Here is a 57,671-nt window from a genome sequence, read left to right as displayed (position 1 = left end):
CCCGGCAGCCACCCGCTTACACACCCGCGCGCGAATCGTCCGCCCCATCCGGTCCCACCCGTCCCCACTCGGCGCAGGCACACCGCGCCCGCACCCGGTCTGCGCGGTGCCCTCAGTGGGTGGTCAGCAGGCGGCCGGCTCCGGTCGTCGGACGGTCAACGAGCCGTCAACGGGCGGTCAGCACGCGCGGGCCCGCGTCCGTGATGGCCACCGTGTGCTCCGCGTGGGCCGCGCGGGTGCCGTCGTCCGTACGCAGGGTCCAGCCGTCGGGAGCGGCGTGGTAGCCGTCGGTGCCGCCGCCGATGAGCATGGGCTCGATGGCGATGACCATTCCGTGCCGGAGGGGGAGGCCGCGGCCGGGCCGGCCCTCGTTCGGCACGCCCGGGTCCTCGTGCATGTGGCGGCCGATGCCGTGGCCGCCGAAGCCGTCCGGGATGCCGTAGCCCGCGGAGCGGCAGACCGTGCCGATCGCGTGCGCGATGTCCCCGATGCGGTTGCCCACGACGGCCGCCCCGATGCCGGCCGCCAGGGCGCGCTCGGCGGTCTCGACAAGACGTACGTCGGCGGGGCGCGGCCTGCCCACCACGAAGCTGATGGCCGAGTCGCCCACCCAGCCGCCCAGTTCGGCGCCGAAGTCGGCGGAGACCAGGTCGCCGTCGCGCAGCCGGTAGCCGGTCGGGACGCCGTGCACGATCGCGTCGTTCACGGAGGTGCAGAGGACGGCCGGGAAGGGGGTGGGGGCGAAGGACGGCCGGTAGCCGAGGAAGGGCGAGCCCGCGCCCGCGTCACGCAGGACCTGGTGCGCGATCTCGTCCAGTTCCAGGAGCGAGACGCCCACGTCCGCGGCCTTTCGCACCGCCGTGAGGGCACGGGCCACGACCTGGCCCGCTTCGTACATCGCGTCGACAGAGGTGTCCGTCTTCAGTTCAACCATACCAATTACTATACCGGTCGGTGCTTGTGTGATGCCTATTCATATAACGCTCGACGGTATTAGAATCGGCGCATGGTACGCACCCCCCTGACCCCAGAGGAACGAGAACGCGGCGAGCGGCTCGGGCGGCTGCTGCGTGAGGCCCGCGGTGGCCGCAGCATGGTGGAGGTCGCCGCGAGCGCGGGCCTCTCCGCCGAGACGCTCCGCAAGATCGAGACCGGTCGTGCGCCGACTCCGGCCTTCTTCACGGTCGCGGCGCTCGCTCGGGTGCTGGGCCTCTCGATGGACGAGATCGCGGGCGACTGCGCGCTCGCCCCGGCGGCCTGACGCGAGTTCGGGACGCGGGTCGTGACGCGGGTCGTGACGCTGGGCCCTTCTGGTGGATCTCCGCGGCGTCGCGGACTTCGCACATCACTTTCCGAGTGGGTGACCGCACTCTGCGTCCGGCTCGAAAACTTGTCGTAGCGGTTCCGTAACACGAATGGTGTTTTCTACCGGATCGGAGTACTCCGGTCCGGCGTGGGGTGAGCGTAATGGCGGTGGAACAACTCCCGGGCCAGGTGCGGGAGTTCGCGCAGTATCTCAACGGCCTGCTGTCCCGGCTCAACCAGGGCGCCGGCTGGTGCGGTGTGTTCTGGCAGCGCGACCCCGACGGGATGCGGGCCTGCCTGGACGGGTGGGAGGTGCCCCCCTGGGACGTCGTCGCGGCGCTCCTCCAGGACCTCACCGCCGCATACGGTCCCGGGGTCGCCGCGCAGGATTCCGAGCGGGCGTGGGCGCTGCACCGTGCTGCACTCGCCGCGTACGACGCACGGCCCGGCGGCCGGGACGCCCTCGGCGACCGCCTCGACGTGATGCTGCGTGAGCAACGCTACGCCGCCGAACGGCAGTTGGACCTGGGCCACTCGCTCCGCGTCGCCGCGACGCAGGAGGAGATCGACGCCATCCGCCTCGACCTGGCCTGGGCCCGCGACGACCACGAACGCGCGACGGCCCGCTGCGCCGAACTCCACTCCCGCATGGACCAGTTGGACCGGCGAACGGCCGGCGGGTACGCGCAGGGGGCGCTGACCATTCCGCCGGGCGACGACGGAGACGTGGTCTGGGTCGACGAGACGGACGACACGGACGAGACGTCGGACACGCCCGGCCGCGCCGACGCCGACGCCGAGTCCGGGCGGCCGCGCGTGGGCCGCCAGCGGTCCGCCCCGGACGACGACTGGCCGGACCTCTGGCGGGACGCCGCCGCGGAGCGGGTCGCCCGACAGCAACCGTCCGCCGACCAGGACGCACGGTCCGGTACGCCTCACCAGGCCACCCCCCGGCCCACCACACCCCACCACACCACCCCTCACCCCACTCCGCCTGAGTCCACCACCCTCCGGCCCGCTGCCCCGGAGGACGAGGCACCCGCCGAACCGCCCACCCCCGAACCCCCCGCCCCCAAGCAACGCGGTAAGCGCCGTCCCCGCGGCGGTGCCCGTTACGCCGGAATGTCGGAAGAGGGCGCCGACGCCTCCGCCGTACCGGCCATGCCCGTTCCGCCCAAAGCGGAGCGCACGCTGCGCGGGGCCCGTTTCGCCGGGGTCGCGGAGGAGCCCGAGCCGTCGAAACCGAGGCGGGAGCCGCTGGACGACGAGGCGCGGCGGGCCACCGTCGAGACCGTCAAGACGCTCGTCCGGCTGCGCCGCGAGGGACACAGCGGGGAGGCGCACGCCGTGCTGGTCGAGGCCGCGTACTGGCCCGCCGCCCGCTTCCCCCTGCTGGCCGCCGAACTCCATCGTGCGGGGCTCGGCGCCGACTGGGCCACCCTCCTCTGGGAGGCGGGCTCGCTGCCCGCCGACCGGCTGGTCGCCGCGGCCGACGCGCTCGTCGCGGCGGGCCGTGCCGCGGACGGGCAGCAGATGCTGCGGCAGGGTGTGGCCCGCCCCGCTCAGGAGATCGGCGACGCCGTACTGGCCCTCGTGGGGGAGGGTCGCCACCGCGAGGCCCGCGCCCTCCTCGACGCCTACGTCCGCATCCGCCCCGCGGAAGAAGCCGCCCGAAGCATAGAGGCCGACCCCCAGCTCCTGGCCCCCCTCCTCCTGGACGCATCCCGCCGAGCCTCGGAAACCCTCCACCGAGACCTGGTCCACGCCCTACGAGTAGCGGGCTACACAGCATGACGGAGACTCCGTAAACCCCACCCTCAAAGCCCACCTCACCCCACCCACCCAGGGGCGCGAGGAACTGCGCGCCCAGCCCCCGCAAACCCGCACGCACTCACGCCCTACACCCCCACCTACCCAGGGGCGCGAGGAACTGCGCGCCCAGCCCCCACGCGCCCACACGTACTCACGCCCTTCACCCCCACCCACCCAGGGGCGCGAGGAACTGCGCGCCCAGCCCCCACGCGCCCGCAGGCAACCCCACCACCCACACACCCCACCCACCCAGGGGCGCGAGGAACTGCGCAACCACCCCAGCCCACCCCGACCCGCACCCGACACCGCACCCCACCACCCAGTAACCCACCCTGCCGAACCGCCGGGGGCTATGGTGCGAAACATGATCGATTCCGCCGGTTAACCACCACGGTCTTGCCCAGCCCGCCGGTGAGGCTTACTTTCGGGCTCTACGCCCACCCGTCTACGGGCGTAGAAGCTCTCTGACGTCCCGTCGAAGGAGCAGCTCATGGCCAACGTCGTACGCGCCGCTCTGGTCCAGGCCACCTGGACCGGCGACACCGCATCCATGGTCGCCAAGCACGAGGAGCACGCCCGCGAGGCGGCCCGTCAGGGCGCGAAAGTCATCGGGTTCCAGGAAGTCTTCAACGCCCCCTACTTCTGCCAGGTCCAGGACCCGGAGCACTACCGCTGGGCGGAACCCGTGCCCGACGGCCCCACCGTCACCCGTATGCGGGAACTCGCCCGCGAAACCGGCATGGTCGTCGTCGTGCCGGTCTTCGAGGTCGAGCAGTCCGGCTTCTACTTCAACACCGCGGCGGTGATCGACGCCGACGGCACGTACCTCGGCAAGTACCGCAAACACCACATCCCGCAGGTCAAGGGCTTCTGGGAGAAGTACTACTTCAAACCGGGCAACCTCGGCTGGCCGGTCTTCGACACCGCGGTCGGCAAGGTCGGCGTATACATCTGCTACGACCGCCACTTCCCGGAGGGCTGGCGCCAGCTCGGCCTGAACGGCGCCCAGCTCGTCTACAACCCGTCGGCGACCTCCCGCGGCCTCTCCGCCCACCTCTGGCAGCTGGAGCAGCCCGCGGCCGCCGTCGCCAACGAGTACTTCATCGCCGCGATCAACCGCGTCGGCGAGGAGGAGTACGGCGACAACGACTTCTACGGGACGTCGTACTTCGTCGACCCGCGGGGCCAGTTCGTCGGCGAGACCGCGAGCGACAAGAGCGAGGAACTCGTCGTCCGCGACCTCGACTTCGACCTGATCGACGAGGTCCGCCAGCAGTGGGCCTTCTACCGGGACCGCCGCCCCGACGCGTACGAGGGGCTGGTGCAGCCGTGAGTGAGGACATGGCGAAAGACATGACCAAAGGCGTGCCCCAAGACGTGACCGAGGACCTGCCCAAGGGTCTGTACCAGCGCCACCAGGCCGTCCTGCCCGACTGGCTGGCCGTCTACTACGCCGACCCGATCGAGCTCACCCACGGCGAGGGCCGCCACGTCTGGGACGCCGACGGCAACAAGTACCTCGACTTCTTCGGCGGCATCCTCACCACGATGACCGCGCACGCCCTGCCCGAGGTGACGAAGGCCGTCACCGAGCAGGCCGGCCGGATCATCCACTCCTCCACGCTCTACCTCAACCGGCCGATGGTGGACCTCGCCGAACGGATCGCCAAGCTGTCGGGCATCCCGGACGCGCGCGTGTTCTTCACGACCTCGGGCACGGAGGCCAACGACACCGCGCTCCTCCTCGCCACCGCGTACCGCCGCAGCAACCAGATCCTGGCGATGCGCAACAGCTACCACGGCCGCTCGTTCACCTCCGTCGGCATCACCGGCAACAAGGGCTGGTCCCCGACCAGCCTCTCGCCCCTCCAGACGCTGTACGTGCACGGCGGCGTCCGCACCCGAGGGCCGTACGCCGACCTCGACGACGCCGGCTTCATCGCGGCCTGCGTCGCCGACCTGGAGGACCTGCTCGGGCACGTCCGCCCGCCCGCGGCCCTGATCGCCGAACCGATCCAGGGTGTCGGCGGCTTCACCTCACCGCCGGACGGCCTGTACGCGGCGTTCCGCGAGGTCCTCCGGGAGCGCGGCATCCTGTGGATCGCCGACGAGGTGCAGACAGGGTGGGGCAGGACCGGCGACAACTTCTGGGGCTGGCAGGCACACGGCCAGAACGGCCCGCCGGACATCCTCACCTTCGCCAAGGGCATCGGCAACGGCATGTCCATCGGCGGAGTCGTGGCCCGCGCCGAGATCATGAACTGCCTCGACTCCAACTCCATCTCGACCTTCGGCGGCACCCAGATCACCATGGCGGCCGGCCTCGCCAACCTCACGTACCTCCTGGAACACGACCTCCAGGGCAACGCCCGCCGCGTCGGCGGCCTGCTCATCGAGCGGCTGCGGGCCATCGCCGCGCAGCTTCCGGGTGTACGGGAGGTGCGCGGCCGGGGACTCATGATCGGCATCGAGCTGGTGAAGTCCGCCACCGGCGCGGCCGACCCGGACGGTGTCGCCGCCGTGCTCGAAGCGGCCCGCGAGGAAGGCCTGTTGATCGGCAAGGGCGGCGGTCACAACACCAGCGTCCTGCGCATCGCCCCACCACTGTCCCTCACCGTCGCGGAGGCCGAGGAGGGCGCCGCGATCCTCGAACGTGCTCTGAGGAGCATTCGGTAACGCAACACCGCAAGATTGAAGGTACGCCTGTGGTGACCAGCGCCTTGGAGCCCGCCCTGTCGGTCCGGCAGGTCCTCACCCTGGAACGGGTGCTCGCGGGGGAGCCCGAGGTGGTGGCCGGCGCGAGCCAGCTCGACCGGGCCGTGCGCTGGGTGCACGTCGCCGAGGCGGCCGACGTCGGCGTGATGCTCAGCGGCGGCGAGATGGTGCTCACCACGGGCGTGCTGCTCGCGGGCGACCCGGAGGCGCAGGCCGAGTACATCCGCTCGCTGCACCGCGCGGAGGCCTCGGCCGTGGTCCTCGGACTCGGCCGGGCCTTCCCCACGCCGCCCGACGTGATGCGCCGTGTGGCCGAGCGGTGCGGGCTGCCGATGGTGGTGCTGCACCGCCCGTTCCCCTTCGCCGAACTCACCGAAGAGGTCCAATCCAGGCTCGTACAAAGGAAGTTCGCGGCCGTCAGTCTCTCGGAGGCCGTACGGACCGCGCTCACCGGGCTCATCACCGCGGGCGCCCCGCTGCAACGGCTGCTCGACGAGATCGCGGGCCACAGCGCCTGCCCCGTCGTCGTCACCAACCTCGCCCACCGCGTCCTCGCGACGGCGGGGGAGCGGTCGGCCGTGGACGACGTGCTGCGCGACTGGGAGCGCATCGCACGGCAGGCCGGCGGCCGTGAGGGCGACGGCTGGGTCCGCGCCGAACTGGGCGGGCGCGGCGAGCGCTGGGGCCGCATCGTGCTGTGCGGCTACCGGGGCGACGCCGCCACCGGACGGCTGCTCGCCGACCGCGCCGCCGAATCCCTCGTCCTGCACCGGATGCTCGGCGGCGGCTCCGCGCACTCCTGGGAGGAGCAGTCCGCGCAGGGCCTGCTCACCGACCTCGTCTCCGGAGTCGTACCGGCCCGGCAACTGCTGCCCCGGGCACGGGCCGCCGGACTGCCGGTCAACCGCCGGACCTTCGTGCCGCTGGTCGTACGGGACGGGGACCCGGCCCAACTCGACCGAGTCCTACGCCTGTTGGGACTGCCAGGGCTGGTCGCCGAACTGGCCGAAGGGGCCACCGCCGTCCTGCTGAGCCTGGCCCGGGACCAGGACGCGGAGGCCCTCGCCGCGCACTTCGCGACCCGGCTGCGTACGGAGTCGGGGATCGGCAAGGCGGTCGTCGCGGCGGCGGATCCGCGGACCGTGTGGGACGACGTGCCGGCCGGGCTGCGCGAGGCCCAGCACGTGGCCGACGCCGTCGCCGAAAGCCCCACCGACCTCGACGTGCCGGTTGTGGTGCGGCTGCGGGACGTACATCTGCGGGGCCTGATCCGCCTCCTGCGGGACGACCCGTACGTCCAGTCCTTCGCCGAGCGGGAGCTGGACGGGCTGCTGTGCGAGGCGGACGCGGAGGCGGACCTGCTGCCGGTGCTGCGCACGTATCTCGCGACCGGCCGCAACAAGTCACGTACCGCACGGCTCCACCACGTCTCGCGGCCCGCGCTGTACCGCCGCCTCGAGGCGATAGAGGGGCGGCTCGGCGTCGACCTCGACGACTTCGAGCAGGCCGCGTCCATCCACATCGCGCTCCTCGCGCACGACGCGCAACAAGGCTGAGACCCTCGGCCGCGCAACAGGACCGAAACACGGGAAGACCTGGGAGAACGGCGGTGAAACATGGGTCGACGCAAGAGTGACACCGTGGAACGCCACACGCCCGCAGACGTGACACCGTGCAACTCAATCCCGCTCTCCGGCCTTCCTAAGCTCGCCGCACACCGAGCGACCGGAGGTCCCGATGAGCAGAGTGATCCGCGCCGCCGTCTTCCAGACTGCCTGGACGGGCGACAAGGAATCGATGATCCAGGTCCACGAGCAGGCGGCCCGCGACGCGGCCGCGCAGGGTGCTCAGGTCCTGTGCTTCCAGGAACTGTTCTACGGGCCCTACTTCTGCCAGGTCCAGGACAAGGCGTTCTACGAGTACGCCGAGCAGATCCCCGAGGGCCCGATCGTCCAGCGCTTCCAGGCGCTCGCCAAGGAGTTGGGCATCGTCCTCGTGCTGCCGATGTACGAGGAGGAGCAGCCCGGCGTCCTCTACAACACGGCCGCGGTGATCGACGCGGACGGTTCGTACCTCGGCAAGTACCGCAAGCACCACATCCCGCAGGTCGAGGGCTTCTGGGAGAAGTTCTACTTCCGACCCGGCAACAGCGGCTGGCCGATCTTCGACACGGCCGTCGGCAGGATCGGCGTCTACATCTGCTACGACCGGCACTTCCCGGAGGGCTGGCGCGCGCTCGGCCTCGCGGGCGCCGAGATCGTCTTCAACCCCTCGGCCACCTCACGTGGTCTGTCCAGCTACATCTGGCAGCTGGAGCAGCCGGCCGCGGCCGTCGCCAACGAGTACTTCGTGGGCGCCATCAACCGGGTGGGCGTGGAGGAGCTGGGCCCCAACGACTTCTACGGGACCTCGTACTTCGTGGACCCGGAGGCCCAGTTCGTGGGCGAGGTGGCAAGCGACAAGGAGACCGAACTCGTCGTCCGCGACCTCGACATGGCCAAACTCCGAGAGGTCCGAGACCGCTGGCAGTTCTACCGCGACCGCCGCCCCGACGCATACGAGCCACTGACGGCTCCCTGATCCGGGGGCGCTGCCCCGCGCCCCCGAAGGGGCGCGGGGAACTGCGCGACCAGCCACAGACGACCCGCACTTTCCGACCGCATTCCACCGGGGTGCCGACGACAGGAGAGGGAACATGAGCAGCCGTACCGTCATCCGCGGTGGCCTAGTAATCACCGCCTCAGACGAAATCCACGCGGACGTCCTGGTAGAGGACGGCCGCATCGCCGCCCTCGCCGCAAGCGGCACCCCCGCCGCCGAGGCCTGGACGGCCGAACGGACCATCGACGCCACCGGCAAGTACGTGATCCCGGGCGGCGTCGACGCCCACACCCACATGGAGCTGCCCTTCGGCGGCACGAACGCCTCGGACACCTTCGAGACGGGCACCAGGGCCGCCGCCTGGGGCGGCACGACCACGATCATCGACTTCGCGGTGCAGAGCGTCGGCCACTCGCTGCGCGAGGGCCTCGACGCCTGGAACGCCAAGGCCGACGGCAAGTGCGCCATCGACTACGCCTTCCACATGATCGTCTCCGACGTGAACCAGGACACGCTCAAGGAGATGGACCTGCTGGTGGAAGAGGGCGTGACCTCTTTCAAGCAGTTCATGGCCTACCCGGGCGTCTTCTACAGCGACGACGGCCAGATCCTGCGCGCCATGCAGCGCTCCGCCGAGAACGGCGGCCTGATCATGATGCACGCCGAGAACGGCATCGCGATCGACGTGCTGGTCGAACAGGCGCTGGCACGCGGCGAGACCGACCCCCGCTACCACGGCGAGGTCCGCAAGGCACTCCTCGAAGCCGAGGCCACCCACCGCGCCATCAAACTCGCGCAGGTGGCCGGGGCTCCCCTGTACGTCGTGCACGTCTCGGCGCAGGAGGCAGTCGCCGAGCTGGCACGGGCGCGCGACGAGGGCCTGAACGTCTTCGGCGAGACCTGCCCGCAGTACCTGTTCCTGTCGACGGACAACCTCGCGGAGCCCGACTTCGAGGGTTCAAAGTACGTATGCAGCACGCCACTTCGCCCGAAAGAGCACCAGAAGTACCTGTGGCGGGGCCTGCGCACCAACGACCTCCAGGTGGTCTCCACCGACCACTGCCCGTTCTGCTTCGTCGGCCAGAAGGAGCTGGGCCGCGGCGACTTCTCGAAGATCCCCAACGGCCTGCCGGGCGTCGAGAACCGCATGGACCTGCTCCACCAGGCCGTCGTCGACGGACACATCTCGCGCCGCCGCTGGATCGAGATCGCCTGCGCCACCCCGGCCCGGATGTTCGGCCTCTACCCGAAGAAGGGGACGATCGCGCCGGGCGCCGACGCCGACATCGTCATCTACGACCCGGGCGCCGAGCAGGTCATGTCCGCCGAGACGCACCACATGAACGTCGACTACTCGGCGTACGAGGGCAAGCGCACCACCGGCCGCGTCGAGACGGTCCTCTCGCGGGGCGAACTCGTCATCGACCAGCGGAAGTTTGCGGGGCGGACCGGCCACGGCCAGTACACGCCCCGCTCAACTTGCCAGTACCTCCATTGAGGTTCCGCCACATCGACCAGGAGTGGCGCCGTGACTCCGCCCCAGAAAGGGGCTTCCAACCCAAAAGTTGCGGTCCAGCCCGAACCGGCCCCATGCGGGGCAAAGAGACGCTACCAGAACTAGGAGAGTCATGGACTTCGGACTCGTCCTGCAGACCGACCCCCCAGCCTCCCGCGTCATCAGCCTGATGAAGCGGGCCGAGCGCAACGGCTTCACGTACGGCTGGACCTTCGACTCCGCCGTGCTGTGGCAGGAGCCCTTCGTCATCTACAGCCAGATCCTCGCCAACACCCAGAAGTTGACGGTCGGCCCGATGGTGACCAACCCGGGCACCCGCACCTGGGAGGTCACCGCCTCCACCTTCGCGACGCTCAACGACATGTACGGCAACCGCACGGTGTGCGGCATCGGGCGCGGCGACTCGGCGATGCGCGTGGCCGGCCGCAAGCCCAACACCCTGGCCCGGATCAGCGGCGCCATGAAGGTCATCCGGGCCCTCGGGCGCGGCGACGAGGCCGACCTCGGCGGCACGGTCATCAAGTTCCCGTGGGTGAAGCCCGGCGCCGAACTCCCGGTCTGGATGGCCGCGTACGGCCCCAAGGCGCTGAAGATGACCGGCGAGGAGGCCGACGGGTTCATCCTCCAGCTGGCCGATCTGTATCTCACCGAGTACATGGTCAAGGCCGTGAAAGACGCGGCCGTCGAAGCCGGACGCGACCCGGCCGACGTCAAGATCTGCGTCGCCGCGCCCGCGTACATCACCGAGGACGACTCGCCCGAGGCGCTCGCCCACGCGCGTGAGCAGTGCCGCTGGTTCGGCGGCATGGTCGGCAACCACGTCGCCGACCTCGTCTCCAAGTACGGCGAACACTCCGCCGCCGTACCCGAGGAGCTCACCGAGTACATCAAGTCCCGTGAGGGCTACGACTACTCGCACCACGGACGCAGCGGCAACCCCGACACCAAGTTCGTGCCCGACGAGATCGTCGACCGGTTCTGCCTGATCGGCACCGCCGAACAGCACATCGAGAAGCTGAACGCCCTGCGCGACCTGGGCGTCGACCAGTTCGCCCTGTACGACATGCACGACGCGCAGGAAGCCGTCATCGACGCGTACGGGTCGAAGGTCATCCCCGCTCTCCACGCCTGACCCGCGCCACCGCTCCTCCCCACCCTCCCAACCCCCCACCCTTGTCACCCCTCCCCGCCGTCCAGGGGAGGGGCCCGGGGCCCCGCACGGCCTTTCCCGTCCCGCCTGATCGATTGGCCTGCTCATGACCGAGACCGTCCCCACCGCCGACAGCCCACCCCCAGCCCAGGTCACCCGCTCCGACGGGCGGGTGGAGATCGCCCCCGGCGCACCCCAGCCGACCGGCCCGTACGCCAATGAGGACCTGCTGCCGGTCCCGGTGGAGAAGCGCACCTGGACCACGTACAACTTCTCCGCCCTGTGGGTCGGCATGGCCCACAACACCGCTTCCTGGACCCTGGCCTCCGGGCTGATAGCCGTGGGCATGGACTGGAAGCAGGCCGTACTCACCATCGCCCTGGCCAATGTGATCGTCCTGGTCCCGATGCTGCTCACCGGGCACGCCGGGCCCAAGTACGGCATCCCGTTCCCGGTCTTCGCCCGCGCCTCCTTCGGCATCCGGGGCGCCAACCTGCCCGCCGTCGTACGGGCGTTGGTGGCCTGCGGCTGGTTCGGCATCCAGACCTGGATCGGCGGTGAGGCGATCTACTACCTCGCCGGGAAGCTCTTCGGCGACAGTTGGGCGAACGCCTCCCACGTCGGCGGTTACGCGTGGACGCTGTGGCTGTCCTTCGCGATCTTCTGGGCGCTCCAAGTGGCCATCATCTACCGGGGAATGGAGACGATCCGCCGCTTCGAGAACTGGGCGGCGCCCTTCGTCCTGGTCGGCGCCGGCGCCCTGCTGTGGTGGATGAGCACCAAGGCGGGCGGCTTCGGTCCGCTGCTCGACCAGCCCTCGAAGCTCGGCTGGGGCCCGGAGTTCTGGAAACTGTTCGCGCCCGCGCTCATGGGCATGATCGGTTTCTGGTCCACACTGGCGCTGAACATCCCGGACTTCACCCGCTACGGCAAGAGCCAGAAGGCCCAGACGTGGGGCCAGGCGCTCGGCCTGCCCACCACCATGACGCTGTTCGCGTTCCTCTCCGTGATGGTCACCTCCGGTTCGCAGGCGGTGTACGGCGAGGCGATCTGGGACCCGGTACAGCTGGCGGCCAAGGTCGACAACGTCTTCGGCATCATCTTCGCGCTGGTCACCGTGCTGGTGGCGACCCTGTCCGTGAACGTCGCGGCCAACCTGGTCTCCCCGGCCTTCGACTTCTCCAACATCGCGCCCAGGAAGATCACTTTCCGCACCGGCGCGCTCGTCACCTGCGTGCTCGGCGTGCTGATCTTCCCGTGGAAGCTGTACTCCGACCCGGAGGGCTACATCTTCACCTGGCTCGGTCTGGTCGGCGGTCTGCTCGGCACGGTCGCGGGCATCCTCATCGCCGACTACTGGATTCTGCGCCGTACGTCCCTCGACCTGGCCGACCTCTACCGGGCGGGCGGGCGCTACTGGTACACCAACGGCTGGAACTGGCGGGCCGTCGTCGCCTTCGTGACCGGCGGTGTCCTGGCCGTCGGCGGCGCGAACTTCAATCCGCTGATCGACGGGCGGCCCATCCCGGCCCTGGAGGACCTGGCCGACTACGGCTGGGCCGTGGGACTCGGCACGTCGATGGTGCTCTACCTGGTCCTGATGGCCACGCGGGGACGCGAATCGGCGAACGCGAACGTCTGAACCCAGCGTCTGAACCCGGCGTCCGAACCGGGCACAGTGGACCGCGTTGGAAGTCGGCTCTGTCAGCTCTTCTGAACCGACTCCAGCGCGGTCACCGCTTCCTTGGCGGCCTTGATGGCGCCCTTGTTGATCTCGTCCGTACCCGGCGCCTTCTTCGTCTCGAAGTCACTGCCGTTGTACGTGACGACCACCAGCGCGTTGGACGCGCGAGCGATCACCATGCCCTCGCGCGTCTGCTGCTTGTCCTCGGTGGTGAGGTTCACCACCGAGTAGGCCGAGTCGCCGAGACCGGGGATCGTCCCGCCGCCGCTGTTGTCCGTCGTGCGCTGCTTGTAGGCCGTCGCGGCCGCCTCGTCGGACTTCTTGATCTCGTACGTCACGTCGAGCCAGTGGTACTCGAAGCCCTTGAGCGCGTTCCAGGAGCAGGTGCGGCGCAGGGACTCGTCGGTCGACCGGATCTCCTTGCCCGCCGCCTTGGCGCCGGGCACGAGCGAGGTCACCGTCTTCTTCGAGATGCCCTCGCACGGCGCGGGCGAGTCGGCGTACGTCTTGGTCGCCGCCGAGGTCGACGGCGCGGACGGGGAGTTGGAGCCGTTGTCGGCGGCCGACTTGTTCTCGGCGTCCGGTGTCGAGGCGAACGGCCCGGACGCCATCGCCCAGCCCGCCGTGGCGAGGACGACGACCGGCAGCAGACGCACGGCGAGAGCGAGATGAAGAGAACGCACGGCGCACTTCTCGTGGGGGACGGGTACGGAAAGGTCCGCACTGCGGACGGGACGCCAGTGTCACACGAGTCCCTGTGGGGCGGTAGTGCGAACTCGCTGCGTGCCCGTGTGGTGACAGCGCTCGGCTGTTGACGGGTCCGGGGTTCGTGGATTCAGCTCGGCCGCGTCGCCGTCACACACCAGACGCCGGCCTTCAGACGTACGCCGCGGTCGGTCTCGTACGGGCGCAGGGTGTCCTCCAGGGCCGCGCGCGTGGCGGCGGAGACCGTGTGCCCGGGGGTGCGGGACAGGATGAAGCCGACCGCGTCGGCGGCGTCCTGGCCCCACCGGGTCTCGACGGCCACCGGGGTCACGTCGATGTCCTCGTATCCCTGGAGCACCTCGCGAATACGGTCAGGGTCGGACAAAGACGCCATCGCGACGTGCGCGGCGACCGTGTCCGGGTCGGGCTCGTCCTGCCCGAGGAGCTTGCTCAGCAGACCGAACGCCCGCGCCTCCTCCGCGTCCGGGGTGACCGGCTGCGGACAGATGAACGCGAGCCGACCGCCGGGGCGCAGCGCCCGCCCGAGGTTGCGGAAGGCGGCCGCGTGATCGGCGAAGAACATCACCCCGCCGCGGCTGATGACCACGTCGTACCCGGCCGTCGGGAAGCGGTGCAGCTGCGCGTCGGCGCGTTCGTACGCGGCGTTCGTGATGCCCTCGGCGGCGGTGTTCGCACGCGCCCTGTCGAGGAGCGGCGCCGAGATGTCGACGCCGACGGCATGCCCGTGCGCGGCCAGCCGCGCCGCGATCCGCGTCGTCGCGCCGGCGCCGCAGCCGACGTCCAGGACACGCGCGCCCGGTGCGATCGCTGCGGCCTCGAAGAGCGCGTCGTCGACGCCGGACAGCATCGCGTCGTAGCGCTCGTGGTGGGCTGCCCAGTGAGCCCCGACAGGTCCGTTCCAGGCTTGTGCCTGACGGGAGTCGACGGTCTGGGGCTGGGTCTCGGTCATGCGGTCTCCTCGTGGATGTGGAGGGGCAGCGCGCGCTCGATGCGGTCGACGGCCGTGAACGCGCCCCAGGCGATGAGATGGACCAGGCAGTGGTCCGTGTACGGCGGCTTCTTCCAGGCCGCCACGTCCTCGTCGGCGATGCGGTACGGAGCGAGGGCGGCCAGCAGGGCCAGCCGGGCGCCAGGCCTGTCCTCCCGGTCCGGCAGATCCCGCCGGGCGAGCGGCGGGTGCGTGCCGTCCCATGCCCCGACGGTCTCTTGTACGAGGGTCCGGTCGGCCTCGGTGAGGAGGCCGGCGCCCGCCGTGGTGGCCGTCCGCAGCGCCGTGTACGCCGGGCCGACCGTCGCGCCGGCCGCCCAGGACGGGCCGGGTCCTGGGCCCGTGGTGTCCTCGTCGAGGAGCGCGAGGCTCGCACCCGGGGCGATGTTCCGGCGCACGGTCCTGCCCAGCGAACGGCCGCCCAGGCTGCGTACCACCCGGAAGCGCTGGGCGTTGCCCGGGAGCAGGTTCTCGGTCACCAGGGACGAGACGATCCGGTTGATGAAGTGGAAGGAGAGGGCGGTGCCCACATACCCGGGGGTGTGCGCGGCCGGGAAGGGGAGCGCCGAGACGTCCGGGCTGCCCGGGGTGCGGGTCGCCTCGCCCCAGGCGAGCACGCGCGCGTGCTCCTCGTTCTCCGGGGGCTTCCCGTGCGCCAGGCGCTCCGCGAGGGCGTGGTCGCCGGTGGCGTGCAGCAGCATGGTGTGCGCGTCCGCGCAGAACGGGCACCTGTTGGCGCGCGACACTCCCACGGCGGCCAACTCCTTGCCGGTGCGGGTGCCTGCGCCCGCGATCAGGGACTCACGCAGCAGGGCCCAGGCCGGCGCGAGGAGTTCGGGGGCCGAGGAGAGCGCGACGAAGGGCGCGGCGTCCCCGATGCCGAAGTCCTCGGCGAGCTGCTCGTAGACCTGGGCGGCGCGGCCGGTGGCGGCCTTGGGCGGGATGGGCTCGGTGTACCTGAAGGGTGAGGTCATGGAGAGAAGCGTGGTTCTCGTGGGTGCCTAAGGGCGTCGTACGGGCGAATGCGGTTGAGGCTGCGCCGACTGGGGCGGCCGGCCGGCGGACTACTGCGCCGGGAGTAGTCGCGGGGTTGTCCACAGGGCTGACGCCCTTGTCGCCGCGGCGGTCTACTGTGCGGACATGACCGGGGACCAGGCCACACGGAGGTATCTCGCCGACGCGGCGCTCGCCGTCGTGATCGGCACGATCGTGGTGTCCGCGGCGGCCTTCGACGAGGACACGGCACCGGTCGACTACGCGTTGATCGCGACGGGTTCGCTCGCGCTGGCCGCCTATCGGCGGGCTCCCCGCGTGGTGCTCGCCGTCACCACGGCCGTGCTGACCGGCTATGTGTTGCACGCCCACCCGGGGCCCTTGTCGGCCCTGCCTGTGGTGGCTGCCGTCCACACGGCGGCCCAGGCGGGGCATCGGGCCGTGGGCGCGGGCGCGAGCGCCGTGTTCCTCGGAGGGTATCTGGCGACGGATCCTACGTCCCAGGGCACGGTCGAGCGGATAGCCCTGCTCGCGGGCTGGTTCCTGTGCGCCGTGGTCACCGGCCTGGCCGGCCGCAACTGGCAGGCGTATCTGCGGCAGACGGAACAGCGTGCCCTGGAGGCCGAGCGGACCCGTGAGGAGGCGGCCCTGCGCCGGGCCGGCGAGGAACGCCTGCGTATCGCACGCGAGTTGCACGACACCCTCACGCACAGCATCTCGATCGTGAAGCTCCAGGCCGGCGTCGCCGTCCACCTCGCCCGCAAGCGCGGCGAGGAGATACCCCCGGCCCTGCTCGCCATCCAGGAGGCGGGCGGCGAGGCCATGCGCGAACTGCGCGCCACTCTTGAGGTGTTGCGCACCGACGAGCCGACCGGCAGCCCGGCCCTGCTCGTGGAGCGCGCCCGAGCGGCGGGCCTCGCCGTCGACCTGACCGTGAGCGGCCACGAGTGCTCGTTGCCTGCGACCGTGGACCGCGCCGCGTACCGCATCGTCCAGGAGGCCCTCACGAACGCCGCCCGGCACGCGGGACCCGCCAAGGTCGCCGTCCAACTGGAGTACGGCAAGGGGGAGTTGACGATACGCGTCGACGACGAGGGCGCCGCCGAGCCGTCCCGGCCGCCGGTCGAGGGCATCGGGCTCACCGGCATGCGCGAACGGGTCACAGCGCTCGGCGGCACGCTGCACGCCGCCCCGCGCGCGGAGGGCGGATTCTCCGTACGGGCCCGACTTCCCCTGGGGTCCGCGTGATCAGGGTCGCGCTGATCGACGACCAGGCCCTCATGCGGGCCGGTTTCCGGGCCCTCCTGGAGGCCGAGGACTGCGTCGAGGTGGTCGGAGAGGCCGCCGACGGGGAGCAGGGGCTGGCGCTGGTGCGCGCGCAGCTGCCGGACATCGCCCTGGTCGACGTCCAGATGCCGGTGATGACGGGCATCGAGACGACCCGCCGCATCGCCGCCGACCCCGACCTGTCCGGCGTACGCGTCGTCATTCTCACCAACTACGGCCTGGACGAGTACGTCTTCGAGGCGCTGCGGGCCGGAGCCAGCGGGTTCCTGCTCAAGGACACCGAGCCCGCCGACCTCCTTCAGGCCATCGAGGTCGTCGCCCGCGGCGAGGCCCTGCTGTCGCCGTCCGTCACGCGCACGCTGATCGGCGAGTTCGTGGCCCGGCCCCCGGACCGGGCCAGCGCCCCCGGCCTGGAGTGCCTCACCCGCCGCGAGCGCGAGGTCACCGCGCTCGCCGCACGCGGTCTCACCAACGAGGAGATCGCCGCCCACATGGTCATCAGCCCCTTCACGGCCAAGACCCACATCAGCCGCGCCATGACCAAGCTGGGCGCTCGCGACCGCGCCCAACTGGTTGTGTTCGCCTACGAGTCGGGCCTGGTCACGGCACGTGAGCGAGCGGATTGAGCCCTTCCGGCCAGACAGGCCCTGGGCCCCGTGCAATGATCGGCGCGTGATCGCGATACCCCGTGGAGTGGCCCGAAGCGTCGTCACCGCCGCCGTGCTGGCGCTGAGCGTGGGCGGCTGCGGGCTCGGGGCCGAGCTGGACCGGGAGGCCAACCCCGACCGGAAGCCGCCCGAGCGGAAGCCGTCCTCGGCACCGCCCGTCGTGTCGGCCGCCCCCGTTCCGGAACCTTCCGCGCCCGGACCGCTCCAGGAGGCGGGCGGCGGCTGCCCGCCGTCCGGAGTGCGCATCGGCACAGGCCTGGTGGACGGCGCCATGGGACTGCGCGCGATGACCCTCACCCTGACCAACTGCGGTGAGCGGCCGTACGAGTTGAACGGCTATCCCGCCATCACCGTTCTCGACGAGGCGGGCGACCCGTTTCCGGAGGTGCGGACCGTGAAGGGGACGGACCAGGTGCCCATGGCGGGCAACGCCCCCGGCCCCGAGCCGCTCACGCTCGATCCGGGCGAGGCAGCACAGGCCGGCCTGGTCTGGCGGATGCACAACACGGACGGCGTGTACCTGCGAGTCACCCCGCAGAAGGGGCGCGACACGGTGACCGTACGCGTCCAGGACACCCTCGACATCGGCCCCGACAACATCCTGGGCACGTCGCCCTGGAAGCCGATGGGGTAGCGCGGCGGGACGGCACGGTCGACTGGTCCACCGACACCGGCACCGGCACCGGCACCGGCACCGACACCGACACCGAGTTCGGGTACGGCCACGGGGCCGGCGTCACCCGGCCCGTTCCCGCGCCGGCAGCAGCGCCAGTTCGGCGACGACCGCCCGGTGGTCGGTGCCCGGCACGGTCCGTTCGCCGACCGAGACGCCGACCAGGCCGGAGCCGTGCAGGACGTGGTCGAGCTGGACCAGGGGCGGGACGAGGGACTTGCCGGCGGGCCAGGTGCGCGCCCATCCGTGGCCGAGTTCGGCGTGGGTGTCGGTGAGGCCCGACGCGAGCAGCTCACGCATCGGCGCGTGGTCGAGGGAGGCGTTGAAGTCCCCCAGGAAGACGGTGTCCGGGCCGCTGCGCCGGGCGACGGAGGTGAGGGCGGTCATGTCCCGTGTCCAGCGTTTCGCGTCACCGAGCGGGTAGTAGGTGTGGACGGCCACCAGCCGTACGGTGCGTCCGCCGACTGTCACGTCCGCGGTGGTCTGCGGCCAGGCGGTGTCGGCGTGCAGCGGGCCGCCGTGGGACAGCGGGATCCGCGAGTAGATCGACGAGTCGTACTCGGGGTGGAGCTCGTGATGGGGCAGCAGCGTGCCCAGGCCGGCCTCGGCGAGCGCGGCAACGCCGGCGGACGGCAGCTGTTGCACGGCCAGTACGTCGATCCGCTCGGCCTGCACCAGCCGCACCAGCGCACGCGGATCCGCGCCGCCGACGTCAGCGTTGAGGGTGGCCACGCGCAACTCGGCTGCGGCGGCGGGAACATGCCGCTGATGTGGTACGAACCGCGGTACGAGCAGCGCGACTTGAGCCGCCGTGAGGAGTGCGACGACGGTCACCGCCCATCGCGAGCGCAGAGCGGGGACGGCGAGCATCGTGCCCAGCACGAGCACGCTGAGCACGGCCGTGTAGGGGAAGAGCACCACGGGAACGGCGAGCGGTGTTCCCGCGTCCAGCCCCGTCAGCCGTACGACGAGCAGGGCGAACGGTACGGCGAGCACGACGCCACAGCCCAGCAGACCGAGCATCCGTCCGCGTCGGCCGGTCCGGCTGCCCCATTGACGCGGATCGGCGACACGCGGGGCGGAGGCAGCCGTGTCCGTCATCTGTCCTCCACTCAGCAGAGCCCGCGCGGTGATCTCCGGGCTCCCGGGTGGGGACGGCGGTTGACGCACATACGGTTGCGGGTCTGACGCACGCGCGGTTGCGGGTCTGGCGTACTCGGCCGTCACGGTATCGGGTCCGCGCAGAGTGCGATCGGTTGGGCGGCCTGATCGGAAATGGGCACGGTCGAGCTGGGAACCGTTCCGTCTGAGCCTGGTTGGTGTGGCGGCTGCGGTTATCCCTGACGGTCGGCCAGGCCGCGCTCGACGGCGTACCGCACCAGTTCCAGTCGGCTGCGCAGGTGCAGTTTTCCCAGCATGCGTTGGACATCGTTCTGCACCGTCCGGACCGAGATCGCCAGGCGCTGGGCCACCTCTCGGTAGCCGATGCCCCCGGCGACCAGCCTCAGGACCGCGGTCTCCCGAGTGGTGAGGCGTGCTGCGGGTTGTTCCCTCCCGTCGGCCGGGGTTGCGACGTCACCACGGGCGGAGTCACCAAGGGCGGAGTCACCGCGCATGAGGCCGGCCAGCCGCGGACTGAACACCGGTTCGCCTGCGGCCGTTCTGCGCACCGCGTCGACCAGTTCGTCGCGCGTCGACGACTTGAGCAGATAGCCGGTGGCACCCGATGCCAGAGCTTGCCGTACGTCCTCGGGCTCCCGGCTGGCGGAGAAGACCAGGACCCGGGCCGCCACGTCACCGTCCCGCAGTTCGCGGCAGAGTCGCGCACCTGACCTGTCCGGCAGATGCATCCCCGTGACGACCACGTGGGGCGCTCTCGCGCGCGCCTCGCGTAGTGCCCCGGCCGCGTCGTCGACTGTGGCGACAATGTCGTATCCCGCGGCCTTCAGATGGGCGGTGACCTCTCGACGCCACAGCGGATGATGGTCGACGACCAGGACGCGCGTTCCACCCCGCGCACCGATGGACGACAGAGTCGTCGGGCCCTGCGTCCGTGCCGGCCGGGTGGAGGGAATCGCCGCCGGGGCGATGTCCCGGGAACGAGCGGCCTCCGGCTCGGCTGCCTGCGAGAGACCGCGCTCGCCCTCCTCGGCAAGGCGCGCCGATACCCACAGGTCGCGGAAGTGCCCGACGTCTCCGCCCAGCGCGGTCACCACCATTTCCAGGGACCGCCAGCGTGGCGCTTCGGGACGGGTCAGCGCCCGGTGGACGGTGTCATGGCTGAGCAGCCGTGTGCGGTCAGCCAGTTCTCGCATGCTGGGCTCACCACCGCGCAGGTGGAGCAGGTACAGGGCCGTCAGGAGATCCGCCAGCGGACCCGGCGCAACGTCGGGTTTCCGTATGAGGGCCATACGCACCTCCCATTCGGCACGCCTGATGGACGTCGTCCGAAACTGTCAGATCCTGTCGAACCACATGTACAAGGTACTCAGACACCCATGAGTATTCCAGGTAAGTCTCGCCCCCCGACGGTGAGTTGTGACCCTCGACATGCTCACGACCTCCGTCCGGGAGTGAGGGAAGCCGTCTTCTTGGGAGTGCTCAGTGGATCGACGCCAGACCGAAGACCCCGGCCCTGAACCGCTGTTGTCCGTCAGGGCCGCCGTGGTCCTGCTCTTCGGCGTCGTGGGAGCGTGCGCGGCCGGTGGCATGTCCGCACTGGCCGGGGCGTCTTGGGCACAGGCCACCCTCACGGGTGCGGGCGCCTTCCTGGCCCTCGTGGCGTTCCTCAACACCATCATCGGCTAGCTACTTGCCCCAGAAGGGGCGTTTGGGCTGGTGACGGGCTCGGCGCTGCAGGACGGCGCCGGCCGCCGGCCTGTCGCATGCGCCGGGATCGACTGCATAAACGACATCTGTTGGTTTTCCTGCGAGTGTCGGTTAATGTGCTTCGTGGGAGTGGGCCCTGTCCGGCCGAGAGAGGAAGCCCCCGTCGACCGCTTCGGCGGAGTCGACGGGCTCTACAACGTCGGCGGCGACGCCGCGGCGAACGTGCCGCGGCGCAGACAAGGCCGGGCCCGCACGGCTACCAGAACCCCTGACCCCTGACCCCTGAGCTCAGCGTCGACTGGCCCACCCCAAAAGAGAGCATTGAGATGAACGCAAGGGCAGAGAGCCGTTTCGACGGCAAGGTGGCGATGGTCACCGGCGGAGTCTCCGGTATCGGTGCCGCGATCACCGAACGCCTGCTGGTCGAGGGCGCTGTCGTTGTCGCGGTGGACATCGATGCGGACGCTGTCGTGTCGTTCACGACGCAGCACGGCTCGAAGCGTCTGCAGCCCCGAGTGCTTGATGTTTCGGACGCCGACGCCACACGGACAGTGATCGAGGAGGTCGTCGCCGAGCACGGCCGGCTCGATCTCGTCGTTCCCAACGCCGGTATCGCCGCTCCCGGCAACGCTGCCGACGTCACCCTCGACGGGTGGACAGCGGTGCTGAACGTCGACCTCAACGGGGTGTTCCACACCATCCGCTACGCCCTGCCGCACCTGGCGGCAACACGTGGCTCCGTCGTCAGCACCGCATCCATCTCCGGACTCGGCGGCGACTACAACCTCGCCGCCTACAACGCGGCCAAAGGCGCCGTCATCAACCTCACCCGCAGCGTCGCCGTCGACTTCGGCAAACAGGGCGTGCGTGTCAACGCCATCGCCCCGGGGCCCGTCCTCACCCAGGGACTGCGGCAGTGGCTGGACGCCCGCACCGATGTCCGCGACCGCTACGAAGACCACATCCCGCTGGGACGCGCCGCCGAACCGTCCGAGATCGCGTCGGTGGTCGCGTTCCTCGCCTCCGACGACGCCTCGTACATCACCGGCGTCACCCTCGCCGTCGACGGCGGACTCACTGCCTGGACCGGCCAACCCCACGTCATGGGCTGAGAGGTCCTGAGAGGGCATCCGAGCCACTCCCGAACTCGCCGAGCACCAGGAGCGGTTCGTCAAGCGCATCAGCTCACAAGTTGGTCCGGCCGACCGCGCACCGCGCGAGGAGTCGCCGGCCGGGCGTGCGGTCGCACCCCGCACCACACCACGCAAGAACACAGGAACACAGGAACACAGGAACACAGGAACAGGAGTCATGCCATGAGGGGACTCACCGGACAGCGCATTGTCATCGCCGGAGGCGGCAACGGGATCGGCGCCGGCACCGCCGAGCGCCTTGCCGCCGAGGGCGCCACGGTCGTGATCGGCGACATCAACATGGACGCTGCGCAGGCCACCGCCAAGCGCATCAGCGATGGCGGAGGAACCGCCCTCGCCGTCGAGTTCGACCTCGCCGACGAGCGGTCGGTACAAGGACTGTTCGACACCGCCGTCGATCAACTCGGCGGAGTCGACGGGCTCTACAACGTCGGCGCCGACGCCTCGGCGGACGTGCTGGGCCGTGACGGCGACCTGCTGGACATGGACCCGGCCGTCTGGCGGCGTACCCTGGAGATCAACCTGATCGGCTACGCGCTCACCTGCCGTGCGGCTCTTCCCCTGCTGCTCGAACGGGGCGGCGGAGCGATCGTCAACACCTCCTCCGCGTCCGCGCACGTGGGCGACCACAAGCGTGCGGCGTACCAGACGAGCAAGGCCGGGATCAACGCGCTCACCCGCCACGTCGCCTCCCGCTGGGGCAAGCAGGGCATCCGTTGCAACTGCGTGTCACCCGGGGTGGTGATGACCGAGTCCGCGGAGAAGATGGCCCTGACCCCGGAGGCACTGGAATTCGCGCGGATGACCATCCCCAGCCCTCGCTTCGGCCAACCCGGCGACCTGGCCGGCGTGGTGGCGTTCCTGCTCTCCGAGGACGGGGAGTGGATCAACGGCCAGGTCTGGTCGATCAACGGCGGCGCACTATTGCGCGAATGACGACCCGCCACGCATGACTACCTCCCTGGATTCCGTAGCCCTTTCCGTCGCAGTGCGTCCGGATCCTTGAGCGGGGAGCGGAAAGTGCATTGCGAGCTGGTACGACGAGGATCGTCGTTCTTCGGAGGTGAGATTATTGCGGAACCATCCTTTGTTCGGTTCGAGGTGGCGGCAGCGAACTACGTTAGCGAGTGCGCACCGCATGTATGGCGTGAGTTGGCGCACTATAGTTCCCGCATGATGCCTGAGATGTTGGACAAGCTGGACCGGTACCGTGCGGAGATGGTGAGGCGGAATATCCCCTCCGGCGTCGTGGAACAGTGGATAGGTGCCGCCCTTCCTTGTGCGACCCTGACGCTGGACGGGGACGGGCCTGTCGTGGGCCGCTATGGCGGACCCCTGCTGCTTCCCCCTGGCGCCCCAGAACCCGAGTTTCCGTTCGTCGCCTCGCTCAATTGTGTAGATCTGTCTGAAAAGGTGACGGGACTTCCGCTGCCGCCCGACGGTCGTCTGCTGCTATTCGCGTTCCCCGACCTGGACGGTGGCGGTCAAGTGATGTACGTCCCCGAGGGGGCGGCCGTCGAGGAACGGGTAATTACCTTCGAGTACTACGATGAGGATCCGGATTGTCTGGAGATATCGGAGCAATATCCGCAGGGTGAACTGCATATGGCCGCCGATGTGTCCCTGCCGTTCCACAGCTCGAAGGCGAAGGCCACGGACCATGGTTGGCGGGGCGAGGAACTTCCCTGGGCGCCCTACGTGAGCATCAACTCGGATTTGTGGAACGTGGACGGCCGTGACTTCCCCCGCGGTGGGTGGGTGCAAGTGGGCGGGTACGCCCTGGAGGAATCCATGGACGTGAACCCCGTAGAATCAGCTGCGATTTCCTCGGACGAGACCTGGGACCTCGAGGACTGGGCGCTGTTGGCGGACTGGCATCCCAGCATCGGCGGCAGGGAAGGCTTTTCACTTCACTGGGCGATCCGGAGGCAGGAGCTGGCCGCCCGGCGCTTCGAGCGAGTATCTGAGTCGATGCACTGGAATCCGTGAAAGAACCCGCTGCCAGGGCGGGGAGCGTGCCCTGGCACCGAAGGGGCCGCTGTCCAGGCCAAGTTGAGTGAAGTAGTGAAGTGCTGTTCATCGTGTTGGAACGGGAACAGGAACAGGAACAGGAACTGGCCCGGGGGCGGTGGCACACGGTTGGTCGGGTCAGGCCTGGACGCTGTCGCGGATCAAGACCGTGATCGGACGCCGATTCCATGGCTGGGTGCCTACGTGAGCCGGGCCGGACCTGCGGCCGCGGCACGTGAGTACATGAGTGCCGTCTCCACGAGGCAGGGCATTGGCGGTCACCTCACGTCGGTTGCCAGATGTGGGCGAGCGTTGACGCGGTGAGAAGTTGTTCGGGGTGCCCCTGTCCTGCCAGGTGGCCGTTGTGGAGGAGGAGGCAGGCGTCCGCGGAGCGTGCGGCTTCGAGGTCGTGGGTGGCGTGGACGACGGTCACTCCGTCAGCGGGCAGTTCGGTCAGCAGCGCGCCGATCCAGCCCCTCGCCTCGGGGTCGAGTCCCGTGGTCGGTTCGTCCAGGAGGAGCAGGTCCGATTCCTGGGCGAGTCCTTGGGCGATCAGGGCGCGTTGCCGCTGTCCGCCGGACAGTTCTCCGAGTTGGCGGGTGGCGAGGTCGCTGATACCGAGCCTCTCCATGGCCTGTTCCACGGTAACGCGGTCCTGCCGGGTCAGTCTGCGCCACGGTCCGCGTTCGCCCCAGCGCCCCATTTCCACCATCTGCCTGACCGTCAGCGGCAGTGCGTCCCCGACGGCGCCGCGCTGCGGGACGAACGCCGGTGGCCGGTCGCCGTGGTGGTGGAGCTCGCCCGATGTGGGTTGGATCACGCCGGCCAGGACTCCGAGCAGGGTGGACTTCCCGCTTCCGTTCGGGCCGACGAGTGCGGTGGTGGCCAACGCCGGTATCTCCGCTTCCAGTTGATGGAGGACGGGGCGGCCCGGGTAGCCGGCGGAGAGCCCGGTGAAGCGGACGCGGGACGTCCTGTCCTCGGCTTGGCCGAAAGGAGGGGATTTTTTGAACATGATTTTCATTGTAATGTCCATCGCATGGAGTGGTTGACGGTTCCCTTCGAGGTGACCTTTGTGCAACGGGCCCTGTGGGGCGGGATGCTGGTGTCGGTGATCTGCGCACTGGCCGGTACCTGGGTAGTGCTCAGGGGGATGGCCTTCCTGGGTGACGCCATGTCCCACGGGCTACTGCCCGGAGTCGCCCTCGCCGCGCTGTTCGGTGGCAACCTGCTGGTCGGGGCGGTGCTGAGCGCGGTCGTCATGACCGCCGGTGTCACCGTCCTCGGCCGCACCCCGAGGCTGTCCCAGGACACCGGTATCGGCCTGCTCTTCGTGGGGATGCTGTCCCTCGGCGTCATCATCGTGTCGCGCTCGCAGTCCTTCGCGGTCGACCTGACCGGGTTCCTCTTCGGTGACGTCCTCGCCGTCCGTGAGCAGGACCTGGTGCTGCTGGGTGTGGCGCTGCTGCTGGCACTGGTCGTCTCGGTCCTCGGCCACCGGGCGTTCCTCGCCCTGGCCTTCGACCCGCGCAAGGCTCGAACGCTCGGCCTGCGTCCCCGGCTCGCTCACGCCGTGCTGCTCGGTCTGCTGGCGCTGGCCATCGTCGCCTCCTTCCACATCGTGGGGACGCTGCTGGTGCTGGGCCTGCTCATCGCTCCGCCGGCGGCCGCGTTGCCCTGGGCGCGCAGTGTGCGGGGCGTCATGGCCCTCGCGGCGCTGCTCGGTATCACCGCCACCTTCGGCGGGCTGCTGTTGTCCTGGCATCTGAGCACCGCGGCCGGCGCGACCGTCTCGGCCCTCGCGGTGGCCCTGTTCTTCCTCTCCCACCTGGCATCCGGTCTCCGCGACCACCGCCGTGCGCGCTTCGTCGGCGTGCCCGCCGCGGCAACCGACTGAAAAGAACCTGAGGCGATCTCCTTGCTCGTCCGAAGCAACGTCATGCCCTGGGGGGCTGCCGCGCTCGTGGCCCTCTCCGTGTTCACCACTGGCTGCGCCGGTCAGAACGACGACGCGTCCGCTCCGAAGTCCCGCGCCTCGGCCTCCCCTCCGCACGGGTACGTCGAGGGGGCACAGGAGAAGGCGGAGCAGCAGTCACGGCTGCTGCTCAACGACCCGGGAACCGGAGACACCCGGGTGCTCGATCTGATCACCGGAAAGGCGCAGAAGGTGTCCCGGAGGACGGGCACCACCGGGCTCACCACAGATGGCCGGCTCGGCTACTTCCACACCTCGGGCGGTTTGCACGTCCTCGACGGCGGCGCCTGGACGGTGGATCACGGCGACCACGTCCACTACTACCGCGCGGCCGTACGTGACGTGGGCCGGCTGCCCGGAGGGCCCGGCACCCGCGTCCGCAGCGACGCCGCCGTGACCACGGTGACCGACGAGGACGGCCGCGCCAGGATCTACCGTCGGGCCGAACTGGAGAAGGGCAGGGCCGGCTCGCCCCGCACGCTTCCCGACACACAGGCGGGCGTTGTCGTGCCGTATGCGGAGCACCTGCTCAGCCTCACCAGCCTCACCGACAACGGGCAGGACGCCGCGCGGCTCGCGGTGTACGACCGCGCGGGCAAGCGCGTCGCGTCGCCGGACGCGGTGTGCGAGGACCCGCGGGGCGATGCCGTCACCCGGCGCGGAGTCGTTCTGGGCTGCGCCGACGGTGCCCTGCTCGTCCGTGAGACCGACGGCGCGTTCACGGTCCAGCGGATCCCGTACGGCGAGGACGTACCCGAGAAGGAACGGGCCACGGCCTTCCGGTCCCGGCCCGGCAGCGACACGCTCACGGCTTCGGCCGGGGAGCGGGCCGTGTGGGTTCTGGACGTCACCGAGCGCACGTGGACACGGGTGAAGACCGGTCCCGTCGTCGCGGCAAACACGGCGGGCGAGGGCTCTCCCTTGATCGTGCTCCAGTCCGACGGATCGCTGCACGGCTACGACATCTCCACCGGCAAGCCGCTTTCGAAGACAAAGCCGCTGGTGACGGGCGCGCCCGAGGCCGCCACCGACCAGAGCGCGGGACCGGTCATCGAGGTCGACCGCAGCCGCGCATACCTCAACGACCCCCAAGGCAAACGCGTGTACGAGATCGACTACAACGACAACCTGCGCGTCGCGCGCACCTTCGACCTGGACATCGAGCCGGCCCTGATGGTGGAGACAGGCCGATGACACGACAGACGAGACGGACGCGACGGCCGTGGTCGCTGCGCACTTTCCTGCCGGTCCTGCTCGTCCTCGCCCTGGCCGGTGCCGGTACCGCCTGTACGAGCAGCGGTGACCAGCCCCGGGTGGTCGTGACGACCAACATCCTGGGCGACATCACCCGGGAGATCGTCGGCGACGGGGCCGAGGTGACGGTGCTGATGAAGCCGAACGCCGACCCGCATTCCTTCGGTCTGTCGGCCGTGCAGGCCGCCGAGTTGGAGCGGGCCGACCTGGTGATCTTCAACGGGCTGGGTCTTGAAGAGAACGTACTGCGGCACGTGGAGGCGGCCCGCGAGGCAGGGGTGGCCACCTTCGAGGCCGGCAAGGCGGCGGACCCGCTCACCTTCCAGGCCCACGACGACGGCGGACCCGAGGAGGAGGCCGGGCAGCCCGACCCGCACTTCTGGACGGACCCCGACCGCGTACGCAAGGCCGCCGGCCTGATCGCCGACCAGGTGGTCGAGCACGTGGACGGCGTCGACGAGAAGGCCGTCCGCGCCAACGCCGACCGCTACGACGGCCAACTCGCCGGCCTCACCACCTGGATGGAGAAGTCCTTCGACCGCATACCCGAACAGCGGCGCGCGTTGGTGACCAACCACCACGTCTTCGGCTACCTCGCCGAACGCTTCGACTTCCGGGTGGTGGGCGCGGTCATCCCGAGCGGTACGACGCTGGCCTCGCCCAGCTCCTCCGACCTGCGCTCACTCACCCAGGCGATGCGGAAGGCGGGCGTACAAACCGTGTTCGCGGACGCCTCCCAGCCCAAGCGGCTGGCCGAAGTGCTGCGTACGGAGATGGGCGGACAAGTGCGCGTCGTCGAGCTCTACTCCGAATCGCTGACCGCGAAGGGCAAGGGCGCCGGCACCTACCTGCAGATGATGCGCGCCAACACCACCGCCATGGCGGACGGCCTGACCAGCGCCTGAACCAGCGCCCCTGACGTGGACACCGGCCGACCGGTCCCTCAAGCACACCCACACCCGCATCCGCACCCACCGCCGCGCTCGCGCGGCACAGAAAGGAACACACCGGTGAACAAGCCGATACGCACCAGGGCCATCACGGGCACGGCCCTCGCCCTGGCGGTCTCCGCGGTCCTGACCGCCTGCGGAGGCGAGTCCACTTCCTCCTCCGACACGAAGGCCGAGGGCACGCCGCAGGCCAAGGCCGTAGCGGTCAAGGACCCGCTGGTCGCCACCTTCGACGGCGGTATGTACGTCCTGGACGGCGAGAGCCTGAAGCTGGCCGCCACGGTCGAGCTGCCCGGCTTCAACCGCCTCAACCCCGCCGGCGACGACTCCCACGTCATGGTCTCCACCGATGCCGGTTTCCGCGTTCTGAGCGTCACCGAACAGGCCTTCACCGGCATCGAGTACAAGGGCGCCAAGCCCGGCCACGTGGTACGGCACGCCGACAAGACGGTGCTGTTCACCGACGGCACCGGCGAGGTCAACGTCTTCGACCCCGACGACCTCGAAGGCGGCAAGAAGCCGCAGGGCCGCACCTACACCTCCGCCGAGCCGCACCACGGCGTCGCCATCGAACTGAGCAACGGCGAACTCCTCAGCACCCTCGGCACCGAGGAGAAGCGCACCGGCGCCCTTGTCCTGGACAAGAACAACAAGGAGATCAAGCGCAACGAGAAGTGCCCCGGCGTCCACGGCGAGGCCGCGGCCAAGGGCGAGGCCATCGGTATCGGCTGCGAGGACGGCATCCTGATCTACAAGGACGGCAAGTTCACCAAGGTCGACGCCCCCGACGACTACGGCCGCATCGGTAACCAGAGTGGCAGCGACGTGTCGCCCATCCTGCTGGGCGACTACAAGACCGACCCGGAGGCCGAACTGGAGCGGCCGACCCGCATCTCCCTCATCAACACCGAGACCGGGAAACTGCGCCTCGTCGACCTGGGCACCAGCTACTCCTTCCGCTCACTCGGCCGCGGACCCAACGGCGAGGCACTCCTCCTGGGCACCAACGGCACCCTCCACGTCATCGACCCGGAAACGGGCAAGGTGGACAAGAAGATCCCCGTCGTAGACGAGTGGCAGGAGCCGCTGGACTGGCAGCAGCCCCGGCCCACCCTCTTCGTCCGTGACGACATCGCGTACGTCTCCGAACCGGGTAAGCGCAAGTTGCACACGATCGACATCGAGTCGGGCAAGAAGGTCATGTCCGTGACCCTGCCGAAGAGCACGAACGAGCTGTCCGGCGTCGTCGCCGGCCACTGATCGTCCGACCTCGGCGAAGCCGCTCCGCACCCCGGGCCGACGTCCTACGACGGCCCGGGGTGCCGGCGTGCCCCGGCACGAAGATCGTCGGCCTGCGGCATGAAATAGGCGGGGAAACCCACGGGTATCTCCTGCGGGGCCGACGTGTGCACGGATGGCTGCGCTCTGCCAGCGGCGGCATAGCCGCCGCCCGCCCCTCGGCCCCTCGGCCCCTTGCCCCTCGCCCCTCGCCTCTGGCCTCTGGCCCTCCGGCATTCGCTGATCCGCCCCCGCGATCCGATCGCGGGTGTCCGTGGCGCGCGTCGTCGGCGCATTGATCCTGGGCGCCCAGGCGGCCGGCCACTGTGCGACTCATCTCTCAACGGCTGCGCGAGCCAGACTCGATCCTTTGACTTTGTCGAGTGATAAAGTCCGTCGAACGGAAGGCGTCGCGTGCCTTTCTGTCCGTGCGCCCGCCCCTGCCCGTGAGGCATCGCGCGGACCCCTTGGCGGAAGGACTGATCTGGCCATGCGTGTATTCATGAACGAACCGGTCGAGAGCATGGACCGGCCCTACGCCCGGCGCTGGTGGGCTCTGCTCGTCCTTTGTCTGAGCCTGCTGATGATCGTGATGGCCAACACCGCTCTCACGGTCGCGGCCCCCTCCATGACCCAGGACCTCGGCCTGACCAGCACGGACCTGCAGTGGGTCATCGACGGCTACACCATCCCGTACGCCGCGCTGATGCTGCTGTTCGCCGCGATCGGCGACAAGTACAGCCGACGCGGTGCACTCGTTCTCGGGCTCGTCCTGTTCGGCGGCGGAGCGATAGGGGGTTCACTCGTCGACAGCGCCATCGGGGTCATCGCGGCCCGTGCCGTGATGGGTGTCGGCGCGGCGCTCATCATGCCCGCCACGCTCTCCCTCGTCGCCGCGACCTTCCCGCGCGCCGAGCGGACCAGGGCGATCACCTTGTGGGCGGGCACCGCCGGGATCGCCATCGCGGCTGGACCGCTGTTCGCGGGCATGCTGCTGGAGAGCTTCAGCTGGCAGTCCACCTTCCTGATCAACATTCCCGTGATCATCCTCGCCATCGTCGGCGCCTTTGTCCTGGTACCGCCGTCCAAGGCCACGCACAGCCCGCGGATCGACTACGTCGGCGGTCTGCTGTCGGTGGCGTGGATCGCCGCACTGGTCTTCACCCTCATCGAGGCCCCGCACGGCTGGGACACCAAGACGGTCACGGCCACGGTCGTCACGGTCGCGGGGCTCGTGGCGTTCGTCCTGTGGGAGCTGCACCACCCGCATCCCCTCCTCAACCTGCGCCACTTCGCGAACCGCGCGTTCACCGGTGCCAACATCGCCGTCGTCCTGTTCCTCCTCGCGATCTTCGGCGCCTTCTACTACGTCACCCAGCACCTCCAGTTCGTCCTGGAATACAACGCGTTGGAGACCGGCCTGCGCATGCTGCCGCTCGCCGGCGCGGTCTTCGCCGGCTCCGTGCTGACCGGCTACCTCACCCCGCGCTTCGGTCAGAAGGTGACCATCGTCGCGGGCATGGTCGGCGGCACGGCGGCACTCGCGCTGCTCACCCAGATCGACAAGTCGTCGTCGTACGGCGATTTCGTGGCACCCCTCAGCACCCTCGGGCTCGCGATGGGCCTGGCGCTCGCGCCCTGCACGGACGCGATCATGGGCACGTTCCCGGAGGAGGAGCTGGGCGTGGGCAGCGCGGTCAACGACACCTCGCAGGAGCTGGGCGGGGCGATCGGCATCGCCATCCTCGGGTCAGTGCTGTCGACCTCGTACTCCTCGGGCCTGTCGGACGCGACCGCGGGCAGCGAACTCCCCGCCGACGCACTGAGCCAGGCGCAGGACTCGGTCGCCGCCGGATACGGGGTCGCCCAGGGCATCGGCGACCAGGCCCGGCAACTCACCGAACAGGCGGCGCGGGCGACCGACCCGCAGCAGGCCGCACAGCTCGAGGAGCAGGCCGGCCAACTCGCCGACGGCGCGCACCGGATGGCGGACGCGGTCGGCTCGTCCTTCGCGGACGCGGTGGCTCACACCAGCCTGGTGGGCGCGGCGATCCTGGGAGTGGGGGCGGTGGCCGTGGCCTTCCTGCTCCCCGGCAAGGACCGTACCGCGGCGGCAGGAGCGGAGAGTGACTCCGAGTCCGGCGAAGGGACCGGGACTTCGGCCGCCCTGGAGAAGGAGTCCGAGTTCACGGGACCGAAGCCATGAGCCACGTGGCAACGGCGCGAGCGCCCGACCGCTGTCAGCTCGAAGGTACGGACACCAGGTCCAGGCGGCCGCCGGCCATCGCCACCACTGCGGACACGAACGCCTGGAGGCAGGCGTGCTCGGCCTCCTCGTCGGGGTGCGAGAGGTGCTGCAGCATCAGCCCGTCGAAGCCGGCGAGGAAGAACCGCGCAATCGTCTCCGCGGGCTGGGCGAGGGTCAGGCCGGTGCGCTCGGCCGCCTCGGTCACCAGTCGCGCCGTCACCTCGGTCGCGCCCAGGTTGTGACTTTCAAGAGCCTCGTTCAGGGCGGGGGAGCGCAGCGCGAACATGGTCAGTTCCATCAGGAGCTGATGACTGGCGGGCTGCTCGCGGACCGTCCGCCACAGGGCGGCGGCCAGCGTGCCGACCGTCTCCTCGAACCCGGCTCCGGTCGGCGCCGCTCCCTCGACCTGCGCGATCAGATCCTGTTTGAGCTGCTCCATGACGGCGCGGTACAGCTCTTCCTTCGTGCCGAAGGTGTAGTGCACCGTGGCCTGGGCCACTCCCAGCTCGGCGGCGATGGCACGTGTGCTTCCCGCCGCGACCCCTTCCCTCGCCATGTAGTCGATGGCCGCTTTGATCAACTGAGGGCGGCGCTCGGCCGCGGGAACGTGAGCCATGGCTGCATGATAACGACTGAGTCCCATGAACAAGTCGCTTGAACCTCTTCGGTTCGATCGCGACGGGGCACGTGCTACCCGACTTCGCCGTCTTTACGAGCCGGCCCTGGACGAGACCCGGGTCGCGCTGAACTCGTATCCGCCGCCAGGCCACTGCCAGGCGCCGGTCAGTGTGTTGCGATCGGCGCTGAATGTCGCTCGCGCGAACGCGGGTGACCCCTTCTCGCCGCCCCAGATGGTCAGCACCTCGCCTTCCAGCTCCCAGGTGTAGTCAAGAGTGTCCCCGCTGTCGGTGTAGGCCCGTGAAGAGATGGTCTCGGCGGCCTGCTCGGCCATGAACGGCTTCTCATAGCCGATGACCTCGGTCACGTGGTGCGTCTCGCCGCCTTGGGTCAGACTCGCTCGCTGGATCAGGAAGTGCCCGCCGCGCATCCACGAGTACGTCGTCTCGCCCTCCGCTTCGCCGCTCAACTTCCACGTTCCGACGAGCACGTCGAGGGCTTTGAGCTGGGGGCGCGCGTCGTCGTTCACCGAGTACGTCACAAGGTCTCCTTCGGATGGGCCGCGGATCTTGCGGCCGTTGCTGAATGAAGACCGGATGTACGTGCTCAACTCATCGGTCCGGTCGGTCCCGCTCGGCGCAAACCACGGTGTGCCGTTACGCCGGACGCGGTGCTCCACGGCCGCGGCACCGTCTCGTTGACCTCGGTGGACCAGCCCCGGGGCGCGTTCGTCGCCGGGGTGGTCCACCCTTCGAGCTGCGTTACGAGTTGCGCCAGACCGTGCCGCGGCGCTCGTACTCCAACACGGTCTCGACCTGGTTGGCGAACTGCGCGCCCAGGAACCGCTCGACCAGCCAGACCGCGGCATCCAGACCGGAGGTGATGCCACCGCACGTGACGAGGTCGCCGTCATCGACCACGCGCGCGTTGACCACCTTCGCGCCCTGTGCGGCGAGTGCGGCCTTGCTGTCCGCGTGAGTGGTGGCCGGTCTGCCGCGCGTGAACCCGGCCGCCGACAAGGCCATCACGCCGGTGCAGACCCCGACCATGATCGCTTCGACGCCGGCGAGGCGCCGGATGAAGGCCTTGTCCGCGAGCAGCCGGTGCATGCCCGATCCTGGCTGGTCGTGACGCATGCCGCCGGGCACGATCAGCACATCGGCGTCCTGCGGTGACCAGCCGCGCGGTACCTCCATCCGCAGACCTCTCGACGCGGTGACCATGGTCGGCTTGTCGGTCGACACCAGCGTCGTTCGGATGGCGCCGCCCATGGTGGCGGCGATGGACAGCACGTCGAAAGGCGCGATGGAATCCAGCTCCTCCACACCCTCGTAGAGCAGAATCTGGACCCGCAACGGTGACGCCGCCGAGGCGAGGGGCACACCCGTCGCCGCCAGCCCGGTGGACAACGCGGACGCGCGCAGGAAAGTACGGCGCTCCAAGGCAACCTCCTAGTGAGAACTCTCCCCTGAGGGGTCGGCTCGGCCCCACCGGTAGTTCCCGGCGCTGTTGTGGAGGGTTGGCCGGCGTCGTGCCCGCGACGGCGTCGCCGGCCATCGCACCCGACCCCTACGCCCACTTCATGCCAGAGGCGGGGAAGAAGGGACGCGGGGCGATCGATAGCCTGCTGGGGGAGCGGAGGGGGGCGAGTTCGACCCGGGCTCCCCAGATTCTCCCCAGGACCGGTCCTGAGCGACTGTCGATCCGGCCGATGAGCGGAAAACAATGAGGTGAGAGGTCATATGTTCACGACCCGTCCTACGCTCCAGGGCACCTTCGGAATGGTGTCCTCCACCCACTGGCTCGCCTCGCAGTCGGCGATGGCCGTTCTGGAGGACGGCGGCAACGCGTACGACGCCGCCGTGGCCGCCGGTTTCGTCCTGCACGTCGTCGAGCCGCACCTCAACGGGCCCGCCGGCGAGGTGCCGATCATCCTCGCCCCGGCGGGCGGGGAGGTGCGGGTGCTGTGCGGTCAGGGCGTGGCACCGGCCGGGGCGACGATCGACCACTACAGGGGACTCGGTCTGGAGCTCGTACCCGGCACCGGGCCCCTCGCGGCCGCCGTGCCGGGCGCCTTCGACGCGTGGTTGCTGCTTCTGCGCGACCACGGCACGAAGTCCCTGGCGGACGTCCTGAAGTACGCCGTCGGGTACTCCGAGGACGGGCACGCGCCCGTGGAGCGCGTCGGCGAGACCGTCGAGACGGTACGGGAGCTCTTCGAGACCGAGTGGACGTCGTCGGCCGAGGTGTACCTGCCTGGTGGGCGGGCCCCGCAGCCGGGCGAGCTGTTCCGCAACCCCGCGCTGGCCGCGACCTGGCGGCGGCTGCTCGCGGAGGCCGCGGCGGTCGGCGACGACCGGGTCGCACAGATCGAGGCCGCCCGGCGGATCTGGCGCGAGGGCTTCATCGCCGAAGCGCTGGTACGGCAGGCGGCCCGGCCCACCATGGACACCAGCGGCAGGCGCAACGCCGGAACGCTGTCGGCGGCCGACCTGGCTTCCTGGTCCGCGTCCTACGAGGCCCCGGCCACGTACGACTGGCGGGGCTGGACCCTGTGCAAGGCGGGCCCCTGGAGCCAGGGCCCGGTCCTCCTCCAGCAGCTGGCCCTGCTGCCGCCGGAGCTGCCGCGGTACGGCTCCGCCGAGTACGTGCACCTGCTGATCGAGGGCTGCAAGCTCGCGATGGCCGACCGGGAGGCCTGGTACGGGGACGCGGGCGAGGTGCCGTTGGGGGAGCTGCTGTCGGAGGAGTACAACGCCGGGCGGCGGGCGCTGGTCGGGGAGAAGGCCTCGTACGAGTTGCGGCCGGGCAGTCCCGGAGCGCGCACTCCGCGGCTCAGCGGGCACGCGCGCGTGGTGGCCGAGGGGGAGGCCGGGTTCGACGTGCTCGGGGTGACGGGGGCGGGGGAGCCGACCGTGGCGAGGGCCGGGGCCGAGGCGGGCGCCGGTGAGCCGACCGTGGCCAAGCGGCCGACGTCTCCCGTGCCCGGGGAGCCGGCTGTCTCGGCGGACGGCGGCACCCGGGGCGACACCTGCCACCTCGACATCGTCGACCGCTGGGGCAACATGGTCGCGGCCACGCCCAGTGGCGGCTGGCTGCAGTCCAACCCCGTCGTGCCCGAGCTGGGCTTTCCGCTGGGCACCCGGCTCCAGATGGCCTGGCTGGACGAGGGGCTGCCCAACTCCCTCACGCCGGGCCGCCGCCCGCGTACGACACTCACTCCCTCGCTCGCGCTGCGGGACGGGGCGCCGGTCATGGCGTTCGGCACGCCCGGCGGCGACCAGCAGGACCAGTGGCAGCTGCACTTCTTCCTGGCCGTCGCCCTGCGCGCCCAGGTGCGCGGCGGCCTGGACCTCCAGGGCGCCATCGACGCCCCGAACTGGCACAACGACAGCTTCCCCGGCTCCTTCTACCCGCGCGGTATGCGCCCCGGCAGTGTGACCGTCGAGTCCCGCACGGCTCCCGAAGTCGTCGAGGAGCTGCGCCGCCGCGGTCACGACGTCCTGGTCGGGGAGGCCTGGTCGGAGGGGCGGCTGTGCGCGGTGGCGCGGGATCCGCGCACCGGGGTCCTGTCGGCGGCGGCGAATCCGCGGGGGATGCAGGGGTACGCGGTCGGGCGCTGAGCCCCGCTGCGCCGGGGCCTGCGGCGGTGATCTCGTGGCGCGGTCTCCGCGCCGGTTGTTCATGGTGATTCCATCCGTGATGCACCGGCCGGGTGGGGATTGTCAGAGGCGCGTGCTCTCATGGAGTCATGATCGAAGACATGGAAACCATCGACGAGTTTCTCGCTCACCGCACCGCCGACGTCGAAGAGGCGGTCCGCAAAGCGGCCGCCACCGAGATCATGCCGCGCTTCCGGCAGCTCGCGGCACACGAGATCGACGAGAAGACCGGCCCGCACGACCTGGTCACGGACGCCGACCGCAAGGCCGAGGAGTACCTCACCAAGGCGCTCGTCGAGCTGCTGCCCGGCTCGGTCGTGGTGGGCGAGGAGGCGGTGCACGCCAACCCGGTGACGTACGAGGCGATCAAGGGCGAGGCGCCGGTCTGGATCGTCGACCCGGTCGACGGCACGCGTCAGTTCGTGCACGGCGACCCCGGCTTCTGCACGCTGGTCGCGCTCGCACAGGGCGGAGTCCTGCTGGCGTCATGGACGTACGCACCGGCCCGCGACCAACTCGCCGTAGCCATACGGGGCCAGGGTGCCCTCCTCGACGGCGAACCCCTCCGCTCCGGCTCGCCCACCCCCGGCCGCGACCTCGAAGTGGCCCACTCGCACCCCGACTACACGACGGACGACGAGAAGCGCGCGCTCCTCGGTCTCCAGGCGGCGGGCGTCCGGCCGCGGCCGTGCGGCTCCGCCGGACTGGAGTATCTCGCCATCGCGCGGGGTGAGTTGGATGCGACTGCGTTCTCATGGGAGGCCGCCTGGGATCATGCGGCGGGGATCCTGCTGGTGGAGGAGGCGGGTGGCGCGCATCTGACGCTCGCGGGGGAGCCGTTCCGGATAACCGGCGGCAACGCACTCCCGTTCACGGCGGCGCGGGACGCGGCCACGGCTCGCCGGGTGCTGGGACTTCTGTCGGACGGAGCCTGACCTCTGGTGGGGTGCGGCCCCGGGGCCCGCGACCAGCGGACCTCACCCGGGCGCACGGAACCGGAACCGACGCGTCGGCCGCCGACGATCACCCGCACTCCGGGACTGACCTCAGGACTGTCCGAGGCCCGGCATATCCTGATCCGTAGTGGCCATCGGCAGACGAAGGAGTCCGGAGGTGCCGTCGATGCTCGATGCCGTCGTGGTGGGTGCGGGGCCGAACGGCCTGACGGCTGCCGTGGAGCTGGCCCGCCGCGGCTTCTCCGTGGCCGTCTTCGAGGCCCGCGACAAGGTCGGCGGCGGCGCCCGCACCGAGGAGCTGACGCTGCCGGGTTTCCGGCACGACCCGTGCTCGGCCGCGCATCCGCTGGGCATCAACTCGCCCGCGTTCCAGGCGATGCCGCTGGGGCGGTACGGCCTGGAGTGGCTGCAGCCCGACCTGCCCATGGCACACCCCTTCCCGGACGGCACGGCGGCGGTGCTGTCCCGGTCCGTGGGGGAGACGGCGGCCTCGTTCGGTCCGCACGACGCGGGCGCGTACCGCAGGCTCGTCGAGCCCTTCACCCACAAATGGGACACCCTGGTACGGGATTTCATGGCCCTGCCGCTCACCGCCCTGCCCCGCGACCCGGTCACCCTCGCCCGCTTCGGCCTCGTCGGTCTGCCGCCCTCGACCTGGCTGATGCGCAGGTTCCGCGACGAGCGGGCGCAGGCCCTGTTCGCCGGACTGGTCGCGCACGTCATGTCGCCGCTCGACGGCTTCGCCAGCGGCGCCGTCGGCCTCGTCTTCGCGCTGGCGGCGCACGCCGCCGGCTGGCCCGTCGCGCGCGGCGGCTCCCAGTCGATCTCCGACGCGCTGACCGCATACCTCCAGGATCTGGGCGGCGCGGTCCACACCGACTACGAGGTGAAGCGGCTCGACGACCTGCCGCCCGCGCGCGCGTATGTCTTCGATACGTCGCCCACCGCGCTGAGCCGGATCGCGGGCTTCGGGCGGTACTACGAGCGCTACCGGTACGGGGCGGGTGTCTTCAAGGTCGACTACGCCCTCGACGGGCCGGTGCCGTGGACCGCCAAGGAGCCGCGCACCGCCGGGACCGTACAGATCGGCGCGAGCCGAGCGGAGATCGGTGCCGCCCTGCAGGCGGCCTCCCGGGAGGGCCGGGCACCCGACGCGCCGTTCCTGATCACCGTGCAGCCCAGTGTCGTCGACCCGTCCCGCGCGCCGGCCGGCAAGCACGTGTTCTGGGCGTACGGCCATGTTCCGAACGGCTGGACCGGGGACCTCACCGACGCGATCGAGCGCCAGCTGGAGCGGTTCGCGCCCGGCTTCCGGGACCGCGTCCTCGCCCGCGCCACGGCGGGCCCGCCCGAACTCGCCGCGCGCAACGCCAACTACGTGGGCGGCGACATCGCCTGCGGCGCCGCCTCCGGGCTGCAACTGCTGCTGCGCCCCAAGCTGTCCCTGTTCCCGTACAGCACCCCGCACCCGGCGGTGTTCATCTGCTCCTCGGCCACCCCGCCGGGGCCCGGCGTGCACGGTATGTCGGGGCACAACGCGGCCAAGGCCGTATGGCGGAAGCTGCGCCGGACATGAGCGCCGCGACCGCCATCGAACTCGTCCAGGGCGACATCACGCGGCAGAGCGTGGACGCGATCGTCAACGCCGCCAACTCCTCACTGCTGGGCGGCGGAGGCGTGGACGGTGCCATCCACCGGCGCGGCGGCCCCGAGATCCTCGCCGAGTGCCGGGCCCTGCGAGCGTCGCAGTACGGCAGGGGGCTCGCGACGGGCCAGGCCGTCGCCACCACGGCGGGCGAGCTGGACGCGCGGTGGGTGATCCACACGGTCGGCCCGGTGTATCAGGGCGCCGGCAGCGATCCCGCGCTGCTCGCCTCCTGCTATCGGGAATCACTCCGGGTGGCCGACGAACTCGGTGCTCGGACGGTCGCGTTCCCGGCCATCTCCACCGGCGTCTACAGATGGCCGATGGAGGACGCCGCGCGCATCGCGCTGGAGACGGTGCGGGACACGGAGACGGCGGTCACGGAGGTCAGGTTCGTCCTCTTCGACGAGCGGGCGTTCGCGGCGTTCGCTGCGTACGCCGGGCGACTCCGCTGACCTGGCAACCCGAGCCCGAGCCCGAGCCCGAGCCCGAGTCCGAACCTGAACCCGAGCACGGCCGCGGCCGCCCGCCGGGCGTTCACTCGGCCGATGGCAGTGGCGCGTTGATCTCCACCAGGTAGCCGTCGGGGTCACGAAAGTGCGCGGCCCGGATGCCCCAAACCGGCCAGTCCTGGGCCTCCTTGACCAGGGTGGCGCCCGCGGCCTTGAGCCGGGCGGCGGTGGCGTCCACGTCGTCGGTCTCCAGGATCAGTGCGAAGCGGTCCTGGCCGGGCAGTTCCGATCCGGCGCCGAGGGTGCCGAGCGCCTCGGCCATGACCTCGCGCTTGTTGAGGGCCAGATGCGTGCCCGACCCCATGTCCAGTTCCGCGTAGCGGGTGTCCTCGTCACCCCACAGGACCGTGAAGCCGCATACGTCGCGGTAGAAGAGGAAGCACGCCTTGTAGTCCTCCACCATCAGGCGGACATGACTGCAACGCACGGATGTTCCTTTCGCCGGGTGACGGGTTGGTTGAGCGAAGGGCTCAGTGACGAATCGTCAAACTACCCGCACCACCGTCCCGTCGGCCAAGCCGTCCAAGTCGGTTCCGCCACGCCGGTTGTCACGTTGTTCGATCTTGCGTTCGGGTCGACGTACGCTCAACTCGGCTGGGGGAGCAGGCCGCTCGGGGACCGGACAGGGTGGGGACATGAGGCACGACGACGAACTGATCAGGCCGCTGCCGGAGTTACTGAGGAGGCATGCGGGCCGGTCGGCCGACCGGGTCGCGTACTCGGACTCCGCGCGGAGTGTGACGTACGGAGAGCTGGAGCGGCGCACGGGCCGGCTGGCCGGTCGCCTGGCGGGGGCCGGGCTCAGGCGGGGGGACAGGGTCGCGATCTGCCTCGGCAACTGCGTCGAGCTGGTGGAGAGTTGCCTCGCCGTCACCAGGGCGAGCGGCGTCGGCGTGCTGCTCAACCCGCGCTCCTCCGACGCGGAACTCGCGTACCTGCTGGCGGACAGCGGCGCCTCCGTGATCGTCACGGACCGGGCGCACCTCGGGCAACTGACCCGGCTGAGCGCCGAGTTGAGCCCCGAGTCGGGTCCCGAGCACGGTCGGCCGCGGGTGCTGCTCACCGGTACGGGGCCAGTGCCCGCAGACGCCCCCGACGGGACCGTGCTCCTCGACGCGGCGGCCGAGGCCACGGACGCCGGACCGGCGCGGGACGACCTCGGCCTCGACGAGCCGGCCTGGCTGCTCTACACCTCGGGGACCACCCACCGCCCCAAGGGCGTGGTGTCCACCCAGCGCGCCGCGCTGTCGTCGGTGGCGGTCTGCTACGCACCGATCTTCGGCCTCTCGGCGGCGGACCGGCTGCTGTGGCCGCTGCCGCTGTTCCACAGCTTCGGACACTCACTCGCCCTGCTGGGTGTCGTCGCCGTCGGCGCGAGCGCGTTGATCGCCGGAGAACTGCTTCCGCCCGGCGGCCTGTTGCGCGTACTGGACGAGGCGTACGAGCAGCCCGAGGGTCCGTTCACGATGCTGGCCGGCGTGCCCGCGACGTACCACCGGCTGGTGGCGGCGGCCGGGGAGGACGGGGAGGCCGGGGAGGCCGGGGAGGCCGCCGGGCCTTCGCGGACCGGGCTGCGGCTGTGCGTGGTGGCGGGCGCGCCGAGTGCCCCGCCCCTGCGGCGGGCGGTCGAGGAGATGCTCGGGGCTCCGCTGCTGGACGCGTACGGGAGTACCGAGACCTGCGGGATGATCGCCGTGAACCGGCCGGACGGGCCGCGCGTCGAGGGCTCGTGCGGGCTTCCCGTCCCGGGCGTGGATGTACGGCTCGTCGATCCGCGCTCCGGGAACTCCGAGGGTCGCGGGGACTCCGGTGGCTCCGGGGACTCCGGCGACGAGGTCGCGGACGGGCAAGAAGGTGAAGTGTGGGTGCGTGGACCGGGCCTCATGACCGGATACCACAACCAGCCCGAGGCCACGGCGGCCGCACTGAAGGACGGCTGGTACCGCACCGGAGATCTGGCCCGCCGCGGTGAGCACGGTCATCTCACCGTCACCGGCCGGGTCGGCGAACTGATCATCCGGGGCGGCGAGAACATCCACCCCACCGAGATCGAGCAGGCGCTGCTGCGCTGCCCCGGGGTGGCCGACGCCGTGGTGGTGGGTGCTCCGGACGAGGTCCTCGGTGAGGTTCCGGTGGCGTTCGTGGTGCCGGGGCCCGACGGGCTCGACCCGCGGCGCGTGCTGCGGGACTGCCGCACCCTGCTGTCCGACTACAAGGTCCCGACGGAGATACACGAGATCGCCGCCGTCCCGCGCACGGCATCCGGCAAGATCGCCCGCCACGCGGTTGTGCCGGGTCTGGCCCGGCCGGCGCCCGATCTCCGCTTCATTCCTGAAGTCTCCAGTAATTCAGAGGCCATAGCGGTCCCGGAGGCCACAGAGGCCGTAGCGGTCCCGGAGGTCACAGGGGTCATAGCGGTCCCGGAGAGTCCGGAGATTCCGAACGCAAAGGCCCCGGCGTCGGCTCCTGAGTTGCGTGAGCAGCTCGCGCCCCTGCCCCTGGAGGAGCGCGAGCGTGTGCTCCGCGAGGTCGTGCTCGCCGCCACGGCGGAGATCCGCGGCGAGCAGCCGTTCGGATGGCGGGACGCGGACCGCCCCTTCGTCGAACTGGGGCTCACCTCCCTGGGCGCGGTCGCGCTGATCGAGCGGCTGGGCGCGTCGACCGGTCTGCGGCTGCCGATGACGCTGGTCTTCGATCACCCGACACCCGCCGAGGTGGCCCGGTATCTGCGTACCGCCCTCTTCGGGCCCGCGGCCGACGGCGCCGCCGGGCCCGCGGCCGGGCGGAGCCAGGACGACGACGATCCGGTTGTGATCGTCGCCATGGGCTGCCGCTACCCCGGTGACGTCCAGTCCCCGGAGGACCTGTGGCAGCTGGTCTCCGAAGGCCGGGACGCGGTCTCGGGCTTCCCGGTCGACCGGGGCTGGGACCTGGACGCACTGTACGACCCCGATCCGGACCGCCTCGGCACGTCCTACACCCGCAGCGGCGGATTCCTGCACCGGGCCGCCGACTTCGACGCCGGTCTCTTCGGGATCTCGCCGCGCGAGGCACTGGCCATGGACCCGCAGCAGCGCCTGCTGCTGGAGACGTCCTGGGAGGTCTGGGAGCGCGCCGGTATCGACCCGACGTCCCTGCGCGACAGCGACACGGGTGTCTTCGTCGGAGTGATGTACGCGGACTACGCCGAACGCCTCGGCACCACACCGCATGAGCTGGAGGCCCACCTGGGCCTCGGCTCGGCGGGCAGCGTGGCCTCCGGCCGGGTCGCGTACACGTACGGGCTGCGCGGACCGGCGATCACGATCGACACCGCGTGCTCGTCCTCGCTGGTGTCGCTGCACTGGGCGGCCCGGGCGCTGCGCTCGGGCGAGTGCTCGCTGGCCCTGGCCGGCGGGGTCACGGTGATGGCGACACCCAGGTCGTTCGCGATGTTCAGCCGGCAGCGCGGACTGTCGCCCGACGGCCGCTGCAAGTCGTTCTCCTCGTCGGCGGACGGCACCGGCTGGGGCGAGGGAGCCGGCCTGGTCCTGCTGGAGCGGCTCTCCGACGCCCGGCGCAACGGCCACCCGGTGCTGGCGGTACTGAAGGGCTCCGCCGTCAACTCCGACGGCGCGTCCAACGGGCTGACCGCGCCCAACGGCCAGGCCCAGCAGCGGCTCATCACGCGGGCGCTGGCCGACGCCGGACTGCGCGGCAGCGACGTGGACGCGGTGGAGGCGCACGGCACCGGCACCATGCTGGGCGATCCGATCGAGGCGGGCGCGCTGCTGGCCACGTACGGGCAGGGGCGCTCCCCGGAACAGCCGCCGCTCTGGCTCGGGTCGGTGAAGTCCAACCTCGGGCACACCCAGGCGGCCGCGGGGGTCGCCGGAGTCATCAAGATGGTGCTGGCCATGGAGCAGGGCGAGTTGCCGGCGACGCTGCACGTCGAGAAGCCGTCGCCGCATGTGGACTGGTCCTCGGGCCGGGTGGAACTGCTGACCGCCGCCCAGCCGTGGCCGTCGTCCGACCGGCCGCGCCGGGCGGGCGTGTCGGCGTTCGGGATCGGCGGGACCAATGCCCACGTGATCCTGGAACAGGCGCCCGCGCAGGCGCCGTTGAACCGGTCCGAGCCCGATCCCGAGCTCGATGCGTCCCCGTCCCTGTCCTCCTCTCCCTCCCCATCCCTGTCCGCGGGTGCGGCACCGGTCCTGCCCTGGCTGCTCTCCGGAGCCGACGAGCCCGCCCTGCGCGCCCAGGCACGGCGGCTGGCGGCCGAGGTGGCGGCCCGGCCCGGCCTCTCACCCGCCGACTCGGCCGACATCGCCCTCTCGCTCGCCGTGTCGAGGGCGTCGCTCACCCACCGTGCCGCGGTATCCGCGGGCGACCCGGCGGCGCTGCTGACCGCGCTCAGGTCACTCGCGTCTCCGGGCCGGGGCGAGCGCGGCCCCGGAACCGTCCGGGGCATCGCCGACCGTGGCATCCGTACGGCGTTCCTGTTCACCGGCCAGGGTGCCCAGCGTGCCGGTATGGGCCGGGAACTCTCCGCGGCCTTCCCCGCCTTCGCCGCGGCCTTCGACGAGGTGTGCCACGCACTCGACGACCGGCTCGAACGACCGCTGCGCGAGGTCGTGTTCGCGGCGGACGGTTCACCCGAGGCCGCGCTGCTCGACCGTACGGACTTCACCCAGGCCGCCCTGTTCGCCTTCGAAGTGGCGCTCTACCGGCTGTTGGAGTCCTGGGGGATCCGGCCGGACTTCCTGGCCGGGCACTCCGTCGGGGAACTGGCCGCGGCACACGTCGCCGGGGTGCTGGACCTGCCCGACGCGGCGGCGCTCGTGGCGGCGCGCGGCCGTCTGATGCAGGCGCTGCCCGAGGGCGGGGCGATGGTCGCGCTGTACGCGGCCGAGGACGAGGTCGGGTCTGTCCTGGCGGAACTCGGCGTCACGGACCGGGTCGCCATCGCCTCCGTGAACGGGCCCCGCTCCGTGGTGATTTCCGGCGTACGGGACGCCGTGCTCGCCGTCGCCGACATGTTCGCGGAGCGCGGGCGCAGGACCGTACGGCTGCGGGTGAGCCATGCCTTCCACTCGCCGCTGGTGGATCCCATGCTCGACGAATTCCGCCGGGTCGCCGAGGGGCTGACGTACCGGGCGCCGCGGATTCCGGTGATCTCGACGGTGTCGGGCCGCCCGGCCGAGACCGCGGCGGGTGAGTTGTGCTCCGCGGAGTACTGGGTACGGCATGCCCGCCTGCCTGTGCGGTTCGCGGACGCCGTGCGATGGCTCGGCGAGAACGAGAAGGCCGGCGCCTTTCTGGAGCTGGGCCCCGGGCCCGTCCTCACCGCGGCGGCCGAGCAGGTGCTGCCTCCCGGCATCAACGGCGACGGCAGCGGGGACGGCGGCGGCGACGGTCCTGAGTTCGCCGCGGCCATCAGCCGGTCGTCCGGCACTTCCGGGGCGTCGGGCAAACCCGGTGGGTCCGGTAAATCCGGTGGGTCCAGTGAGCCCGGCGGCTCCGGTGGGTCCGGCGAGGGCGGTGAGTCCTGTGAGCGGGAGCCGGAATCCCTGCTGCTGGCTCTGGCCCGGTTGCATGTGCGCGGCGTCGGCGTCGACTGGTCCGCGGTGTTCGCGGACACGGGTGCGCGCCGCGTCGACCTGCCGACGTACGCGTTCCAGCGCCATCGGTACTGGCTGGACGCTCCGCGTACGGACATCGCGGCCGGGACCGACACGCACGAACACCCGTTGCTCGGCCCGGCGTTCACGGTGCCGGACACCGGCCGGACGGTGCTCTCCGGACGGCTCTCGCCCATCACCCAGCCTTGGCTCGGCGACCACGTGATCGGGGAGACGACACTCGTCCCGGCGACGGCCTTCGTGGAGATGGCTGTCCACGCGGGCGACGAGGTGGGCTGCGACCTCCTCGACGAACTCGTGGTCGTGGCGCCGCTCGCGCTGCCCGCCGACACGGGCGTCCGCGTCCAGGTCGTGGTCGGGCCGGCCGACGACTCCGGCCGGTGCCCCGTCGACATCTACTCCCGGCCCGAGGTGGCCGGAGAGGAGTCGGGCACAGACTGGACCCGGCATGTCACCGGGCTGCTGAGCCGGGCGCCTTCGGCGACGGACCTACCGGACGGCGATCTGAAGGAGTGGCCCCCGCAGGGCGCGGCCGAGGTGGAATTCGCCGACGCGTACGACACCCTCGCGGACGGTGGCATCAGCTACGGGCCCGCGTTCCAGGGGGTCCGGGCGATGTGGCGGCGGGGCACGGAACTCTTCGCCGAGGTCCGCCTGCCCGAACAGCAGACCCCGGGCGCTGCCCGCTTCGGCCTCCACCCGGCCCTGCTGGACGCGGCGGTGCACAGCACACTGCTCGCCGCGTCCGGCTCCGGCCCCGGCCTCGACTCCGGGTCGGGATCTGACGCCGATCCCGATCCCGATCCCGATCCCGATCCCGATCTCGATCTCGATTCCGGATCCGGTCCGGTGCGGCTGCCGTTCGCGTGGAGTGGGGTGAGGTTGTACGCCGGTGGGGCATCGGACGTACGGGTGCGGCTGATTCCGACGGGACCGGGGGCCGTCACGGTGGCGCTGGCCGACACCACGGGGCAGCCGGTCGCGGTGGTCGGGTCACTGGTCACGCGGGAGCTGCCGGCCGGACACCTGGGCGCCGCGGACGATGTGGTGCGGCGTGCGTTGCTGCGCCCCGAGTGGACGCCCGTCGACCCGGCCGCCGGCGCCGATGACGGTGCCGGTGCCTGGGCGGTCCTCGGACCGGACGAGTTGGACCTCGGCAAGTACGTTCCGCTGACGGGGAGTTCGGCAGTTCCGGACGTGGTGGTGCACACGGCCCTCGCCCCGACGGCGGACCCCGACCCGGTGTCCGCCGCGCACCGGTTGACCGGCACGGTCCTGGAGACGTTGCAGAACTGGCAGAGCGATCCCCGGGCGGCCGGATCACGGCTGCTCGTGGTGACACGGGACGCCACCGCCCCGGTCCCGGACCTGGCCGGCGCCGCGGTGTGGGGGCTGGTGCGCACGGCTCAGTCGGAGGTACCCGGACGTGTCGTCCTGGTCGACGTGGACGGCCGGCCGGAGTCCCTGCGGTTGCTGCCCGCCGCACTGGCGACCGGCGAGCCTCAACTATCCCTGCGCGCCGGGCAGTTGACGGTACCCCGACTGACCGCAGCCACCGGAGCTGCCGCAGTCACCGGAACCGCTGGAATCGCCGGAGCCGCCGAAGTCACCCGTGACACCCGCGGGTTCGGCCCGGAGGGCACCGTGCTGATCACCGGCGGAACAGGAGCCCTCGGCGCGGAACTGGCCCGGCACCTGGTCACCGGACACGGCGTACGGCATCTGCTGCTCACCGGACGACGCGGTCCGCAGGCGCCGGGTGCCGATGAACTGCGTACGGCACTTGGGGAGTTGGGCGCGGAGGTGCGCGTCGTCGCGTGCGACGCGGCCGACCGGTCCGCGCTCGCCGAGCTGATCAGGGACTGCGAGCCGCCGCTGAGCGCCGTGGTGCACGCGGCCGGGGTGCTCGACGACGGCGTACTGGACTCGATGACCCCCGAGCGGATGGCGGCGGTGCTGCGCCCGAAGGCGGACGCGGCCTGGCACCTTCACGAGCTGACCCGCGACCTGGACTTGTCGGCGTTCGTCCTGTTCTCCTCGGCCTCGGGTCTGCTGGGCCGGCCGGGCCAGGCCAACTATGCGGCGGCGAACTCCTTCCTGGACGCGCTCGCCCACCACCGCACCTCGCTGGGACTGCCCGCCGTCTCCTTGGCGTGGGGACTGTGGGAGCACGACGACGGCATGGCGGCCCAGCTCCGCGAGGCCGGATCACAGCGGGTGCCGAGCCGGGACCTGGTCCAGGCGCTCTCCCCTGAGCAGGGCATGGCCCTGTTCGACGCGGCGCTGCGTACGGACGAGCCCGTGCTGGCGCCGGTCCTGCTCGACCGGGCCGCTCTCCGGTCCGTCGACGGGCCCGTACCACCGCTGTTGCGAGGGCTCGTACGCACCGGTCGCCCGGCCGCCGACTCCGCGTCCGGGACCCGGGCGCAGGACCCGGCGGAGCAGGGAGGGTGGCGCGAGCTGCTGGCCGGGCTGCCCGACGGAGAACGGGAGGGCGCGCTCGCGGAGCTGGTGCGCGGCACGGTCGCCGCGGTCCTCGGATACCCCGACGCCGACGCGCTGCCGACGGGCAGGACTCTCGCGGAACTCGGCTTCGACTCCCTGATGGCGGTCCAGCTCCGTAACGAGCTGAGCACGGCCACAGGGCTGTGGCTGCCACCCACAGTGGTGTTCGACCAACCGACGGCGAATGCGCTCGCCCGCCATCTGCTCGGCCTGTTCGGCGATCCCCTGCAAGCACCGGGGCACGAGCGGGAGCGGGAGCGCGAGCCGGAACGGGCGTCGGAACTGGAGCCGGTACGCGACCCGTTGCCGCCGCCGAGGTCCGAGGCGGCGGACCGGCCGCCGCACACCCTCGCCGCCCTCTACCGCGCGCTCTGCGCGAAGGGCGAGGCGGCCGCAGGCATGCACATGCTGGTCACCGCCTCCCGGGTGCTACCGACCTTCGACGCCGCCGAGAGCCGGGCGCACGCCCTGCCTCCGGTCCGGCGGGCCGCCGGAACTGGCCGCCGTCCCGTGCTGGTCTTCCTCTCCGGGTACCACCCGCCGTTCGCCGTCCCGGGCGGCGAGTTCGCCGGATTCCACCGCTGTTTCGACGGGGATTCGGACGTCCTGGAGCTGGCGCACCCGGGCCTCGGCGCGGGCACCGCGGTACCCGCCGACCGGGAGGTGCTGGCCCGTACCCACGCCGAGACGGTCCTGCGGCACGTCGGCGACCGTCCCTTCGTGCTCGTCGGCGCCTCCACAGGCGGCGCGGTCACCCACGCCGTGACCCGGCGGCTCGAAGACCTCGGCATGCCGCCGGCCGGCCAGGTCCTGCTCGACACGTACCTCGTCGACGACGACAACAGCGGCAAGGACTGGCTGACGGCACTGCCCGCCGCCGTCGCGCCACGCCTGTACGAGGACGCAGGCGTCGCGGCCATGGGGGCGTACACGGGGATCTTCATGGGCTGGGACCCGGAACCGGTCGACACTCCGACCCTGCTGGTACGGGCCTCACGCCCCACCCCGGAGATGGCGGCGGACCCGGACCTGGACCCGCAACCGGACGAGGACGGCTGGCGGGCCACCTGGCCGCTGCCGCACGAGCGCGTGGAGGTCCCCGGCGACCATCTGACGCTCCTTCAGGAGGACGCCCGTACAACGGCGTCGGCGGTCCGCACCTGGATCGACTCCCTAGGTCTCGACCGCGACCGCGACCGCAACCGCGACCTCAACCTCGGCCTCGACCGGGCGGAGGACGGCCGATGATCCCTCTCCTGCGACCGTTCGACTTCCTTGACGCCCTCGACGACCTCGACACCATCGGCACCGCCCCGGAACCCGGAGCGCCCCTCGGCGTCGTCCGCTACACGACACGCGGCCTCGACCCGGCCGTCCGCGACGGGGTGCCCGTGCTGGACCTGCCCATGGTCCACACGCGCGACGGCGGCTTCGTCGAGGTGTGGCCCGCGCGGGGACCCGTGACCTCCGGCGAGCGGGACGGGATCGTCTACGCCCTCGACGGGACGTACATGTTCTGCGCGGGCCGGATCGCCCCGGCCGCCACGTACACCAAGGCCACCCGGGACGCCTATCTGACCGCACTGGACCTGCTGGCCGCCGCCGGATACGGCAGCGTGTTCCGGATGTGGAACTTCATCGGCGACATCAACGCGGACAACGCCGAGGGCATGGAGATCTACCAGGACTTCTGCCGAGGCCGGGCCGAGGCGTTCGAGTCGCGTGCCCTGGACATCCCGCGGATTCCCGCCGCGACCGGCGTCGGCTCCCTCGGCGGTCCCGGTATCGCCTTCTACCTGCTCGCGGGCCGCCCGGACAGTACCGTCCACACCGGCGTCGAGAACCCGCTGCAACTGCCCGCCTACCACTACCCGCGCCGGTACGGCCCGAAGTCACCGCGCTTCGCCCGCGCCACGCATGTGCGATCAACCGCGGAGACAGGGGGCCGGATCTACGTCTCCGGCACGGCGGGCATCCTGGGTCACGAGAGCGTGCACGTGGGTGATGTCGAAGCGCAGTGCCGGGTCACTCTGGCCACCATGGGCCGGTTGCTCGCCCCGGAGAACCTCGCCGCACACGGTCTGGCGGCAGGCCCCCGGTCCGACGGCCACGACGGCCACGACGACTCGGCCGGCCTGGGCAGCGTGCGGTCGGCCAAGGTCTACGTCCGTCGGCACGCCGACCTGCCGACGGTCCGCCGCCTGTGCGAGCGGGCGTTCCCGGCCGCGGCGGAGGTCGCGTACCTCACGGTGGACCTCTGCCGCGAGGAGCTGCTGGTGGAGATCGAGGCGATCGCCGACGGGACGTGATCCCAGGTCCACGACCACGGCGCTCCCGTCACCCGGGCGGCGCCCCGCCCGTCCGCGGGACGCCCCCACCTCGATGTCGGATTCTCGCCAGCCAAGGCCGTGACCATGGCCGATGCTGGAGGACATGGAGAACGGGATGCACACCGACACCGAGCACTGCGTGCGCGCTGTCCAGTCGAAGGACGCCCGCTTCGACGGATGGTTCTTCACGGCGGTGCTGACCACGCGGATCTACTGCCGGCCGAGCTGCCCGGTCGTGCCGCCGAAGCCGGAGAACATGACGTTCTACCCGAGCGCCGCCGCCTGCCAGCAGGCCGGCTTCCGGGCCTGCAAGCGCTGCCGGCCCGACACGAGCCCCGGTTCGCCCGAGTGGAACCAGCGCGCCGACCTGGTGGCCCGCGCGATGCGGCTGATCGCCGACGGGATCGTGGACCGCGAGGGCGTTCCAGGGCTCGCGACGCGGCTCGGCTACAGCACCCGGCAGATCGAACGGCAGCTCCTCGCCGAACTGGGCGCCGGACCGCTCGCCCTCGCCCGCGCCCAACGCGCCCAGACCGCCCGCCTGCTCATCGAGACGACCCCGCTCCCGATGGCCGAGATCGCCTTCGCGGCGGGCTTCTCCTCCATCCGCACCTTCAACGACACGGTTCGCGAGGTCTTCGCCCTCACGCCGGGTGAACTGCGCACCAAGGTCCCCAAGAACGGCGCCAACTTCACCGGCACACCAGGGGTGTTGACTCTTCGGCTGCCTTTCCGGGCCCCGCTCAACCCCGACAACCTCTTCGGCCACCTCGCCGCCACCGCCGTACCCGGCGTGGAGGAGTGGCGCGACGGCGTGTACCGGCGGACCCTGCGCCTGCCCTACGGCCACGGCGTCGTCGCGCTCACCCCGGCGACCCCGACGGCCACCCACATCGGCTGCCGGCTCACCCTCAGCGACCTGCGCGACCTGACCGTCGCCATCAGCCGCTGCCGCCGCATGCTCGACCTCGACGCCGACCCGGTCGCCGTCGACGACCAGCTGCGGACGGACCCGCTGCTCGCCCCGCTCGTCGACAAGGCGCCGGGCCGCCGGGTACCGCGTACGGTCGACGAGCCCGAGTTCGCCGTACGGGCCGTACTGGGCCAGCAGGTGTCCACGGCCGCCGCCCGCACCCACGCGGCCCGCCTGGTCACCGCACACGGGGAAACGGTCGACGACCCCGAGGGCGGCCTCACACACCTCTTCCCGTCCGCCGAGGCGCTGGCCGCACTCGACCCCGAAGCCCTCGCCATGCCGGCCACCCGCCGCACCACGCTCACCTCCCTGGTACGCCAACTCGCCGACGGAACTCTCCACTTGGGCGTCGAGAGCGACTGGGCGGAGAGCCGCGCCCGGCTCCTCGCACTGCCCGGGTTCGGTCCGTGGACCGTGGAGATCATCGCCATGCGCGCCCTCGGCGACCCCGACGCCTTCCTGCCCACCGACCTCGGAGTCCGGCGCGCCGCCCAGGAGTTGGGCCTGCCGTCCACGCCCGCCGCGCTCACGGCACGTTCCGCGGACTGGCGGCCCTGGCGGGCCTACGCCGTCCAGTACCTCTGGGCGACCGACAGCCACCCGATCAACATCCTCCCCGCATAAGGACGTTCAGTGACTTCAGTGAAACAGCACACCGTCATCGACAGCCCGTACGGCCCGCTCACCCTCGTCGCCACCGACGGCGTCCTGGCCGGCCTCTACATGACCGACCAGCGCCACCGCCCACCGGAGGAGACCTTCGGGACAGCCGGGTCCCCCGACGACGCGCCCTTCGCCGAGGCGGTCGAGGAGCTCCGGGCCTACTTCGCAGGCGAGTTGAAGGACTTCTCCCTCCAACTGAGCCTGCACGGCACACCGTTCCAGCGCTCGGTCTGGGAACAGCTCCGTCGGATCCCGTACGGCGAGACCCGTTCGTACGGCGAACTCGCCGACGCCCTCGGCAATCCGAAGGCGTCCCGCGCGGTGGGCCTCGCCAACGGCAAGAACCCGCTGGGGATCATCGTGCCCTGCCATCGCGTGGTGGGCGCGGACGGCAGCCTCACGGGCTACGGCGGCGGCCTGGAGCGCAAGCAGCGGCTGCTGGACTTCGAACGGGGCGAACAGGGGACAGCCCTGTTCTAACCCCCTGATCCCCCTGATCCTCCCGAGTCCCCCTGGTCTTCTTCGTCCTCCCGGAGTCGGTGCAGCAGTGCCGGAAGCGCCGTGCCGATCGGCTCCCGCACCACCTCGTCGGCCCGGTCGTCGTACGGCGTCGGCTCGGCGTTGACGATGATCAGCCGCGCCCCGTGGTCGGCGGCGAGGCCCGCGAGGCCCGCCGCCGGCTGGACCTGAAGACTGGTCCCGACCGCGATGAACACCTGGCACGCCTTGGTGATCGCGAGGGCCTCGCCGAGCACCACGGGATCGAGTCGCTGGCCGAACATCACCGTCGCCGACTTCAGGATGCCGCCGCACTCCAGACACGGCGGATCGTCCTCACCGGCGGCGACCCGCGCCAGCGCGTCCTCCATCGGCGCCTTCGCGTGACAGCCGGTGCACACCACGGTCCGCGCCGTACCGTGCAGTTCGAGCACCTTGCGGGCCGGCATCCCGGCCTGCTGGTGCAGCCCGTCCACGTTCTGGGTGATCACCCGTACCGGCACCCCGGCCCGGGCCAGCTCGGCCACCGCCCGGTGCGCCACGTTCGGCTCGGGCAGCAGCGTCCGGTTCTCGCGCCGCATCTGCCAGGAACGCCGCCGGATCTCGGGATCCTCCATGTAGTACTCGTACGTGACGAGCTTCTGCGCCTCCGGATCCTGCTGCCACAGGCCGTTCGGGCCGCGGTAGTCGGGGATGCCGGAATCCGTGCTGATGCCGGCGCCGCTGAGGACGGCGACGAGGGGCTTGGTCATGGGCCGAGGGTAGGACGCGTGTCCGTATGGGGCGAACGGATATCGGGGCGCGCCCGTCTCCGGGTGCGCCACTGCGGCATCGTCGCGCGTTGATCGAAGGTGTGAAGAACCGTGGTTGTCCCGACGACAGAACCGGGGCGTGGTGTAGAGAATCCCTGACTTCATTTGAGACAGATCTTCATTCGAGTCAGAAGTCAGAGGAGAGCCGTGCTCAGGAGAAGGAATTCGAGGATCCGAACGTCATCGTTCCGGGGCCGAACAGTGCGCGGGGCCGGTGAGGGCAGCGCTTCCCGGCTTCGCGCGTCGAGGGTCTGGATGGCAACCCTGCTCCTGGGCGCGCTGGGTGTGGTCTTCAGCGGCTGGATCGAGACGCTTCCGGGTGAGCTCGTCAGTCCGGAGAGCGCCAGGGACAGGGTTCGCTTCGGCCCGGATTTCTCCGTGTCGACCGACACCATGCTGCTCGACGACGAGGGCACGAGCATGGTCACACGCGGTGATTACCGGCCTTCGCGTGAAGTGCTGCGATTCATGTCGCGTCCGGGAGCGGCGGCGACGGAGGAATTCGGCGATGTGATCCGTTCGAACGGCGGAGTCAAGGTTCAGGACGTGACTCTTCGCATCACGCTCACGGGCCACCGCAATCAAGGCATCAACATTCTTGACATACGTCCGCATATTGTGAAGCGCGAGGCGCCGTGGTCGGGAACATACTTCCGCTCCCCTTCGGAGGCCGGAAGTCCGACGATGAGCATGATGTTCGACATGGACCGCCCTTTCCCCGTCGCGCGTGAAGTCGAGTTCAACGGCGGAGAGTCGCCGGTCCCGGGGAAACCCTTCTTCTCGCAGCGGACGATCACGCTTCGCGACAACGAGCAGCAGGTCGTCCTTGTGAGGGTGACGACAGCTCGTTACTACGTGGCCTTCAAGCTCGACGTGACCTACATGCTGGGCCACGAGGAGAAGAAGACGGTCATTGATGACGACGGGAAGCCGTTTCAGGTGAGCGCACCCCTCGACATGCGGGGGACAAAGGTCCCCTATCGTCGATTTTTCGAGCGGCGGAGTGACTTCTCGCTCTGCCAGCTCAAGCCCGTCGCCCCCGCTGTCGACGGGAGGAGGTGCAGGAATGCGTACGAGTAGGGTGATGGATCACGCACCTTCGCGGCAGCGCCGTCCACGGATTGTTCTGCTTCTCTGTCTTTTTCTCTGTCTTTTCGCCCTGATTCCGGTTTCCTGTCGTCCCGGGGAGCAGGGTGAACCGGCTCAAGAAAAGGTCAGGAAGCCCTCATATTCATGTCCCGGGGCAAACCTGGAAGGTGTCGAGCCCGCGTCGGTGGCCCGGGCGTGGCGGACGGTCGTCGGGCCGGTCCATCGTGCGGCCTGCGAAAGGGACTACTCCCGTGTCGCTCTTCTGATGGGAGGTGGATCCATGGAGCACTTCACGACGGAGAAATGCCAAGGGTGCGCAGCCTCGGATGTCGTGTATATGTGGCGAGAAGAGTTCGGTTTCGACGGGATGGATCTCGCTCGCCTTCTGGAGACCCGGCCTGTTCTGGATCAGGGTGGTGTCACGTACAGGGACGAGTCGGCGGTGGCCGTCTTCGCACGAGGCACCCTTGAAGTGCCGGCTCTGTGGAGTGGATTCTTTGTCGAGTGCGGCCCGGATTCACACTGTGCGGAAATGACAGGCATCGGAGGTCCGGGTCAGCCGACCCGGTGACCGCTTTCCAGTTCCGCGGTCCCCGTACCTTCCGTGAGCACGTCCAGCGCGGTGAGCACCCGGCTGCCCAGGGAGCCCGGCAGGTACTCGGGCAGTTCCTCGCGCGGTACCAGGCGCCAGGACAGCAGTTCCTCTTCCTGGAGGCGGATCGACTTGAACTGCTCGTCCTTCAGGACCCCGCCGTCGTACAGGTACGCCACGATCGGCGGCCGCGCGGCACCCGGCACCCAGTCCACCGCGAGCAGCCGGCCGACCTCCAGGTCCAGGCCGATCTCCTCCAGGGTCTCCCGGTGGGCGCCCTGCCGCGGGGTCTCGCCGTCGTCCGACTCGACGGTTCCGCCGGGCAGCGCCCAGCCCTCGCGGTAGTTGGGCTCGACCAGCAGCACCCGGCCCTCGGCGTCGCGGAAGAGCGCGGCGGCCCCGACGAGGACGCGGGGGAGTCCGGCGATGTACGTGGCGTAGTCAGGAGTCGTCATCGGGAAAGCGTAACCAGGCCGTGAGGCGGCCCGGCCAGGTCACCCGGGGGAGCAACCCTTACGAGGTCACCGCCCCGTCGGCAGGTCCGCCGACTCCGCCAACCGCACCGTCCGCTCGGCCAGTTCACTGATCCGCACCCCGTCGAAGCCGAACACCGCGCTGCGCACCGTGTCCTCCAGCGGGTCCTTCCACCGGGCCGGGATCGCGGCGCCTCCGGTGAGCACACCCGCGACGGAACCGGCGGTCGCGCCGTTCGAGTCGGTGTCGAGGCCGCCGCGCACCGTGAGGGCGATGGTGCGGGTGAAGTCCCCGTCGCCGTACAGGAGTCCGGCCGTGAGGACGGCGGCGTTCGGGATCGTGTGGATCCAGCCGAGCCCCGCCGTCTCCGCCGCGACCGTGCCGAGCGTCTCCTCCCAGCCCAGCCGCGCCTCGTGCAGCGCCCGCACCCGGCACACGGTCCGGGCCAGGCGGCTGCTCGCCGGGATCACCGTGAGCGCGGTGTCCAGGGCCTCCCGCACGGTCGGCGCGGTGAACGCGGCGGCCACCAGCGCCGCCGCCCACATCGCCCCGTACACGCCGTTCCCGGTGTGCGACAGCACGGCGTCCCGGCGCGCGAGGGAGGCCGCGCGACGGGGCCGGCCCGGACTGGTCCAGCCGTAGACGTCGGCGCGGATGAGGGCGCCGATCCACTCCTGGTAGGGGTTGTCGTAGGTCGCGGTCAGCGGTGGCTTGAGCCCGTTGGCCAGGTTCCGGTACGCGGCGCGCTCCGCGGTGAACGTCTGCAGATACGGCAGCCGCAGCAGCCACAGGTCGCCCACCTGCTCCGTACTGAAGCCGAAGCCGTGCGTCTCCAGGAGGTGCAGGCCGAGGATCGCGTAGTCCACGTCGTCGTCGCGGCAGCTGCCGTGGATCCGGCCGCGTACGCACTGGCGCCACTCCGGGCGCAGCACGAATTCGTCACTCGGGCCGACGGGCTCGGGCAGGTAGTCGGTGAGCGGCAGCGCCGCGGCCTGCCGCAGATAGCGGTCGATGCGGTCCCGCGTCCAGTGGTCGCCCTGCTCGACCGGTTTGCCGAGCATGTTGCCCGCGATCCTGCCCAGCCAGCCCCCGAGGACGCGGTCCGCGAGGTCGTCAATGCCCAGAGGCGTCATACACCCGGTGTACCTAATTCCTGCCCGTCCTGCCCGCTTTACGTATATCCGGCACCACACCACATGAGAGGCTCGTCAGGTTTTATTCGTAATGTGAGTCCCGAGTTCAAGGAGTCCCGTGAAGTCGACGAGCCGTACGACCGCCGTTCTGGCGGTCGCCGCCCTCTCCGTGCTGTTCGCCGCCGGTGCGACCCCCGCCCACGCGGCGCCCGCCGAGCCTCTGGTGACCACCGGGGACGTCGGCGTGCGGACGGGGGATCTCGATCTTCTGGAGGACGTGCTGGAGCACATCAGCGTGCCCTTCGGGGGCAGCGGGACGCTGACGCACCAGCTGTACGACTCCCGCGGCACCGACGCCGGCTGAGAATCCGCCGCTGTCCGGGACGTGAGAACGGCCCTGGGCAGCGGCCCCCTCCTGCGGTTAGGGTCGCAGCGGCGCGACTGCCTTGACGTGAGCAAGGCCCGGAGAGCAAGGGGAATGCAAGGTGGCGGACGCTGCAGTGAATCGGACCCGGACCGGACGACGGCAACGGGTGCTCATCGCCGCGGACAAGTTCAAGGGCTCGCTCACGGCCGTGCAGGTCGCCGAGCGGGTGACGGCCGGACTGCACCGGGTCGCGCCGCATGTCGAGGTCGAGGCGCTGCCGGTCGCCGACGGCGGCGACGGCACGGTCGACGCGGCGGTCGCCGCCGGGTTCGAGCGGCGCGAGGTGCGGGTCGCCGGGCCGCTCGGGGGCGAGGTCGATGCCGCGTTCGCGCTGCGCGGCGACACCGCGGTGGTGGAGATGGCCGAGGCCAGCGGGTTGCAGCGGCTGCCGGCCGGGGTCTTCGCACCGCTCACGGCATCGACGTACGGGTCCGGGGAGCTGTTGCGGGCCGCGCTGGACGCCGGGGCGGCCACCATCGTGTTCGGTGTCGGCGGCAGCGCCACGACGGACGGCGGGGCCGGGATGCTGGCCGCGCTCGGGGCGCGGTTCCTCGACGAGGACGGCGAGCCGGTGTCTCCCGGGGGTGGCTCCCTGCGGGAGCTCGCCACGGCGGACCTGTCCGGTCTCGATCCGCGGCTCGCCTCGGTCGACGTGGTCCTCGCCAGTGACGTGGACAATCCGCTGACCGGGCCCAAGGGGGCTCCGGCGGTGTACGGACCCCAGAAGGGGGCCTCTCCCGACGACGTGGCGGTGCTGGACGCGGGGCTGGCCCATTTCGTCGCGGTTCTGGAGAAGGCGATCGGGTCGAAGGCGGCGGAGTACGCCGTCGCGCCGGGGGCCGGTGCCGCCGGCGGGATCGGGTACGGGGCCCTGGTCGGGCTCGGTGCGCGCTTCCGGCCCGGTATCGAGGTCATGCTCGACGTGCTCGGTTTCGGCCCCGCGCTCGAACGTGCCACCCTCGTCATCACCGGCGAGGGCTCCCTGGACGAGCAGACCCTCCACGGCAAGGCTCCCGCCGGGGTCGCCGCCGCGGCCCGCGCCGCCGACAAAGAGGTCATCGCCGTCTGCGGCCGCCTCGCCCTCCCGCCGGAGGCCCTCGGCCGAGCCGGCATCCGCCGCGCCTACCCCCTCACGGCGATCGAGCCCGACGTGGCCCGGTGCATCGCCGAGGCGGGCCCGATCCTGGAGGACGTGGGGGAACGGATCGGCCGGGACTTCCTGATCTGAGGGGGAGGGTGCCGGTCGGGCCTTTCCTCGCCCCCGCCGCCCCTACCCGTCCCATCCCTGGGGGCTGCCGCCCCCAGACCCCCGCAATCGGCCTGAACGGCCTCGTCCTCAAAC

At 70.9% G+C, this 57,671-nt stretch carries 46 protein-coding genes; 32 read left to right on the top strand and 14 right to left on the bottom strand.

What is annotated here, in order from left to right; genetic code table 11:
• Positions 1 to 166: 166 nt before the first annotated feature.
• Positions 167 to 934 carry a type I methionyl aminopeptidase gene (gene map / locus AB0I18_RS31030; RefSeq protein ID WP_363108944.1) on the bottom strand — a complete coding sequence of 256 codons (768 nt, stop codon included), beginning with the start codon at positions 932 to 934 and terminating at the stop codon, positions 167 to 169.
• 72 nt (positions 935 to 1,006) lie between these two features.
• Here map and AB0I18_RS31025 point away from each other — a divergent pair, with 72 nt between their 5' ends.
• The 9 genes from AB0I18_RS31025 to AB0I18_RS30985 all read left to right on the top strand — a co-directional run bounded on the left by AB0I18_RS31025 (position 1,007) and on the right by AB0I18_RS30985 (position 12,741).
• Positions 1,007 to 1,261, top strand: coding sequence for a helix-turn-helix transcriptional regulator (locus AB0I18_RS31025; RefSeq protein WP_363108943.1), 255 nt, complete (start codon positions 1,007 to 1,009; stop codon positions 1,259 to 1,261).
• A 206-nt stretch (positions 1,262 to 1,467) separates the two neighbouring features.
• Entirely contained in the window at positions 1,468 to 3,099 is a 1,632-nt protein-coding gene (locus AB0I18_RS31020; RefSeq protein WP_363108942.1) for a hypothetical protein, read from the top strand.
• A gap of 508 nt (positions 3,100 to 3,607) precedes the next feature.
• Positions 3,608 to 4,450 (top strand): nitrilase-related carbon-nitrogen hydrolase, encoded by an 843-nt coding sequence (locus AB0I18_RS31015; RefSeq protein ID WP_363108941.1) that lies wholly within the window; start codon positions 3,608 to 3,610, stop codon positions 4,448 to 4,450.
• A gap of 20 nt (positions 4,451 to 4,470) precedes the next feature.
• Positions 4,471 to 5,793, top strand: a complete 1,323-nt coding sequence (locus AB0I18_RS31010) for an aspartate aminotransferase family protein (protein WP_363108940.1) — start codon at positions 4,471 to 4,473, stop codon at positions 5,791 to 5,793.
• 32 nt (positions 5,794 to 5,825) lie between these two features.
• Positions 5,826 to 7,388: a PucR family transcriptional regulator gene (locus AB0I18_RS31005; protein WP_363108939.1), complete on the top strand. Its 1,563-nt coding sequence runs from the start codon at positions 5,826 to 5,828 to the stop codon at positions 7,386 to 7,388.
• 181 nt (positions 7,389 to 7,569) lie between these two features.
• Positions 7,570 to 8,412: a nitrilase-related carbon-nitrogen hydrolase gene (locus tag AB0I18_RS31000; protein WP_363108938.1), complete on the top strand. Its 843-nt coding sequence runs from the start codon at positions 7,570 to 7,572 to the stop codon at positions 8,410 to 8,412.
• A 115-nt stretch (positions 8,413 to 8,527) separates the two neighbouring features.
• The gene (hydA, locus tag AB0I18_RS30995; RefSeq protein ID WP_363108937.1) at positions 8,528 to 9,931 is read left to right on the top strand and encodes a dihydropyrimidinase; all 1,404 of its coding nucleotides are present in this window, start codon (positions 8,528 to 8,530) and stop codon (positions 9,929 to 9,931) included.
• 130 nt (positions 9,932 to 10,061) lie between these two features.
• Entirely contained in the window at positions 10,062 to 11,081 is a 1,020-nt protein-coding gene (locus AB0I18_RS30990; RefSeq protein WP_363108936.1) for a TIGR03842 family LLM class F420-dependent oxidoreductase, read from the top strand.
• A 124-nt stretch (positions 11,082 to 11,205) separates the two neighbouring features.
• Positions 11,206 to 12,741 (top strand): NCS1 family nucleobase:cation symporter-1, encoded by a 1,536-nt coding sequence (locus tag AB0I18_RS30985; protein ID WP_363108935.1) that lies wholly within the window; start codon positions 11,206 to 11,208, stop codon positions 12,739 to 12,741.
• Between the two features lie 62 nt (positions 12,742 to 12,803).
• Here AB0I18_RS30985 and AB0I18_RS30980 read toward each other — a convergent pair whose 3' ends face one another.
• The 3 genes from AB0I18_RS30980 to AB0I18_RS30970 all read right to left on the bottom strand — a co-directional run bounded on the left by AB0I18_RS30980 (position 12,804) and on the right by AB0I18_RS30970 (position 15,471).
• Positions 12,804 to 13,466: a hypothetical protein gene (locus AB0I18_RS30980; RefSeq protein WP_363108934.1), complete on the bottom strand. Its 663-nt coding sequence runs from the start codon at positions 13,464 to 13,466 to the stop codon at positions 12,804 to 12,806.
• Between the two features lie 152 nt (positions 13,467 to 13,618).
• On the bottom strand, positions 13,619 to 14,458 hold the full coding sequence (locus AB0I18_RS30975; RefSeq protein WP_363108933.1) for a class I SAM-dependent methyltransferase: 840 nt from the start codon (positions 14,456 to 14,458) through the stop codon (positions 13,619 to 13,621).
• Entirely contained in the window at positions 14,455 to 15,471 is a 1,017-nt protein-coding gene (locus AB0I18_RS30970; RefSeq protein WP_363108932.1) for a carboxymuconolactone decarboxylase family protein, read from the bottom strand. Before AB0I18_RS30970 ends, AB0I18_RS30975 begins: the two co-directional genes overlap by 4 nt.
• A gap of 166 nt (positions 15,472 to 15,637) precedes the next feature.
• Between AB0I18_RS30970 and AB0I18_RS30965 the strand changes: the two genes are divergently transcribed.
• From AB0I18_RS30965 to AB0I18_RS30955, 3 genes are read left to right on the top strand one after another with little or no spacing between them, the layout of a single operon-like run.
• Complete coding sequence (locus tag AB0I18_RS30965) at positions 15,638 to 16,738, top strand: sensor histidine kinase (protein ID WP_363108931.1); 1,101 nt, start codon at positions 15,638 to 15,640, stop codon at positions 16,736 to 16,738.
• The gene (locus AB0I18_RS30960) at positions 16,735 to 17,403 is read left to right on the top strand and encodes a response regulator transcription factor (protein WP_363108930.1); all 669 of its coding nucleotides are present in this window, start codon (positions 16,735 to 16,737) and stop codon (positions 17,401 to 17,403) included. Before AB0I18_RS30965 ends, AB0I18_RS30960 begins: the two co-directional genes overlap by 4 nt.
• Positions 17,404 to 17,449: 46 nt before the next feature.
• Positions 17,450 to 18,079, top strand: coding sequence for a DUF4232 domain-containing protein (locus AB0I18_RS30955; RefSeq protein WP_363108929.1), 630 nt, complete (start codon positions 17,450 to 17,452; stop codon positions 18,077 to 18,079).
• A gap of 102 nt (positions 18,080 to 18,181) precedes the next feature.
• Here AB0I18_RS30955 and AB0I18_RS30950 read toward each other — a convergent pair whose 3' ends face one another.
• Both AB0I18_RS30950 and AB0I18_RS30945 read right to left on the bottom strand, forming a co-directional pair.
• Complete coding sequence (locus tag AB0I18_RS30950) at positions 18,182 to 19,219, bottom strand: endonuclease/exonuclease/phosphatase family protein (protein WP_363108928.1); 1,038 nt, start codon at positions 19,217 to 19,219, stop codon at positions 18,182 to 18,184.
• A gap of 233 nt (positions 19,220 to 19,452) precedes the next feature.
• Entirely contained in the window at positions 19,453 to 20,529 is a 1,077-nt protein-coding gene (locus AB0I18_RS30945) for a response regulator transcription factor (RefSeq protein WP_363108927.1), read from the bottom strand.
• A gap of 193 nt (positions 20,530 to 20,722) precedes the next feature.
• Between AB0I18_RS30945 and AB0I18_RS30940 the strand changes: the two genes are divergently transcribed.
• The 4 genes from AB0I18_RS30940 (at position 20,723) to AB0I18_RS30925 (ending at position 24,090) form a co-directional block, all read left to right on the top strand.
• Entirely contained in the window at positions 20,723 to 20,926 is a 204-nt protein-coding gene (locus AB0I18_RS30940; protein WP_363108926.1) for a hypothetical protein, read from the top strand.
• A gap of 347 nt (positions 20,927 to 21,273) precedes the next feature.
• Positions 21,274 to 22,059, top strand: a complete 786-nt coding sequence (locus AB0I18_RS30935; RefSeq protein ID WP_363108925.1) for an SDR family NAD(P)-dependent oxidoreductase — start codon at positions 21,274 to 21,276, stop codon at positions 22,057 to 22,059.
• 204 nt (positions 22,060 to 22,263) lie between these two features.
• On the top strand, positions 22,264 to 23,037 hold the full coding sequence (locus tag AB0I18_RS30930) for an SDR family oxidoreductase (protein ID WP_363108924.1): 774 nt from the start codon (positions 22,264 to 22,266) through the stop codon (positions 23,035 to 23,037).
• A 237-nt stretch (positions 23,038 to 23,274) separates the two neighbouring features.
• Positions 23,275 to 24,090, top strand: coding sequence for a hypothetical protein (locus AB0I18_RS30925; RefSeq protein WP_363108923.1), 816 nt, complete (start codon positions 23,275 to 23,277; stop codon positions 24,088 to 24,090).
• Positions 24,091 to 24,394: 304 nt separating this feature from the next.
• Here AB0I18_RS30925 and aztA read toward each other — a convergent pair whose 3' ends face one another.
• Positions 24,395 to 25,135, bottom strand: coding sequence for a zinc ABC transporter ATP-binding protein AztA (gene aztA, locus AB0I18_RS30920; protein ID WP_363108922.1), 741 nt, complete (start codon positions 25,133 to 25,135; stop codon positions 24,395 to 24,397).
• A gap of 15 nt (positions 25,136 to 25,150) precedes the next feature.
• Between aztA and aztB the strand changes: the two genes are divergently transcribed.
• The 5 genes from aztB to AB0I18_RS30895 all read left to right on the top strand — a co-directional run bounded on the left by aztB (position 25,151) and on the right by AB0I18_RS30895 (position 31,774).
• Positions 25,151 to 26,008 (top strand): zinc ABC transporter permease AztB, encoded by an 858-nt coding sequence (gene aztB, locus AB0I18_RS30915; protein WP_363108921.1) that lies wholly within the window; start codon positions 25,151 to 25,153, stop codon positions 26,006 to 26,008.
• A gap of 21 nt (positions 26,009 to 26,029) precedes the next feature.
• On the top strand, positions 26,030 to 27,280 hold the full coding sequence (locus tag AB0I18_RS30910) for a hypothetical protein (protein ID WP_363108920.1): 1,251 nt from the start codon (positions 26,030 to 26,032) through the stop codon (positions 27,278 to 27,280).
• Positions 27,277 to 28,245, top strand: coding sequence for a zinc ABC transporter substrate-binding protein AztC (aztC, locus tag AB0I18_RS30905; protein ID WP_363108919.1), 969 nt, complete (start codon positions 27,277 to 27,279; stop codon positions 28,243 to 28,245). Before AB0I18_RS30910 ends, aztC begins: the two co-directional genes overlap by 4 nt.
• Positions 28,246 to 28,350: 105 nt before the next feature.
• Positions 28,351 to 29,550 carry a zinc metallochaperone AztD gene (gene aztD / locus AB0I18_RS30900; RefSeq protein ID WP_363108918.1) on the top strand — a complete coding sequence of 400 codons (1,200 nt, stop codon included), beginning with the start codon at positions 28,351 to 28,353 and terminating at the stop codon, positions 29,548 to 29,550.
• Between the two features lie 508 nt (positions 29,551 to 30,058).
• Positions 30,059 to 31,774, top strand: a complete 1,716-nt coding sequence (locus AB0I18_RS30895; protein ID WP_363108917.1) for a DHA2 family efflux MFS transporter permease subunit — start codon at positions 30,059 to 30,061, stop codon at positions 31,772 to 31,774.
• Between the two features lie 34 nt (positions 31,775 to 31,808).
• Here AB0I18_RS30895 and AB0I18_RS30890 read toward each other — a convergent pair whose 3' ends face one another.
• The 3 genes from AB0I18_RS30890 to AB0I18_RS30880 form a co-directional block, all read right to left on the bottom strand.
• Positions 31,809 to 32,432 carry a TetR/AcrR family transcriptional regulator gene (locus AB0I18_RS30890; protein WP_363108916.1) on the bottom strand — a complete coding sequence of 208 codons (624 nt, stop codon included), beginning with the start codon at positions 32,430 to 32,432 and terminating at the stop codon, positions 31,809 to 31,811.
• A 93-nt stretch (positions 32,433 to 32,525) separates the two neighbouring features.
• A complete protein-coding gene (locus AB0I18_RS30885; RefSeq protein ID WP_363108915.1) occupies positions 32,526 to 32,975 on the bottom strand; it encodes a hypothetical protein in 450 nt (149 codons plus the stop codon).
• A gap of 220 nt (positions 32,976 to 33,195) precedes the next feature.
• On the bottom strand, positions 33,196 to 33,876 hold the full coding sequence (locus AB0I18_RS30880; RefSeq protein WP_363108914.1) for a DJ-1/PfpI family protein: 681 nt from the start codon (positions 33,874 to 33,876) through the stop codon (positions 33,196 to 33,198).
• Between the two features lie 300 nt (positions 33,877 to 34,176).
• On the opposite strand from AB0I18_RS30880, the gene AB0I18_RS30875 reads away from it, so the two are divergent.
• From AB0I18_RS30875 to AB0I18_RS30860, 4 genes are all read left to right on the top strand, one after another.
• Positions 34,177 to 36,057 carry a gamma-glutamyltransferase gene (locus tag AB0I18_RS30875; protein ID WP_363108913.1) on the top strand — a complete coding sequence of 627 codons (1,881 nt, stop codon included), beginning with the start codon at positions 34,177 to 34,179 and terminating at the stop codon, positions 36,055 to 36,057.
• A 128-nt stretch (positions 36,058 to 36,185) separates the two neighbouring features.
• Positions 36,186 to 37,031: an inositol monophosphatase family protein gene (locus AB0I18_RS30870; protein ID WP_363108912.1), complete on the top strand. Its 846-nt coding sequence runs from the start codon at positions 36,186 to 36,188 to the stop codon at positions 37,029 to 37,031.
• Between the two features lie 187 nt (positions 37,032 to 37,218).
• Positions 37,219 to 38,628 carry an NAD(P)/FAD-dependent oxidoreductase gene (locus AB0I18_RS30865; RefSeq protein WP_363108952.1) on the top strand — a complete coding sequence of 470 codons (1,410 nt, stop codon included), beginning with the start codon at positions 37,219 to 37,221 and terminating at the stop codon, positions 38,626 to 38,628.
• Positions 38,625 to 39,152, top strand: coding sequence for an O-acetyl-ADP-ribose deacetylase (locus tag AB0I18_RS30860; RefSeq protein ID WP_363108911.1), 528 nt, complete (start codon positions 38,625 to 38,627; stop codon positions 39,150 to 39,152). The genes AB0I18_RS30865 and AB0I18_RS30860 overlap by 4 nt, the downstream gene beginning before the upstream one ends.
• A gap of 82 nt (positions 39,153 to 39,234) precedes the next feature.
• Here AB0I18_RS30860 and AB0I18_RS30855 read toward each other — a convergent pair whose 3' ends face one another.
• The gene (locus AB0I18_RS30855; RefSeq protein ID WP_363108910.1) at positions 39,235 to 39,636 is read right to left on the bottom strand and encodes a VOC family protein; all 402 of its coding nucleotides are present in this window, start codon (positions 39,634 to 39,636) and stop codon (positions 39,235 to 39,237) included.
• A gap of 208 nt (positions 39,637 to 39,844) precedes the next feature.
• Between AB0I18_RS30855 and AB0I18_RS30850 the strand changes: the two genes are divergently transcribed.
• The 4 genes from AB0I18_RS30850 (at position 39,845) to AB0I18_RS30835 (ending at position 51,784) form a co-directional block, all read left to right on the top strand.
• The gene (locus tag AB0I18_RS30850) at positions 39,845 to 48,583 is read left to right on the top strand and encodes a type I polyketide synthase (RefSeq protein WP_363108909.1); all 8,739 of its coding nucleotides are present in this window, start codon (positions 39,845 to 39,847) and stop codon (positions 48,581 to 48,583) included.
• Positions 48,580 to 49,644 (top strand): FkbO/Hyg5 family chorismatase, encoded by a 1,065-nt coding sequence (locus AB0I18_RS30845; RefSeq protein WP_363108908.1) that lies wholly within the window; start codon positions 48,580 to 48,582, stop codon positions 49,642 to 49,644. The genes AB0I18_RS30850 and AB0I18_RS30845 overlap by 4 nt, the downstream gene beginning before the upstream one ends.
• Before the next feature lie 136 nt (positions 49,645 to 49,780).
• The gene (locus tag AB0I18_RS30840; protein WP_363108951.1) at positions 49,781 to 51,265 is read left to right on the top strand and encodes an AlkA N-terminal domain-containing protein; all 1,485 of its coding nucleotides are present in this window, start codon (positions 49,781 to 49,783) and stop codon (positions 51,263 to 51,265) included.
• A gap of 18 nt (positions 51,266 to 51,283) precedes the next feature.
• Positions 51,284 to 51,784 (top strand): methylated-DNA--[protein]-cysteine S-methyltransferase, encoded by a 501-nt coding sequence (locus AB0I18_RS30835; protein ID WP_363108950.1) that lies wholly within the window; start codon positions 51,284 to 51,286, stop codon positions 51,782 to 51,784.
• Here the strand turns inward: AB0I18_RS30835 and AB0I18_RS30830 are convergent.
• Positions 51,781 to 52,554 (bottom strand): Sir2 family NAD-dependent protein deacetylase, encoded by a 774-nt coding sequence (locus tag AB0I18_RS30830; protein ID WP_363108907.1) that lies wholly within the window; start codon positions 52,552 to 52,554, stop codon positions 51,781 to 51,783. The genes AB0I18_RS30835 and AB0I18_RS30830 overlap by 4 nt on opposite strands.
• A 315-nt stretch (positions 52,555 to 52,869) precedes the next feature.
• Between AB0I18_RS30830 and AB0I18_RS30825 the strand changes: the two genes are divergently transcribed.
• The gene (locus AB0I18_RS30825; RefSeq protein WP_363108906.1) at positions 52,870 to 53,694 is read left to right on the top strand and encodes a hypothetical protein; all 825 of its coding nucleotides are present in this window, start codon (positions 52,870 to 52,872) and stop codon (positions 53,692 to 53,694) included.
• Between the two features lie 564 nt (positions 53,695 to 54,258).
• On the opposite strand, the gene AB0I18_RS30820 is transcribed toward AB0I18_RS30825, so the two are convergent.
• Positions 54,259 to 54,750 (bottom strand): NUDIX hydrolase, encoded by a 492-nt coding sequence (locus tag AB0I18_RS30820; protein ID WP_363108905.1) that lies wholly within the window; start codon positions 54,748 to 54,750, stop codon positions 54,259 to 54,261.
• Positions 54,751 to 54,816: 66 nt separating this feature from the next.
• Positions 54,817 to 55,902: an ADP-ribosylglycohydrolase family protein gene (locus AB0I18_RS30815; RefSeq protein ID WP_363108904.1), complete on the bottom strand. Its 1,086-nt coding sequence runs from the start codon at positions 55,900 to 55,902 to the stop codon at positions 54,817 to 54,819.
• A 118-nt stretch (positions 55,903 to 56,020) separates the two neighbouring features.
• Between AB0I18_RS30815 and AB0I18_RS30810 the strand changes: the two genes are divergently transcribed.
• Positions 56,021 to 56,266 carry a hypothetical protein gene (locus tag AB0I18_RS30810; protein ID WP_363108903.1) on the top strand — a complete coding sequence of 82 codons (246 nt, stop codon included), beginning with the start codon at positions 56,021 to 56,023 and terminating at the stop codon, positions 56,264 to 56,266.
• Positions 56,267 to 56,435: 169 nt separating this feature from the next.
• Positions 56,436 to 57,557 carry a glycerate kinase gene (locus AB0I18_RS30805; protein ID WP_363108949.1) on the top strand — a complete coding sequence of 374 codons (1,122 nt, stop codon included), beginning with the start codon at positions 56,436 to 56,438 and terminating at the stop codon, positions 57,555 to 57,557.
• Positions 57,558 to 57,671 lie beyond the last annotated feature (114 nt).

It is taken from the genome of Streptomyces sp. NPDC050704, assembly GCF_040654355.1.
GTDB lineage: Bacteria > Actinomycetota > Actinomycetes > Streptomycetales > Streptomycetaceae > Streptomyces.
This window is presented reverse-complemented; position numbering and strand designations above follow the sequence as displayed.

Coding starts and splice junctions, on each gene's coding strand:
- AB0I18_RS30875 (WP_363108913.1), top strand. CDS start 34,177: ATGTTCACGACCCGTCCTACGCTCCAGGGCACCTTCGGAATGGTGTCC.
- aztC (WP_363108919.1), top strand. CDS start 27,277: ATGACACGACAGACGAGACGGACGCGACGGCCGTGGTCGCTGCGCACT.
- AB0I18_RS30945 (WP_363108927.1), bottom strand. CDS start 20,529: ATGGCCCTCATACGGAAACCCGACGTTGCGCCGGGTCCGCTGGCGGAT.
- AB0I18_RS30975 (WP_363108933.1), bottom strand. CDS start 14,458: ATGACCGAGACCCAGCCCCAGACCGTCGACTCCCGTCAGGCACAAGCC.
- AB0I18_RS30820 (WP_363108905.1), bottom strand. CDS start 54,750: ATGACGACTCCTGACTACGCCACGTACATCGCCGGACTCCCCCGCGTC.
- AB0I18_RS30950 (WP_363108928.1), bottom strand. CDS start 19,219: ATGACGGACACGGCTGCCTCCGCCCCGCGTGTCGCCGATCCGCGTCAA.
- AB0I18_RS30990 (WP_363108936.1), top strand. CDS start 10,062: ATGGACTTCGGACTCGTCCTGCAGACCGACCCCCCAGCCTCCCGCGTC.
- AB0I18_RS30965 (WP_363108931.1), top strand. CDS start 15,638: ATGACCGGGGACCAGGCCACACGGAGGTATCTCGCCGACGCGGCGCTC.
- AB0I18_RS31000 (WP_363108938.1), top strand. CDS start 7,570: ATGAGCAGAGTGATCCGCGCCGCCGTCTTCCAGACTGCCTGGACGGGC.
- AB0I18_RS30970 (WP_363108932.1), bottom strand. CDS start 15,471: ATGACCTCACCCTTCAGGTACACCGAGCCCATCCCGCCCAAGGCCGCC.
- AB0I18_RS30845 (WP_363108908.1), top strand. CDS start 48,580: ATGATCCCTCTCCTGCGACCGTTCGACTTCCTTGACGCCCTCGACGAC.
- AB0I18_RS30830 (WP_363108907.1), bottom strand. CDS start 52,554: ATGACCAAGCCCCTCGTCGCCGTCCTCAGCGGCGCCGGCATCAGCACG.
- hydA (WP_363108937.1), top strand. CDS start 8,528: ATGAGCAGCCGTACCGTCATCCGCGGTGGCCTAGTAATCACCGCCTCA.
- AB0I18_RS31010 (WP_363108940.1), top strand. CDS start 4,471: ATGACCAAAGGCGTGCCCCAAGACGTGACCGAGGACCTGCCCAAGGGT.
- AB0I18_RS30840 (WP_363108951.1), top strand. CDS start 49,781: ATGCACACCGACACCGAGCACTGCGTGCGCGCTGTCCAGTCGAAGGAC.
- AB0I18_RS30890 (WP_363108916.1), bottom strand. CDS start 32,432: ATGGCTCACGTTCCCGCGGCCGAGCGCCGCCCTCAGTTGATCAAAGCG.
- aztA (WP_363108922.1), bottom strand. CDS start 25,135: ATGAAAATCATGTTCAAAAAATCCCCTCCTTTCGGCCAAGCCGAGGAC.
- AB0I18_RS30865 (WP_363108952.1), top strand. CDS start 37,219: ATGCTCGATGCCGTCGTGGTGGGTGCGGGGCCGAACGGCCTGACGGCT.
- AB0I18_RS30895 (WP_363108917.1), top strand. CDS start 30,059: ATGCGTGTATTCATGAACGAACCGGTCGAGAGCATGGACCGGCCCTAC.
- AB0I18_RS31025 (WP_363108943.1), top strand. CDS start 1,007: ATGGTACGCACCCCCCTGACCCCAGAGGAACGAGAACGCGGCGAGCGG.
- AB0I18_RS30925 (WP_363108923.1), top strand. CDS start 23,275: ATGATGCCTGAGATGTTGGACAAGCTGGACCGGTACCGTGCGGAGATG.
- AB0I18_RS31015 (WP_363108941.1), top strand. CDS start 3,608: ATGGCCAACGTCGTACGCGCCGCTCTGGTCCAGGCCACCTGGACCGGC.
- AB0I18_RS30985 (WP_363108935.1), top strand. CDS start 11,206: ATGACCGAGACCGTCCCCACCGCCGACAGCCCACCCCCAGCCCAGGTC.
- map (WP_363108944.1), bottom strand. CDS start 934: ATGGTTGAACTGAAGACGGACACCTCTGTCGACGCGATGTACGAAGCG.
- AB0I18_RS30825 (WP_363108906.1), top strand. CDS start 52,870: ATGGCAACCCTGCTCCTGGGCGCGCTGGGTGTGGTCTTCAGCGGCTGG.
- AB0I18_RS30815 (WP_363108904.1), bottom strand. CDS start 55,902: ATGACGCCTCTGGGCATTGACGACCTCGCGGACCGCGTCCTCGGGGGC.
- AB0I18_RS31020 (WP_363108942.1), top strand. CDS start 1,468: ATGGCGGTGGAACAACTCCCGGGCCAGGTGCGGGAGTTCGCGCAGTAT.
- AB0I18_RS30930 (WP_363108924.1), top strand. CDS start 22,264: ATGAGGGGACTCACCGGACAGCGCATTGTCATCGCCGGAGGCGGCAAC.
- AB0I18_RS30870 (WP_363108912.1), top strand. CDS start 36,186: ATGATCGAAGACATGGAAACCATCGACGAGTTTCTCGCTCACCGCACC.
- AB0I18_RS30850 (WP_363108909.1), top strand. CDS start 39,845: ATGAGGCACGACGACGAACTGATCAGGCCGCTGCCGGAGTTACTGAGG.
- AB0I18_RS30935 (WP_363108925.1), top strand. CDS start 21,274: ATGAACGCAAGGGCAGAGAGCCGTTTCGACGGCAAGGTGGCGATGGTC.
- aztB (WP_363108921.1), top strand. CDS start 25,151: ATGGAGTGGTTGACGGTTCCCTTCGAGGTGACCTTTGTGCAACGGGCC.
- AB0I18_RS30860 (WP_363108911.1), top strand. CDS start 38,625: ATGAGCGCCGCGACCGCCATCGAACTCGTCCAGGGCGACATCACGCGG.